The sequence below is a fragment of the Pseudomonas viridiflava genome (assembly GCF_900184295.1).
In the GTDB taxonomy this organism is placed as follows: Bacteria; Pseudomonadota; Gammaproteobacteria; order Pseudomonadales; family Pseudomonadaceae; genus Aquipseudomonas; species Aquipseudomonas viridiflava.
In genome coordinates this window covers 2,753,270-2,810,940 of the sequence record NZ_LT855380.1, presented here as the reverse complement: position 1 = coordinate 2,810,940, position 57,671 = coordinate 2,753,270, and the positions used below count along the sequence as shown (strand labels likewise).

Here is a 57,671-nt window from a genome sequence, read left to right as displayed (position 1 = left end):
CGGGTCGATGCGGTCGTCGCTGCGCAGGTAGGAATAGCTGATGCCCGGCATCAGCAAGGTGCTCAGACCGGAATCATCGCCGAGCCGGTATTCCTCGCGTTGCCATTTAAGCGAAATCACCCGCTCCCAGCCGCTGGGCAATTTGCTGTGCCATTCGGGGCCGACGGTCAGCAGCTTGCTGAGGCTGTCGGTACCTGCGATCTCTTCGTATTGATAGCCGCCCGCGAAACGCAGCTTGTCGGTCAACGGCGGATCGAGCGGCACGTCGTACCAAAGACCCACGTTCTGCCGAGGGGCCGAGAGTTCCGACTCGAACCCGTAGCTGTGACCCTGGGCGTTGGCCCAGTGCCGGGTCCAGTTGGCCTTGCCTCTGACCCCGACGTCGGTGGAGAAACCCAGACCCAGGCCCATGGTGCGTGGCTTGCGGGTTTCAAGCTGAACCGTGACCGGGATAACCTGACCGACTGCTGCGGTCGGTGCAGCGTCCACACGCACGCCCTCGAAATAGCCGCTTGCCTGCATCGCCTGATTCAGCTCCGCAATCAACTGCGAATCGTAAGGCGTGTTTTCCTTGAACGGCACCATTCGCTTGAGCAGATCTTCGTCGAAGGGCGAATCACCACTGAACATCACCTTGCCCAGCGAATAGCGGGGTCCGCTGTCATACACCAGTTCGATGTCCGCAACACCGGCGCGTGGGTCAATGGCAAGGCGCTGGCTCGTGAAGCGACCGCTGAAGAAACCATAGCGGGATGCCTGATTCTGAATCAGCCGTTTGGCGTCTTCATAATGACCATGGTTCAGAACGGCACCGGCCTTGAGCGCATCGCTCTGCGGCACCTTGAACGCTTTCAGGGACGCGGCCGGACCTTCGACCCGGACGACCACGTTGCGCAAGCGGATAGGCTCACCCGGCAAGACCTTGATGACCAGGCGAGGGTTTTCACCGTCCTGAATTTCACTGTCGATCTGCGCCTGGTAGTAACCAAGCGCCTGAGCCGCCTTTTCTGCCTGCTGTTCCGCACCCAGACTGAAGTTGCGCAGCGCCTGGGCATTACGCTCGCCAAGCTCACCGACATAACCTTCGATGTTGGCCTTGAGGTCTGGGTTGGCGGGCGTGATCTGCACATCAAGGCGTGCATCGGCCAGGGCCGCAGCACTCAAAGACATCACAAGCACACCGCCACTGCATATTCTGAAAAGCTTCATGGGCATGGATGCTAGCACGACCTGAGGGCTACGCTGAAAACCCCAAAACAACGGTGTTTCAAACCGTTACGTCATGGACCGCCAGTGGGACCTTAGGATTGGGGTGAAAGAAGACGTGCTCGCGGACAGGTCCTACCACGATTTCGCCGATTTCCTGATAGCCCTGCCGCTTATAGAACTCAAGATAGCGCGGGTTTCCAGTATCCAGCACGATGCCTTCGGAATTTTCATCTTCCGAGCACCAGTCGTGGAGTGCCTGCAGCAGTTGCTCGCTCAGCTCCTGACCGGTTTTTTGCCCCTGAAACTCAGGCTCCAGCCCGATCAACGGCAGCACATGTACGGTCTCCGATGGGACACAGGCGAGCACTGCATTGTAATAAGCCAGATAGCGTTGTGTGCAGCTCAGGCCAGTCCCTACCACCATGCGCAATCGCCATGCCCAGCTTTCAGTGATGCCCAAACGACGCTGCGGCGGCGCAATGAGCGCCACGCCGACCAGACGATCGTCAATGAACAGACCCATCCCGGGCTGGTTCTGCAGAAAGTGCTGCTTGACCAGTTGGCGGATGGTTTCGCGAATACGGTTCTCGAAGCCCGAGCGCTGCGAGTTGAAGACATAGGCGAAGGTCGGATCGTTACGGTACGCACGGAACAGCAAGGCACGGGTTTCACGGGCATAACCACTGTCGAGCTGGCGAATTTCGCCCCGGATGGCAGCAGGTTGGGACATGGACGGACCTCATAATGACGGGACTGCTATTGCGCAGCACTTGGGCAAGCATCGTTTCGAGTGATGGCACCTTGCGACAGTTCAAACAAATTGTCCGACAGGCTCGATATAGCTCGGCAGCCCGCTCTACTGGCCCTGAGCCGACAGGTCAGCTAGCATCGCGGTTTGTTTTTCTTCAGGACTGCCGTTTTATGAAAATCGTCTCGTTCAACATCAATGGGCTTCGCGCTCGACCGCATCAGCTGGCAGCGCTGATCGAGAAACACCAGCCTGACGTGATCGGCCTTCAGGAAACCAAGGTCTCGGACGAGCAGTTCCCGCAGGCGGAGATCGAAGCCCTGGGTTACCACGTTCATTTTCATGGTCAGAAAGGTCATTACGGCGTCGCTCTGTTATCGCGCCAGGCACCGCTGGCACTGCACAAGGGCTTTGACAGCGACGACGAAGAATCACAGAAGCGCTTCATCTGGGGTACTTATGCCGATGCCGACGGCCAGTCCGTTACCATCATGAACGGCTATTTCCCACAGGGCGAAAGCCGCGACCATCCGACCAAGTTCCCCGCCAAACAGCGCTTTTACAACGACCTGCAAACGCTGCTGGAAACCCGTTTCAGCAAAGAGCAGCCGCTGATCGTGATGGGCGACGTGAACATTTCGCCACAGGACTGCGACATCGGCATCGGTCCGGACAACGCCAAGCGTTGGTTGAAAACCGGTAAATGCAGTTTCCTGCCCGAAGAGCGCGAGTGGATGGAACGCTTGAAAAACTGGGGCCTGGTGGACAGTTTCCGGCACCTGCACCCGGAAGTCGTCGATCGGTTCAGCTGGTTCGACTACCGCAGCCGAGGTTTTGAAGACGAACCCAAGCGCGGCCTCAGGATCGACCTGATCATGACCTCCAGCGGCCTGCAGCCTCGCATCAAGGCTGCCGGGGTGGATTACGATCTGCGAGGCATGGAAAAGCCATCGGACCACGCGCCGATCTGGCTCGAACTCAACTGACGGCCGAGCACAAGCGCCTGCCCGACATTCCGGGCAGGTAGCGCCTCATCCGACATGAAAACTGTCATTTTGCAGTAACGTCCCTGTCTTATTCTCTCGGCACTTCCGTTCATTCAAGGTGCCGCCGATGTTGCGCGCTCTGCTTGCGGCGCTGCTCCTTGCAAGCGCCACTTTTCCCTGCGTCGCGGCTCCCCTGCTGCCGATGCCGACTGACGATTCGCCCGCGTTGCGCATTCAAGGTTCCAATACCATCAACGCCCGGCTCGGACCAGCGCTGGTCGAAGGCCTGATGCGGCAACAGGGCCTGCAAGCCGTACAGACCTTGCCGGGCGACGCCGTCAATGAACAGCGTGTTGTAGGCACGGTGCCCGGCAGGGATAAGCCCGTTCGGGTAGAAGTCGCCGCCCATGGTTCAGGCACCGGATTCGAGGCGCTGAATGCAGGGACGGCCGACATGGCCTCCTCCTCACGCCCGATCAAGCCCCAGGAGGCTGCGGACCTCGCAAGACTTGGTGACCTTCAAAGCACTGCCGGAGAACAAGTCATTGCCATCGACGGTGTGGCCGTGATTCTGCATCCGGCCAATCCATTGCGCGTGCTGGATACCCGGCAACTGGCGCGGATCTTTTCCGGCGAGGTCCGGGACTGGAGCGAGGTCGGTGGCACGACCGGCCCGATCAGGCTTTACGCACGCGACGAGAAGTCGGGGACCTGGGAAACCTTCAAGGAACTGGTGCTGGTCAAGCAGGGCAAAAGCCTGTCCAAAGCCGCGCTACGATTCGAGTCCAGCGAGCAGCTGTCCGATGAGGTCAGCAAGGACCGTAACGGTATCGGGTTCATCGGCCTGCCTTACGTTCGTCGCGCCCGTGCCATCGCGATCGCCGATGGTGATTCAAAGCCCATGCTGCCGACGGTCAACCTGATCGCCACCGAGGATTATCCGCTGTCGAGGCGCCTGTTCTTCTATGTGCCGCCACTGAAACAACAGCCTTGGGCTGAGGCGCTGGTGCAGTTCGCTCAAAGCGCAGAGGGTCAGGCCATCGTGGCGCAGAACGGGTTCGTCGCGCAGACCGTGCAGGCGGTCAAGGTCGCGACAACCAGCCAGATGCCGGTCGATTACCAATCCCTCACCCGCAAGGCCGAGCGCCTTTCAGTCAACTTCCGCTTCGCCCAGGGCAGCGCGCGGCTGGACAATAAGGCCCAGCTGGATCTGAAGCGCGTGGTGGAATACCTGAAGGCCAACGGGAAGCTTGACCAGCATGTCACGCTGGTCGGCTTCGGTGACGCCAAGAGCGACCCGGAGCGCGCGGTGCTGCTTTCAAGACTCAGAGCCATGGCCGTACGCCGTGAACTGCAGAAAAGCGGTGTGACCTTTCGTGAAATTCTGGGGCTTGGCGATGAGATGCCTGTAGCGGCCAATGATCTGGACGATGGAAGGATCAAGAACCGGCGGGTTGAGGTGTGGGTGGAGTAGCTGAGGTTCGCGGCATTTCAACGGACCGAGGGAGGCGGCTTGCCGGCGATGAACGATGACGCGATTTTCCTGACATACCGCGTCGACTGCATCGCCGGCAAGCCGCCTCCCACAGCCCCGTATCTGCTGCGCGACATCGCCAGGTCGAAGGCTTGGTGGCGCCTCCAACGAAGCGTACCTGCCGCGGGCAGCGGCCTGTCAGAGGGTTCAGGAACGACCGCGCAACACATCCGCAGGCACGTACTTGCCCAGCTCAAACTTGCCGATTGCCGCCCGGTGGACCTCGTCAGGGCCATCGGCCAGGCGCAGGGTACGTTGCATGGCATACATGTAGGCCAGCGGGAAATCATTGGAAACGCCCGCGCCGCCATGCATCTGGATGGCCCGGTCGATCACCTTCAACGCAACGTTGGGCGCCACGACCTTGATCTGCGCGATCTCGCTCTTCGCCACCTTGTTGCCCACGGTATCCATCATGTACGCCGCCTTGAGTGTCAGCAGGCGAGCCATGTCGATTTCCATGCGTGAATCGGCGATCTTGTCGATATTGCCGCCGAGCCTCGCCAAAGGCTTGCCGAATGCGACGCGATCGATGGAGCGCTTGCACATCAATTCAAGTGCCCGTTCGGCCATGCCGATCGAGCGCATGCAGTGGTGGATACGGCCCGGCCCGAGACGCCCCTGAGCGATTTCGAAGCCGCGTCCTTCTCCCAACAGAACGTTTTCATAAGGTACGCGAACGTTTTCGAACAGCACCTCTGCGTGACCATGAGGCGCATCGTCGTAACCGAATACCGGCAGCGGCCGCACTATTTTCACGCCGGGCGTGTCGACCGGCACCAGAATCATGGAGTGCTGCTGATGACGCGGACCATCCGGGTTGCTCAGGCCCATGAAAATCAGGATTTTGCAGCGTGGATCACAGGCACCGGATGTCCACCATTTACGGCCGTTGATCATCCATTCATCGCCCTGACGTTCGGCCCGCGCAGCCATGTTGGTGGCATCGGATGAGGCAACGTCCGGCTCGGTCATGGCAAAGGCCGAACGAATCTCGCCACGCAACAGAGGCTCGAGCCAGCGGGTTTTCTGCTCTTCGCTGGCGTAACGAACCAGCACTTCCATATTGCCGGTGTCCGGTGCCGAGCAGTTGAAGGGTTCCGGCCCCAGCAGCGAACGGCCCATGATTTCCGCAAGCGGCGCGTATTCCAGATTGGTCAGCCCGGCACCCAGTTCCGATTCGGGCAGGAACAGGTTCCACAACCCTTCCGCCCTCGCCTGCGCCTTGAGCTGCTCCATGATCGCCGTCGGCTGCCAGCGGTCACCCTCTGCAACCTGCCGCTCGAATACCGGCTCGGCCGGATACACATAGGCATCCATGAACGCGGTCACACGCTCACGCAGTGCCTGCACCTTGGGGGAATACGCAAAATCCATGAGCAGCTACCTTTTTTCAGGGCGTCTTTTGATGAGAAGGATCCTAGAGAACGCTCAGACATTTATCTAATCTATTCTCGGCGTGTATAAACATTCATAACCGATATATGATCGAGCCACGTTGCGGCACAAGCGACGATCCACAAAAACAGGACGAGGCGCTCCACCAATGAACCTGAGCAAGGTTGATCTCAATCTATTCATTGTCTTCGACGCCATTTATACCGAAGCCAATCTGACCCGGGCCGGACAGATCGTCGGCATCACCCAACCCGCCGTCTCAAACGCGCTGGCACGCTTGCGCGAAACCTTCAACGATGCGCTGTTCGTGCGCACCGCCCAGGGCATGGTCCCAACCCCCATGGCGCAGAACATCATCGGTCCGGTGCGCAATGCCCTGTCTCTGCTGAGAGTGTCCGTGCAGGAAAGCCGGATATTCAATCCGCAGCAGGCCAGCAAGAACTATCGCATCAGCATGACCGACCTTACCGAAGCGGTGATTCTGCCGCTGCTGTTTCAACGTCTGCGGCGTCTGGCGCCAGCAGTGACCATCGAGAGCTTTCTGTCCAAGCGCCGCGAGACGACCAAGGAACTGGCGGCCGGGCGCCTGGATTTCGCAGTCGATGCGCCGCTCAACACCGATCCGCAGGTACGTCACGTCAAGCTGATGGAAGACCGATATGTCTGCGCCATGCGAAAAGGCCACCCTCTGGCCGGCAAGCCGGCGTTCGGACTGGATGACTACCTGGCCCAGGCACACATTCATATTTCGAGTCGGCGCAGTGGATTGGGGCATGTGGATCTGGCGCTGGGCAAGATGGGCATCCAGCGCAAGATCGCCCTGCGCTCCCAGCACTACCTGATGGCGACACAGGTCTTGCAGCAGACGGACATGGTCATGACCGTGCCGGAACGCTTCGCCCGGCGCAATGACCTGCACTTCGTGTACCTGCCGGTGAATGACGTGCCCTCGGTCGAAACGCACCTCTATTGGCACGAAAGCACGGATCAGGACCCGGCCAATCGCTGGATGCGCGAGCAGATCATCGAGCTGTGTCAGCGGGTTACCGCGCAAGAACAGAACCTCGATAAAGCTTCAGCTTAAACGCTCAAATATCTGATTAATTTAAATAAAATCCTTAACGTTAAAGTTGATTCGAGCTTGAAACAGACTGTTTTGTGGTGGCGACTCATCAACGCGCCTGCTTGACGTAAACGTCAAGCAGGCCGTAGGTTAAGCCCTACGTCTATCGTTGAGCCCACCATGAGCAGCCAGACCTACAGCATTTCAGAACTCGCTCGCGAGCTGGACATCACCACCCGCGCCATTCGTTTCTATGAAGAACAAGGCATGCTCTGCCCCGAGCGACGCGGCATGGAACGCATCTATTCGGCGCGCGACAAGGTCACGCTGAAACTGATTCTGCGCGGCAAGCGCATCGGCTTTTCGCTGGCCGAGTGCAAGGAACTGATCTCGCTCTACGACCCCAGCGGCGATAACCAGAAGCAACTGCACACCATGCTCGGCAAGATCGCCGAACGTCGTGATCAGCTCGAACAGCAGTTACTGGACATACAGCAGATGCAGCTTGAACTCGATACGGCGGAAGAGCGCTGCCGTGCGGCACTGGATCGAACCGCCACTCCAACCTTATGACTTCAGGTAGCCTAGCCATGCCTTTGCCCACGTCCCTGCCCCAGCATGTAAGCCTTGTAGAAGTGGGTCCGCGCGATGGCCTGCAGAACGAATCACGCCCCATCAGCATCGCAGACAAGGTCCGTCTGGTGGACGACCTGACCGCCGCAGGGCTGGGCCACATCGAGGTCGGCAGCTTTGTCTCGCCCAAATGGGTACCGCAAATGGCCGGGTCCGCGCACGTCTTTGAACAGATTCAGCGCCGTGAAGGCGTTATCTATTCGGCGCTGGCACCCAACTTCAGAGGATTCGAAGACGCCCTGGCGGCTGGCGTGCGGGAAGTGGCGGTGTTCGCCGCTGCCTCCGAAGCGTTCTCGCAGCGCAACCTCAACTGCTCGATCAGCGAGAGCCTGGAGCGTTTCGCACCCATCATGGAGGCGGCGCGTCTGCATGGGCTGCGCGTCCGGGGTTACGTATCCTGCGTGCTGGGCTGCCCTTATGAAGGTCGTATCGCCCCCGAGCAAGTGGCTGCCGTCGCCAATGAACTGCACGCCATGGGCTGCTACGAGATCTCGCTGGGCGACACCATCGGCACCGGCACGCCCGGCGCAACCCATGCCCTGTTCAATACCGTGGCCGGTCAGATTCCACGCGGTAAGCTGGCGGGACACTTTCACGACACCTACGGTCAGGCGCTGGTGAATATCTACGCCAGCCTTGAGGAAGGGATTCACGTGTTCGACAGCTCTGTGGCGGGCCTTGGTGGCTGCCCTTATGCCAAGGGCGCCAGCGGCAACGTCGCGACCGAAGACGTGCTGTACATGCTCGAAGGCATGGGCATCGAAACCGGAGTCGATCTCGATCAGGTGATTCAGGCCGGCCAGCGTATCTGCGACGTGCTTGAGCGCAGCAACGGTTCGCGCGTAGCCAGGGCGCGCCTGTCTGCATGAGCGTGTCACCGGTCGGTAACCAAGTGCGACAACTTGTCACAGAGTGTTACCCTCCGTCGCGTCCTGTCGAGGCAAACGGGTAACACGGAAACAATCGACAACCCATTTAAAGGTCACGTGATGCAGCGAGACACCCGAAGCCCCGTATTTAAAGGGTTTCGTAAAACTGGCACGGGTCCTGCTATATCTCTGGTACAACAAAAATAAAAAAACACGCAGCAACCCAATAAAAACAATACGTACCGGCTCTGACACAACAAGAACAACACGGACAGAGGCGTAGCTAACAGATTTTTTTGGAGTGGATAGCTTTTCAGAACTGCTTGCCTGCAAGCCGTTCGCAACCAGACAGAGAACAATAAAACTGCCTCAAGGCGGGTACCAGACTGGTTGGATCACTACGATGAAAGTGTCATCAGCGCTCAAAAAAATACGTTTGCTTTTGGTCCCGCCTAGGGATCGCTCAAAAAAGATGTGAAGGGCAAGGCTGCCAAAAACAACAACAGGCCTCCCGAAAACAAAAAAAGAGCATAAAGAAGAAACCTTGAAGGGGAGCCCAGGCTCCCCTTCGTGCTTTCCGGCATTCGACATTCCCCTCACCCCCGCTGACTACCTGTTGCGATCAACGCCGACATTGACAGTGCCACGACGCAGGTTTACGTTAACGTAAAGGTCATAGCCTATCCGCCAAGAATAAAACAGGAACGCTACCCATGAGTTACCCCAGCCTGAACTTCGCCCTGGGCGAAACCATCGACATGCTGCGCGACCAGTTGCGGTCCTTCGTCAGCGCAGAACTTTCCCCACGCGCAGCGCAGATCGACAAAGACAACCTGTTCCCGGCTGATATGTGGCGAAAGTTTGGCGACATGGGTCTGCTGGGTATCACGGTCAGTGAAGAATACGGCGGCGCCGGTCTCGGCTATCTGGCTCATGTCGTGGCGATGGAAGAAATCAGTCGCGGCTCGGCCTCGGTAGCGCTTTCCTATGGTGCGCACTCGAACCTGTGTGTGAACCAGATCAATCGCAACGGCAACCCCGAGCAGAAAGCTCGTTATCTGCCGAAGCTGATCAGCGGCGAGCACGTTGGTGCACTGGCCATGAGCGAGCCCAATGCCGGTTCGGACGTGGTGTCGATGAAGCTGCGCGCCGACAAACGCGGCGATCGCTATGTGCTCAATGGCAGCAAGACCTGGATCACCAACGGCCCGGATGCCAACACTTACGTGATCTACGCCAAGACCGACCTGGAAAAGGCGGCCCACGGTATCAGCGCGTTCATCGTCGAGCGCGACTGGAAAGGCTTCTCCCGCAGCAACAAGTTCGACAAGCTCGGCATGCGTGGTTCCAACACCTGCGAGCTGTTCTTCGATGACGTCGAGGTGCCTGAAGAAAACCTGCTCGGCACGCTCGACGGCGGCGTCCGGGTGCTGATGAGCGGCCTGGATTACGAGCGCGTCGTGCTCTCTGGCGGCCCGACGGGAATCATGCAGGCCTGCATGGATGTGGTGGTGCCTTACATCCATGACCGCAAGCAGTTTGGCCAGAGCATCGGCGAGTTCCAGCTGATCCAGGGCAAGGTCGCCGACATGTACACCCAGCTCAACGCCAGCCGTGCCTACCTGTACGCCGTGGCGCAGGCCTGTGATCGTGGCGAAACCACCCGCAAGGACGCTGCAGGCGTGATCCTCTACAGCGCCGAACGCGCCACCCAGATGGCACTCGACACCATTCAGATCCTCGGCGGAAACGGCTATATCAACGAGTTTCCCGCAGGCCGTCTGCTACGCGACGCCAAACTCTATGAAATCGGCGCGGGCACCAGCGAAATTCGCCGCATGCTGATCGGCCGCGAACTGTTCAACGAAACCCGTTGATTCCGGAGTCCTTATGGCCATTCTGCATACCCGCATCAATCTCCGGGACCCGCAATTCGCGCTCAATCGCGCAGCGCTGCTGGAACAGGTTCATGAATTGCGTGCCTTGCTGAGCAAGGTTCAGCAAGGCGGCGGTCCCAAGGCGCAGGAGCGCCACACGTCGCGCGGCAAGCTATTGCCCCGTGACCGCATCAATCAGTTGCTGGACCTTGGTTCGCCGTTTCTGGAAATCGGCCAGTTGGCCGCCTACGAGGTTTACGGCGAAGACGTCCCGGCAGCGGGCGTGATCGCCGGAATCGGCAGGGTCGAGGGTGTCGAGTGCATGATCGTCGCCAACGACGCCACCGTCAAAGGCGGCTCGTACTATCCACTGACGGTCAAAAAGCACCTGCGTGCCCAGGCCATCGCCCAGCAGAACCGTCTGCCCTGCATCTATCTGGTGGATTCCGGCGGGGCCAATCTGCCGCGTCAGGACGAAGTGTTTCCGGACCGTGAACACTTTGGCCGCATCTTCTTCAATCAGGCCAATATGAGCGCTCAGGGCATTGCCCAGATCGCCGTGGTCATGGGTTCCTGCACCGCTGGCGGCGCTTACGTGCCTGCGATGGCCGACGAGGCGATCATGGTCCGTGAGCAGGCAACGATCTTTCTCGCCGGTCCGCCGCTGGTGAAGGCCGCCACTGGCGAAGTGGTCAGCGCCGAAGACCTGGGAGGTGCCGACGTGCATTGCCGGACCTCGGGCGTCGCAGACCATTACGCTGACAGCGATGAACACGCATTGGCATTGGCGCGGCGCTGCATCGCGAACCTGAACTGGCGCAAGCAGGGACAGCTGAATGTACAGACGCCCATTGACCCGCTGTACGCCAGCGACGAGCTGTACGGCATCATCCCGACCGATACCAAGCAACCGTTCGATGTGCGTGAAGTCATCGCCCGGCTGGTGGATGGGTCGGTGTTCGATGAGTTCAAGGCGCTGTTCGGCACCACACTGGTGTGCGGCTTCGCCCATTTGAAAGGCTATCCGGTCGCGATCCTGGCCAACAACGGCATTTTGTTCGCCGAGGCCGCGCAGAAAGGCGCGCATTTCATCGAACTGGCCTGCCAGCGCGGTATTCCCCTGCTCTTCCTGCAGAACATCACAGGCTTCATGGTCGGTCAGAAATACGAAGCAGGCGGCATCGCCAAGCATGGCGCCAAGCTGGTAACGGCTGTTGCTTGTGCGCGGGTGCCGAAATTCACCGTGATCATCGGCGGCAGTTTCGGCGCGGGCAATTACGGCATGTGTGGCCGCGCTTACGATCCGCGTTTTCTGTGGATGTGGCCCAACGCAAGAATCGGCGTGATGGGCGGCGAGCAGGCTGCTGGCGTGCTGGTGCAGGTCAAGTGCGAACAGGCCGAACGCAGCGGCCAGGCGTTCAGTGCACAACAGCAGGCCGAGCTGAAACAGCCGATCCTCGATCAATACGAGCATCAGGGCCACCCGTACTATTCCAGCGCCCGCCTGTGGGACGACGGCGTGATTGACCCGGCGCAGACCCGGGACATTCTTGCGCTTGCCCTCTCCGCTTCGCTCAACGCCCCTATCGAACCCACCACGTTCGGCCTGTTCCGAATGTAAGCCGGGAAATGACCATGACTGCCTTCGCGACAATAGAACTGATTGACGACCCACGCGGCTTCGCCACGCTGTGGCTGAACCGGCCGGACAAGAACAACGCCTTCAACGCGCAGATGATCCGCGAACTGATCCTGGCGCTGGACGAGGTCCAGAGCCAACCGGCCTTGCGTTTTCTGCTGGTGCGCGGTCGCGGCAAGCATTTCAGCGCTGGTGCCGATCTGGCCTGGATGCAACAGGCCGCAGAACTGGACTACAACACCAACCTGGACGACGCTCGGGAACTGGCCGAGCTGATGTACAACCTCGCCAAGCTGAAGATTCCTACGCTGGCCGTGGTGCAAGGTGCAGCCTTCGGCGGCGCACTGGGCCTGATCAGTTGCTGCGACATGGCAATCGCCGCTGACGATGCGCAGTTCTGCCTGTCCGAAGTGCGCATCGGCCTGGCGCCTGCGGTCATCAGCCCGTTCGTGGTTCAAGCCATCGGTGAACGCGCCGCACGGCGTTATGCGCTGACAGCGGAGCGCTTCAGTGCCGAGCGCGCGCAACAGATCGGCTTGATCGCCGAACACTACCCGCTGGCGACGCTGGACGAGCAGACCGCCCTTTGGGTCGATAACCTGCTGCTGAACAGCCCGCAAGCCATGCGCGCCAGCAAGGATCTGCTTCGCGAGGTCGGCAGCGGCGAGTTGACCCCAGCCCTGCGTCGTTACTGCGAAAGCGCCATCGCGCGCATCCGCACCAGTGCCGAAGGACAGGAAGGTCTGCGCGCCTTCCTGAACAAGCGCTCGCCCGGCTGGCAGGCGCAAGCCGATGACAGCGCCTCGTATGAAAAGGACTCGCAGTCATGAGCCATATTGAACTGAACACGCTGCTGGTTGCCAACAGAGGCGAAATTGCCTGCCGCATCATGCGCACGGCAAAGAAAATGGGCCTGACCACCGTTGCCGTACACAGCGCAACTGATCGGGACGCACGTCACAGTCGCGAAGCCGACATCTGCGTCGATCTGGGCGGCAGCAAGGCCTCGGAAAGCTACCTGATGATCGACAAGCTCATCGCCGCCGCCAAGGCCAGCGGAGCCCAGGCCATTCACCCCGGCTACGGTTTCCTCTCGGAGAACGCCGACTTTGCCCGTTCCATCGAAAACGCCGGGCTGATCTTTCTCGGCCCGCCCGCCTCGGCCATCAACGCCATGGGCAGCAAGTCGGCGGCCAAGTCCCTGATGGAAGACGCAGGCGTGCCACTGGTGCCGGGCTATCACGGTGCTGCACAGGACATCGAGACCTTTCGCGCCGCGGCAGAGCGTATCGGTTACCCGGTCCTGCTCAAAGCCACAGCCGGTGGTGGCGGCAAGGGCATGAAGGTGGTCGAGCAGGACAGCGAACTGGCCGAAGCCCTGGCCTCTGCCCAGCGTGAAGCTTTGTCCTCTTTTGGCGACTCGCGCATGCTGGTCGAAAAATATGTGCTTCAGCCACGGCATGTGGAGATTCAGGTATTTGCCGATCAACACGGCCATTGCCTGTACCTGAACGAGCGCGACTGTTCGATTCAGCGTCGTCACCAGAAAGTCGTCGAGGAAGCGCCCGCCCCCGGCCTTTCGCCCGAGCTGCGGCGGGCCATGGGTGAAGCGGCGGTCAAGGCGGCACAAGCCATCGGTTATGTGGGTGCGGGCACAGTGGAGTTTCTGCTGGATGCACGCGGCGAGTTCTTCTTCATGGAGATGAATACCCGCCTGCAGGTCGAACACCCGGTCACCGAATACATCACCGGCCTCGATCTGGTGGAATGGCAGATCCGCGTGGCACGCGGTGAACCGCTGCCCATCAGCCAGGCGCAGGTTCCGCTGATCGGCCACGCCATCGAGGTACGGCTGTACGCCGAAGACCCGGCCAATGATTTTCTGCCCGCGACCGGAAAGCTCGAGCTGTATCGAGAATCGACACCCGGCTTCGGACGCCGCGTAGACAGCGGTGTCTGCGAAGGCGACGGCATCTCGCCGTTCTACGACCCAATGCTCGGCAAGCTGATTGCCTGGGGTGAAAACCGTGAGGAAGCGCGCCTGCGCCTGCTCGGCATGCTCGATGAGTTTGCAGTCGGTGGCGTGCGGACCAACCTGACGTTCCTGCGCCGGATCATCGCGCACCCGGCCTTCGCCGCTGCCGAGCTGGATACCGGGTTCATCCCCCGCTATCAGGCTCAGTTGCTGCCCGAACAACGGCCATTGTCCGAGGATTTTTGGCAGGCCGCTGCTGAAGCCTTCAGGCAGAGCGAACCCGGACGCCTCCGCGAAGACGACCCCGCCTCGCCATGGAGCGCCAGGTCTGGTTTTCGCGCAGGTATGCCGGCTGAAATCGACCTGCATCTGGAGTGCAATGGCGACCGCAAAAGGCTTCGGCTGCGTAACGACAGCGAATCACGGTATCGGTTGAACTCAGAGACGCTGAGTGTCGAAACGGGCGGTGTCAGGCTTCAGCATCTGGCCATTCGTCGAGGTACCAGCCTGTACCTGAAATGGCACGGCGAGCCCTTCACGGTCACCCAGCCAGACCCGATCGCCCAGGCCGGACTGATCGGTAACCTGCACGGCGGTCTGACAGCTCCCATGAACGGCAGCATTGTTCGAGTGCTCATGGAGCCCGGGCAGTCTGTCGAAGCCGGAACGCTGCTGGTGGTGCTGGAGGCCATGAAAATGGAACACAGCATCCGCGCAGCTACAGCGGGCGTGGTCACGGCGCTGCACTGCCGCGAGGGCGACATGGTCAATGAAGGGGCTGTGCTGGTCACCCTCGATGAATCGCCATCCGTTCAGCAACCTGCCTGAAAGCCAGGAAAGCCACCAAAGCACAGCAGCGTGCGGCCAGAGCTCATGGCGCACGCTGCTGATAACAGACCGGAATGAAGGCTTATCGGCCCATCATGCTGACGGCTTGCCGGGTCGCATCCGTGGTTCGGGTCGCGAGCTTGCGCACTTCGTCAGCGACTACTGCAAACCCGCGCCCTGCTTCACCGGCCCGCGCCGCTTCGATGGCAGCGTTCAACGCCAGCAGATTGGTCTGGCTCGCAATGCTCTCGATGGTGCTGACGATCTGGGAAAGCTGCGCCAGGTTTTCCTCCAGATTGCGCTGATGCTGGGATTCCGCCTCACGAAGCGCCTCCTGCTCATGCAGAACATGCACATCAACCAAAGCACCTACCACGCGAAGTGGCGCGCCAGTCGCATCGCGCTTGGTCTGCCCACGAGCCCTGAACCAGCGATACTCTCCGCTCTTCATCTTCAATCGGTACTCGATGTCGAACGGCGTCTTGCCGCTGCGATCGTTCAGGTGAGCACCAAAAGAATTGAGGCTGCGCTCCTTGTCCTCGGGATGCAGCCTGGACGCCCAGCTGTCCAGCACATCGGGAAACTCTTCGACAGTCTCGAAGCCTAGAAGCCTTCTGAACTGAGGTGACCACCAGAAGGGGTTTCGAGGATTGACCGGATCACCAGCGATAACCTCCATGTCCCACAGGCCATCAGAGAGCATTTCACGCGCCAGTTCGAAGCGGGTGATGATGACGTCATGAGCGCGGTCGCGTTCGAGCTCGTCCTGAATGTCTCGCAGTGAACCTGCCACACGCAGCGGGACCCCATGGGCGTCGCGCAGTGTTTCGCCTTGCGCATAAAACCAGCGGTAGGTGCCATTCTTCATGGCGAGGCGATTTTTGACCTTGTAGGGCGTACGGCCGGTCTTGTCGTTAAGGTGCCGTGCGAACGCATCCAGCGTGGCTTGCTTGTCTTCCGGATGAAGTCGGTCCGCCCAGCTCGCCAGCACATTGGGGAAGTCGCGTTCGTCGTTGAATCCCAATAAGGTGCGCAACTGCTGAGACCACCAGAACCGATTCTTCGGATTCACAGGATCGCCCGCCACGACCTCCATGTCCCAAAGCCCCTCACTGGAAGCGAGATTCACCAGATCGAATCGGGTTTCATACGCAGTAGCGCTCGACGCAGCCTCCCCCAGCATAAGCCGAGCCTGCTCGAGTTCAATCTCCAGCGAACGAATGCGATCCTGCGCCTGCAGGTTGGTTGTTTCGATGTGGTTCCAGGCTTCAGTCACGCCTGCGGCTTCGGCGCAACCTGCGACATTTGGCTTGCCGCCACTCACGATGGCCGAAACCAGCTGCTTGAGCGCAGCACGATCGCGGCGCCAGAAAGGAAAAAAGGACATTGATTGCTCACTCTTCAGACGTTGACAGCCACCTCCTTTGGCCCAGTGCCACTAGATCGTCATGGAAAACGAAAACTGAAGGGATGAGCGTACAACTTCATACAAAATCTTGAGGGAGATGCACTCGCCAGAAACGAAAACGCCCTGAACAGGTCAGGGCGTTTTCCGGGAAAGGAACAGCTTAGTAGTAAGCGTTTTCTTTCTGGGTATGGTCGGTCACATCCCGTACACCCGACAGCTCTGGAATACGCTCCAGCAGGGTACGTTCGATGCCTTCCTTCAGGGTGACATCGGCCTGACCGCAGCCCTGGCAACCGCCGCCGAACTGCAGAACAGCGATGTTCTGGGTGTCTTCCTCGACCACGTCGATCAACGTAACCTGACCGCCGTGGCTGGCGAGCCCCGGATTGATTTCGGTTTGCAGGTAGTAGTTGATCCGCTCGTTGATCGGACTGTCGGCGTTGACCATCGGCACCTTGGCGTTAGGTGCCTTGATGGTCAGTTGGCCGCCCATACGGTCGGTGGCGTAATCGACGACAGCGTCGTCCAGAAAGGCTTCGCTGAAACCGTCGATCCAGGCCGTGAAGCTCTTGAGGCCAATCGCCTTGTCTTCCGGCTTTTCTTCGCCCGGCTTGCAATAGGCGATGCAGGTTTCGGCGTACTGAGTGCCAGGTTGGGTAATAAACACGCGGATGCCGATGCCCGGGGTGTTCTGCTTTTCCAGCAGATCGGCCAGATAATCGTGGGCGGCATCGGTAATAGTGATAGCGGTCATGAAAATTCCTCGCAGACGTGCCAGCAGTTTACGCCAATCGAGTGCGCCGCACAAAGTCCTAGTATTCTTGTCGGAAAAGAGCCCGTCGGAAATGGACCCATCAGGAAAGCGCCCTGGCGGGCTGCACGGCGCGGCGCGCGTCCAGCCAGTCCTTGAGACGACGATACATCCCCTTCTCGATCCACTCATAACTCAGCCATGCGCCAATGGCGATGACCGGCACACAGAATGCGAACACCAGATAAGGGCTCAGACCGTAGCGCTGCGCCATCAGCAACCCTGCGTACAGCACCAGCACATGCAACAGGTACACCGAATACGAGCAATCGCCGAGCACCTTGAGCAGTCGACTGCCACGGAAGTAGGGTTCCAGCGAAATACAGGACAATACAATCAGTGCGCTGGGCAGTCCCCAGTTCAGCAGGCGCTGGTCATTGGTCAGGTGATTGATGGCGTACAGACCGACCGCGATACCCGCCAACGGCAGCCAGAGCGCCTCCTTGATCCAGCCACGGCGATACAGAATGCCGATGCCGATACCCAGCAGAAACTCGTAAATAATGTCGTTGCCGTAGAAGCGGCTGATCACCCCCGCACGCGCCAGCACCTCACTGACACCGAACAGCGCCGCTGCGATGATCAGCGGCCGATGGCGCTGTCTGAACAGAAATACCATGCTGAACAGCAGGTAAAAGAACATTTCGTAATTGAGCGTCCAGCCCACGTTCAGCGTGGGGTACAAGCCGTAACCGCCGGGATTTTCGGAGGGAATAAAGATCAGCGACAGCATGAAGTTCTGCCAGCCGATGACCTGGTGCGGCAACATGGGCGCCGCAGCCAGCAGCAACAGCGCCATGGCGGCGGTATACAGCCAGTACGCAGGGACGATACGAATCAGACGATGCAGGATGAAACGACTAGCGGGCATGTCGCTTTTCTGGGTAGAAAGGAAGATCACCAGTCCGCTGATCACGAAAAAGATATCGACGCCGACGGCGCCTTTGGAGACAAAGAATTCGCCAATGGGACCACTGGCCTTGAAGTCGTAAAAAATCTGCATGAAGTGATGACATACCACCACCCATGCTGCGAACGCCCGCAGGGCCTGTACCGAAATCAACATTGAAAAACCTCTACTGCCTGACTTTCAACTCAACCAGCAACCCGGGCTCGCGTCAGCGACAGGTTCCATGGCGCGCCCCCCCTCGGACCGCATTTTTGAAAAAAAGATCGTAGAAAACGGGATTCGTTCAGGTTTGCAGAGATGGCCGCAGGCCATATATCTCATGGCCTGCAGGCGGAAACGTACGGATTCAGAGGTTTTCGTAGCGGTTCATGTCGAGCACCGCCGCTTCACGCGGCGCAGTTTCCTGAATATAGCGGTTCAGGTCGTGGAAGTACGTCCAGAACAGCGGATGCGTCCGCCGGATGCCCCACCGCTGGACGATCTGTTCAAAGCTCGCCTGATCCTTGCTCTGCTGCATCGCATCGACGAACGCGGGCACTTCGGCAGCCGGCACGTTGAACATGAAGTTCGGGTAACTGCTGAGCACACCGGGATAAATGCTCAGCGTGTCCAGCCCCGGAATATAGCGGTAGGACTCACCCAGCAAGAACGCCACGTTGGTGTGGGCGCGGTTGCGCAACATGCTGTACATCTCCCGCTTGCCGGTGCCGTCCTCGATACGCAGCATCGTCGCTTCGGGCAACTGGTCGATGACCTTGAGCCCCGCAGCGGGACGCGACGTCAACCGGCTGAGCGCCTGCTCCGCCTGGGCAAAGCTGCTGCTCAGGCCCGGACGCGAACAAAACGCGCCATCACAGCGATTGATCGGATCGGGCGACGCATTGAGCGGGCCGACCCGCTGAATCAGCTTGTTGGCGAAGTCACGTACCGGGCTTTTCTTGTCCAGGCCGATGCCTGTGGGGGTGTCGTCGTCGATGTCCTGATAATCCAGCCACATCTTGACCTTGCCACTGTCCTGATACAGATCACCGAGCAGACCTTCGCGCAGGTCGGCAGGCATCAGGCGCAGGAAGTTGATTTCCGCGCCATTGCGGATCAGGTCGAAATACAGCCGCGTCTGGGCCTGATGCGAGACATTGCCATAGACGTCGAAATTGACCGCCAACTGGTAATAGGTGCGTTCCAGCAACGGGTAATCGAACAGCCACATTGAATGCGGCACGTCGCCGATCAGCCCCTTGGTCACCGAAGCACTGTCGAAATGGCGGAAGACGGTCAACAGTGCGTTGTCATTTCCGGTCCACAAATCGCCCCAGCCCGGTGGCGGTTTCTTCGCGTAGGTGTCGCGCCGCAGGTTCTCGTAGGCATTGCGACGATCACGATAGGACAGCCAGAGGCTCAGCACACTGCCGACGTTATCGTTCTGCCCGGGCATGGCCAGTAACGGCGTCGCCTCGCCCCGGTAAACCGCATCAGTCACGTAACGGTCGTGTCCGGGTTCCTGGAACATGACCCAGAACTGATCGCGGATCACGTCGGTAGCGATCTGCCCACGACAGACTGGGCCACGGATGAAGGTGCGCACGAAGTACTCGGCGTTATCGAGCATGAACTCATAACGCGCCTCGGCCGGAATGGCCTCGAAGGTCTGAAACGGATTGGCCCGATGTCCCGGACCGTAGCCGGGCAAGGCGTTGACCTTCCAGTCGTTGGCGTAGAACAGTTGCTTGACCCGGGCCATCTTCTGCGGGCTCAGCACGTAGGTGATATGGGTCTTGTGGACGATCACGCCCTGCACCGGCACCAGACGGTAGTAGACGTTACTGCCCGGATCATCGTTGGGGCGCCGCGTGGCAATCAGGTCAATCGGCTTGCCGGTTGGTGTTCGTGAGCGCACCCACTGATAGAAATGCCCCGCCGCGCCGTCTTCAAAGTAGATGTGGGCCAGAAACAGATGCTCGAACAGCCAGCGACCGACCAGCGCCTGATTGGCACCGGGCTGATTGAGCAGGTTTTCCCAGGCAAGAATCTGACTTGCCTCGGTGACCGTCGGCGTGATCGTCTGCGACTCAACCGGGGCGCCGGCGGCCAGCCAGCGCTGCAGCGTCTGGTATTCGGCGTCGGTCAGTCCTGCAACCGCCAGCGGCATGCCCTGCTGGGCATGCGCGGCCGCGTAGGCATTGAACTCGCCGGGCAGCGGGCAGACGTTTTCACGATTAATGCCCAGTGCAATGGTGTCCGGAATCTTGCTATTGGCAGGTAATGGCGCACTGCGCCCCAATTCCAGCATGCGCGCCATCAGCGCCGCCTGACTGCCCTGTGCATCCAGCACCGAGTAGAAGCCCTTGCCGCGCCACGCGTCGGTGTCGCGAGCGTCATAGAACAGACGGGTCGGCGCGGCGGCCTCGGTGCGCTCACCCTGATAGACCGGTATCTTGCTGGCGCCGCGACTGACGCCCTCGCCACTGCCCAGATTCAACTGACAAGGCGCGTCGTTGCAGGCATGACAGGCCACGCACTTTTCGGTGAGGATCGGTTGAATATCCCGCACGTAGGAAATGGCAGGCGACGAGACCGGAGGCGGTGTCTGGGCCTGAAGCACGCAGCAGGAAAAGAGCAGGACAATGCCTGCCAGCAAGCGGTGCGGCATGGAAACCGGGCTCTGAGAGTAAAAGCCGATGATTCTACAAGGCTATACACCGCCTCAACATGAACGATTTTCATGCAAAAGCCCCGACAACACCAAATCCGTTCCGGTTTGCTATTATCGCCTTCTTTAAGTATCGACCTTCTCAAGGTAGCCCTCATGTCCGACCGTAGCGCCCGCCATCAAGCCTTCATCAATGCTCTGAAACAAAGGATCCTGATCCTCGATGGCGGCATGGGCACGATGATCCAGAGCTACAGGCTTGAGGAGCAGGACTACCGTGGCAAGCGTTTCGCCGACTGGCCGAGCGACGTCAAGGGTAACAACGACCTGTTGATCCTGACGCGCCCGGACGTGATCGGCGCCATCGAGAAGGAATACCTGGACGCCGGGGCCGACATTCTCGAGACCAACACCTTCAACGCCACTCAGGTGTCCCAGGCCGATTACGGCATGGAATCCATCGTTTATGAGCTGAACGTCGAAGGCGCTCGCCTGGCGCGCAAGGTCGCGGATGCCAAGACCCTTGAAACCCCGGACAAACCGCGCTTTGTCGCAGGCGTGCTCGGCCCGACCAGCCGGACCTGCTCGCTGTCGCCTGACGTCAACAATCCCGGCTACCGCAACGTCACCTTCGATGAGCTGGTGGAAAACTATACCGAAGCCACGCGCGGCCTGATCGAGGGCGGCGCGGACCTGATCCTGATCGAAACCATTTTCGACACCCTCAACGCCAAGGCCGCGATTTTCGCCGTGCAAGGCGTGTTCGAAGAACTGGGCTTCGAGCTGCCGATCATGATTTCCGGGACCATCACCGACGCGTCCGGCCGCACCTTGTCCGGCCAGACCACCGAAGCGTTCTGGAACTCCATCAGTCACGCCAAGCCGATCTCGGTCGGTCTGAACTGCGCACTGGGCGCCAGCGAACTGCGTCCTTATCTGCAGGAACTGGCCAACAAGGCCAACACCCATGTGTCCGCGCACCCGAACGCCGGTCTTCCCAATGCCTTCGGTGAATACGACGAGCTGCCGAGCCAGACTGCAAAAATCATCGAGGAATTCGCCGAAAGCGGGTTCCTGAACATCGTCGGCGGCTGCTGCGGCACCACGCCCGCACACATCAAGGCCATCGCCCAGGCCGTTTCCGGCTATGCGCCGCGTCAGATCCCGGACATCCCCAAGGCCTGTCGCCTGTCGGGGCTCGAGCCGTTCACCATCGATCGCCAGTCGCTGTTCGTCAACGTCGGCGAGCGCACCAACATCACCGGTTCCGCCCGCTTCGCCCGCCTGATCCGTGAAGACAACTACACCGAAGCACTGGAAGTCGCCCTGCAGCAGGTCGAGGCCGGTGCGCAGGTGATCGACATCAACATGGACGAAGGGATGCTGGACTCGAAGAAGGCGATGGTGACCTTCCTCAACCTGATCGCAGGCGAACCGGACATTTCCCGTGTGCCGATCATGATCGATTCCTCGAAATGGGAAGTGATCGAAGCGGGCCTGAAATGCATCCAGGGCAAGGGCATCGTCAACTCCATCAGCATGAAGGAAGGCGTCGAGCAGTTCATTCACCACGCCAGACTCTGCAAGCGTTACGGCGCGGCGGTAGTGGTCATGGCCTTCGACGAACAGGGCCAGGCCGACACCGAGGCGCGCAAGAAGGAAATCTGCAAACGCTCTTACGACATTCTGGTCAATGAAGTCGGCTTCCCGCCGGAAGACATCATCTTCGACCCGAACATCTTCGCCATTGCCACCGGCATCGAAGAGCACAACAACTACGCCGTAGACTTCATCAACGCCTGCGCCTACATCCGCGACGAGCTGCCGTATGCGCTGACCTCCGGCGGTGTGTCCAACGTATCGTTCTCGTTCCGGGGCAACAACCCGGTGCGCGAGGCCATTCACTCGGTTTTCCTGCTGCACGCCATCCGCAACGGCCTGAGCATGGGTATCGTCAACGCCGGCCAGCTGGAAATCTACGACCAGATCCCGGCGGAACTGCGCGACTGCGTGGAGGATGTGGTGCTAAACCGCAACCCCGAAGGCACCGATGCGTTGCTGGCGATTGCCGACAAGTTCAAGGGCGATGGCAGCGTCAAGGAAGCCGAAACCGAGGAATGGCGCAGCTGGCCCGTGAATCAGCGCCTGGAACACGCGCTGGTCAAGGGCATCACCACCCACATCGTCGAAGACACCGAAGAGTCGCGCCAGTCGTTCAACCGCCCTATCGAAGTGATCGAAGGCCCGCTGATGTCTGGCATGAACGTGGTCGGCGACCTGTTCGGTTCCGGCAAGATGTTCCTGCCCCAAGTGGTCAAATCCGCCCGCGTGATGAAACAGGCCGTGGCGCACCTGATTCCCTTCATCGAATTGGAAAAAGGCGACAAGCCGGAGGCCAAGGGCAAGATTCTGATGGCCACGGTCAAAGGCGACGTGCATGACATCGGCAAGAACATCGTCGGCGTGGTGCTGGGCTGTAACGGCTATGACATCGTCGACCTGGGCGTGATGGTGCCTGCGGAGAAAATCCTCCAGGTGGCCCGCGAAGAGAAATGCGACATCATCGGCCTGTCCGGCCTGATCACGCCTTCGCTGGACGAAATGGTGCATGTCGCCCGGGAAATGCAGCGTCAGGACTTCCACCTGCCACTGATGATCGGTGGCGCAACCACGTCCAAGGCCCACACTGCGGTCAAGATCGAACCCAAGTACAGCAATGACGCAGTCATCTACGTGACCGACGCATCGCGTGCCGTGGGCGTTGCCACTCAACTGTTGTCCAAAGAGTTGAAGCCCGCCTTCATCGAGAAGACGCGCCTGGACTACATCGAAGTGCGCGAGCGCACCTCGGCACGCAGTTCGCGCACCGAACGCCTGAGCTACGGCGCTGCCGTTGCGAAAAAGCCGCAGTTCGACTGGGAACACTACACCCCTGCCCGGCCGACCTTCACCGGCACCCGGGTACTGAACGACATCGACCTGAACGTCCTGGCCGACTACATCGACTGGACGCCGTTCTTCATCTCCTGGGATCTGGCCGGCAAATACCCGCGCATCCTGACCGACGAAGTGGTTGGCGAGGCTGCCACCGCGCTGTTCGCCGACGCTCAGCAGATGCTGCGCAAGCTGATCGACGAAAAACTGATCAGCGCCCGCGCCGTGTTCGGCTTCTGGCCGGCCAATCAGGTTGATCACGATGATCTGGAAGTCTATGGCGAAGACGGCAAGCCGCTGGCAAAACTGCATCACCTGCGCCAGCAGACCATCAAGCCAGACGGCAAGCCCAACTACTCGCTCGCCGACTTCGTGGCGCCGAAGAGCAGCGGCCTGACCGACTACATCGGTGGCTTCATCACCACCGCAGGCATCGGTGCCGAGGAAGTGGCCAAGGCTTATCAGGACAACGGCGACGACTACAACTCGATCATGGTCAAGGCCCTGGCCGACCGTCTGGCCGAAGCGTGTGCCGAGTGGCTGCACCAGCAGGTGCGCAAGGATTACTGGGGTTACGCAAAGGACGAGGCGCTGGACAACGAAGCCCTTATCAAAGAGCAGTACATGGGCATTCGCCCGGCGCCAGGCTATCCGGCGTGCCCGGATCACACCGAAAAAGGCACCCTGTTCGCCTTGCTGGACCCGCTGCCGGAAGGCACGCCCGAGCACACCCCTGGCCGCAGCGGCGTGTTCCTGACCGAACACTACGCCATGTTCCCGGCGGCGGCGGTCAGCGGCTGGTACTTTGCCCATCCTCAAGCGCAGTACTTCGCAGTCGGCAAGATCGACAAGGATCAGATCGAGAGCTACACCGCCCGTAAAGGTCAGGACCTCAGCGTGACCGAGCGCTGGCTGGCACCGAACCTGGGTTACGACGAGTAAGCCGCAGCAATGTCAGACCGTCGCCGGGCACGAGTCGTTATACACAAGTCCGCCTCGACACTGATCGTGCCCATCGCTCTGCGTGGGTATGCCTCCCGTGACGCTCCGCGTCACAAATGGCACAGACTGTGGATTCAGTGAGCCGAGCGCATGACGTGGATAACGCTGGAGCTTGGGCACATATCTGCGCCACATTCGAGAGCGGACGCGGAGCGTCCTGGGAGGCATTCCCACGCGGAGCGTAGGAACGATCAGCGTGATCTCAAGCACGCCGATCATGCCCATGCTTGTGCTCAGCGTTATACCCGAGTCTTGCTGCGACCACGGACTGTGGGAGGCGGCTTGCCGGCGATGCTTTTTCTGAAGCGACCTGTCAGTGACTGAACTGACGCCATCGCCGGCAAGCCGCCTCCCACGGGTATGCATTCAGTCAGACACTTTCGTTTTGCCCCCCGTTTTGCGCGCGTTGCGACTTGTGTATAACGATGAGCGCCGGGCAATCCGGCGACGAGCTGCTCACCGCCGCAATGCTGCCTTGGCTAAGCTGAAGAGGCATTGGCAGGTGAGTGTTATGGACGAACCATCCGACGACGCTTCCAAAAACAAGGCACCCACGTTCAGGCAGATGCTGCACAGCGTTCTGGCAGCCGCGTTTGGCGTGCAGAGCGGCAAGAATCGCGAGCGTGATTTCACCTACGGCAAGCCTGCGCACTTTTTGCTGCTGGGGTTGTTGTTCACCGTGATTTTCGTTGCGATCCTGTTTGGCATCGTGCAACTGGTGCTTTACCTGGCGCTGGAATGAGCGTCCGGCAACATGTTTTTCAGTGAGAACGGTGAGTCTTCACCCGTCGCGCTCACGTTGAACGCCTGAACGTCGAGCCGGTAGCCTTCGTTTCGGGTCGCCTCCAGAAAACGCTGGGCATCCTGCCGTTCAACCAGATGCAGCACCTCGACGGTCCTCGCCCCGGCCTGCAGGTGAGTCTGTCGATGAGCCGTGTCATAGCGGTGCAACAGGATGATCGCCCAGCCGCCAAGGGTAAAGTGCCCGGTTGCGACGACACTGAGACGCCCATCCAACTGCGCCTGCAGTGACATGGAGGTGCCATTGATCGCACTGAACAGAACGTCCTTGCCCGGCTGGCCGCCCCGCTCGCGCAACGCGTCCATGGCGCCGAAGGCCATTTGTTCATTGGCGGACCAGACCAGACGAATGTCCGGATAGCGGTTGAACAAAACCCGCGCCTGCTCGAGCGCCCGATATCGCAACCAGCCACTGAGCACGATCTGACGCAGATGGACTTCAGGGTGCTCGGCGAGCGCACGACGCAGACCTTGTTCGCGATACAACGAGACGGGCGTGGTGTTGGTGCCGGAAAACGCCAGCATCTCCACCGTCCCGCCTCCTGGCTGATGCGGATAAAGACTGATAAGGCGTTTGGCAGTCAGGTAACCGCCCTCTTCGTCATTGCCGACCAGACTGCCGATAAAGTCGGGATAACGCATGGGAAGGTCACCGATGATACGAATCTGGTCTGCCGTGAGGGTGTTGTTCACAGCAAACAGTTTGACCCCACTGCCCAGCGACAAACGCAGAATCTCCGGGGCGACGTTGAGCTCGTTGGAGAACAGCAGATAATCGGGACGTGCCTTGCCCTGCAGCGTTTCGCGCGCCATGGCGAGCAGCTTGCGGGTGTCGCGGTCGGAATACAGCACCGTCAGCGTCATGTCGGTGGTGCGGGCTGCCGATTGCATGACCCGGACATAGCTGCGCCAATACCCGTCGCTCTCCGTGCCGGGACTGATAAACACCACCGTGGCTGCCCACGCCGAACTCGCCCACAGCCAGCCCATCAGGACCGCCAGACGAACCACGAACACCTTCATATATCCAGACCCTGAACCGCAGAATTGATCGCGCTATGGCAGATCTATCGGCGGCAACGGTCGGCTTCTGGAGCGTGTGCAGCAAATTCTCCGGGCGCTGCTATCGCCCGCTGACCCAGAACACGGCGGCACCTACGGCCAGCAGGATAATAAAGAGAATGGCCCAGGCATCCACAGAGCTGTCGGGCTTGGTCGTTTTGGGGTGCTTGCTCATCGCATCGCCTCTTGTCGGTCTTATGGGTGATTGCATATGAAAGGACTGAAGCAGGCTCTTCAGACAGTGATAACCGTCAGTTAAGTCGACAGTTGCCCACACGGCAAGCAAGGGTATGTTCAAACCCTTCAACGCTTATCGCTTTTAGTGATTTGCATATATATAAACATCACTTTTATCGATATCTGCAAACTGCTATCGTCGCCTCCGCTCCGTAGGGAGTGCGCGACCGTGCGCGCAGAATTGATCAGATGACGCAGTGGCTGCCTGCAATCGACCGCAGCGGCCCTGCTTCATTACGAAGCCTGAGAACAGGACCTATATGTACGTATACGACGATTACGATCAGAGGATCATCGAGGACCGCGTCAAGCAGTTCCGGGATCAGACCCGACGCTACCTGGCCGGGGAACTGAGCGAGGAAGAGTTTCGACCGTTGCGCCTGCAAAACGGTCTCTATGTCCAGCGTTTCGCCCCGATGCTGCGCGTGGCCGTTCCTTACGGCCAGTTGACCTCGCGCCAGGCGCGCATGATGGCGAAGATCGCCCGCGATTTCGACAAGGGTTACGCCCACATCAGTACTCGCCAGAACGTGCAGTTCAACTGGCCGGCGCTGGAAGATGTGCCGGACATTCTCGCTGAACTGGCCACCGTGCAGATGCACGCCATTCAGACCAGCGGCAACTGCCTGCGCAACGTGACCACCGATCAGTTTGCCGGTGTCGCAGCAGACGAACTGGTCGACCCGCGTCCATGGTGCGAAATTGTTCGCCAGTGGACCACTTTCCACCCGGAATTCGCTTACCTGCCGCGCAAGTTCAAGATCGCGATCAACGGTTCGAGCGGCGACCGCGCGGCCATCGAAGTGCATGACATCGGCCTTGAGCCGCTGCGCAACGAAGCCGGCGAGCTGGGCTTCCGCGTGCTGGTCGGCGGCGGCCTGGGCCGTACGCCCGTGGTCGGTGCCTTTATCAATGAATTCCTGCCGTGGCAGGACCTGTTGAGCTACCTCGACGCCATCCTGCGTGTGTACAACCGCTATGGCCGTCGCGACAACAAGTACAAGGCGCGGATCAAGATTCTGGTCAAGGCGCTGACCCCTGAAGTGTTCGCCGAGAAAGTCGAAGCGGAAATGACTCACCTGCGCGGCGGCCAGACCACACTGACCGAAGCCGAGGTTGAGCGCGTTTCGAAGCACTTCATCGACCCGCAATACAAGGCTCTGGCCGATCAGCACGCCGAACTGGCCGCGCTGGATGCCCAGCACCCTGGCTTCGCTCGCTGGCGCCAGCGCAACGTGTTCGCACACAAGAAGCCTGGCTATGTTGCCGTGACCCTGTCGCTCAAGCCGACCGGTGTTGCACCGGGTGACGTGACCGACAAGCAGCTGGACGCCATTGCAGACCTGGCTGATCGCTACAGCTTCGGCGAGCTGCGTACGTCCCACGAGCAGAACATCATTCTGGCGGACGTCGAGCAGACCGAACTGTTCACGCTGTGGAGCGAACTGCGCGAAAACGGCTTCGCCACGCCGAACATCGGCCTGCTGACCGACATCATCTGCTGCCCTGGCGGCGATTTCTGCTCGCTGGCCAACGCCAAGTCGATCCCGATTGCGGAATCGATCCAGCGCCGCTTCGATGATCTGGATTACCTGTTCGACATCGGCGAACTGGACCTGAACATTTCCGGCTGCATGAACGCCTGCGGTCACCACCACGTCGGCCATATCGGCATCCTGGGCGTGGACAAGAAAGGTGAAGAGTTCTATCAGGTTTCGCTGGGTGGCAGCGCCAGCCGCGATGCCAGCCTGGGCAAGATCCTCGGCCCGTCCTTCGCTCAGGACGCCATGCCGGATGTCATCGAGAAGCTGATCGACGTGTATGTCGAGAAACGCAACGAAGACGAGCGTTTCATCGACACCTATCAGCGTATCGGCATTGACCCTTTCAAGGAGCGCGTCTATGCAGCGAATCATTAAGAACAACGAAGTCATCGACGAGACCTGGCACCTGTTGCCCAAGGACACGACCTTCGACAGCCTGTCCAACTGTGACGACCTGATCGTGCCGTTGTCGCTGTGGCGCGAACATGGTCATGCGCTCAAGGCGCGTGATGGCGGTCTGGGTGTGTGGCTGGACAGTGACGAAGAAGCCGAGGAAATCGGCGCTGACGTCGATCAGTTCCAGGTCATCGCCCTGAACTTCCCGGCCTTCACAGACGGGCGCAACTTCTCCAACGCGCGCCTGCTGCGTGACCGCTACGGTTACAAGGGTGAGCTGCGCGCCATCGGCGACGTACTGCGCGACCAGTTGTTCTACATGCGCCGCTGCGGCTTCGACGCCTTTGCCATACGTCCCGACAAGGACCCGTACGAAGCGCTGGAAGGCCTCAAGGACTTCTCGGTGACCTACCAGGCCGCGACCGACGAGCCACTGCCTCTGTTCCGTCGCCGCTGATTGCGCTGACCCGCTGAAACAAAAAAGCACGGGCCTTCATTGAAGGTCCGGGCTTTTTAGTTGTGGCTTGCAAAGGGTTCGTGCCTCGGCTCTGCACTGCATCCTGAAGCGGACGCGGAGCGTCTTGGGCGGCATTCCCAAGCGGAGCGCTCGTCGTTATACACAAAAGTCTGCCTCAACCCTGATCGTGCCCACGCTCTGCGTGGGTATGCCGCCCGTGACGCTCCGCGTCACACATGTCACAGACTGCGGATTCAGTGAGCCGAGCGCATGGCTCAAGTCACCTTTTCGCCCCTCGGCGACCTACTTTGAGGGGCCAAAGTAGGCAAAGCCCGCTGCTCCGGTTCCGGCCCCGGCTTCGCCGGGGTTCCTTCGTCCTGACACTGATTCGGGGGTCGCTGCAAATGGGCCATCCATGGCCCAGTGCAGCTCAATCGGCATCCATGCCGATTGCCCCCCGAATCAGCGCCAGGACTCAGCCTTCACCCACGTCGCGTTCTGCAGTGTTCTCACCATCGCACTACAAAAGCACATCAGTGGGGCTGCCTCTCCGGATAGCCAGATGATTTGTGTATAACGATGAGCACGGAGCGGAGGAAAGATCCATGTGAGGACCTCTACTGATCGTGCCCATCGCTCTGACCGGAGAAGCAACGATCACCAGAACCGCTGCTGCGTCAGCCGCCCCCACCACTTGGCAACCAAACCATCTGCCGATGCAGCCGCTGCCATGCCCATGCGCTCCTGCAGGCTCTTGCGCTGTACGTAGTGCAGATGGAACACGTCGGCATCCTTGGCACGCTCGGCCAGGTACTCGTCACTGGTCTTGAGCTCATCCACCAGTTGCTTGTCCAGCGCAGCCATGCCCAGCCAGACTTCGCCGGTAGCGACTTCATCGATCGACAGCTGAGGACGGTAGCTGGCGACGAAGTTCTTGAACAGGTCGTGGGTGATGTCCAGGTCCTGCTGAAACTTCTCGCGGCCCTTCTCGGTGTTTTCGCCGAACACCGTCAGCGTGCGTTTGTATTCACCCGCGGTCAGCACTTCAAAGTCGATGTCGTGTTTCTTCAGCAGACGGTTGACGTTGGGCAATTGAGCGACAACGCCAATCGACCCGAGAATCGCAAACGGTGCGCTGATAATCTTGTTGCCGATGCAGGCCATCATGTAGCCGCCGCTTGCCGCGACCTTGTCGATGCAGATGGTCAGCGGAATGCCTGCCTGACGGATACGGGCCAGCTGCGAAGACGCCAGCCCATAGCTGTGAACCATACCGCCGCCGCTTTCCAGACGCAGCACCACTTCGTCCTTGTCGGTGGCCAGGGTCAGCAGTGCCGTGATCTCGTGGCGCATGCTTTCGGTGGCAGAGGCCTTGATATCCCCATCGAAGTCCAGCACGTAGACGCGGGCCTTCTCTTCGACCTTGTCCTTCTTCTCTTTCTTCAGCGCCCTGGCCTGCTCCTTGCGAAGCGCCTTGAGGCGATCCTTGCCCAGCAGCGACTGCTCCAGACGCTCGCGCAGACCTTTGTAGAAGTCATTGAGGCGTGTGACCTGCAATTGTCCGGCGGTTTTGCGACGTCCCTTGCCACGCATGGACGCAATGGCGACCAGCACCACGATGATGGCAACCACCAGCGTGACTGTCTTGGCCAGAAAACTGGCGTAATCGACAACGAACTCCACGGATAATCCTCACTTGCATTGCGCCCTTACCAATCAAGGGCCGCGATGTCGCCAGCATACCGACGCCCCCTCACGATCACCAGCGGCAAGGGTTACAAGCCATTAAAACGGTGATTTCAAACGAGCGTATGTTTTTTGATTGACAGCTCCCCGGCATCCCTCATAACCTCGCCAGACCTTCAACGTACCGAGACGAACCGGACGTGGGCAGCATCTACCTGATACGACATGGCCAGGCCTCATTTGGTGCAGACGATTACGACGTCCTGTCGCCTCTGGGCATTCGTCAGGCACAGATTGTCGGCGCACACCTCGCAGATCTCGGTATTGGCTTCGATCGCTGCATCTCCGGCGACCTGCGTCGTCAGAAAGACACCGCGCTCAATGCACTGGCCCAGTTCGGCGAAGCCGGTCTGAATGTGCCGGAGCTTGAAATCGACAGCGCGTTCGACGAGTTCGATGCCGAAGGCGTCATGCGTGCCCTGATCCCCGCCATGCTGTCGCAAGAACCGAAGGCGCTGGATATCCTGCGGGATGCCGCCAACAATCGCGCCGAATTTCAGCGCCTGTTTTCACTGATTATCGGTCGCTGGATCGGTGGTCAGCACGACACCCTCGGCCTGCAGAGCTGGCTGGGTTTCGTCGCAAGGGTAAAGGCCGGGCTGGACCGGATCGTCCAGAACGCAGCGCCCAATGAGCGCATCGCCGTGTTCACCTCCGGCGGCACCATTACCGCACTGCTGCATCTGATTACAGGCATGCCTGCGCAGCAGGCATTCGAACTCAACTGGCACATCGTCAACACTTCGGTGCACCGGCTAGGATTCAGAGACAACGAAGTGACCCTGGCTTCCTTCAACAGTTACACGCACCTGCAATTGCTGAAGACGCCGGAGCTCATCACCTATCGCTGAGCTGGCCAAAAGCGCGCTCGTCGGGCGCCAGAAATCACCAACATCAGAACCCATAAAAGGATCAAGACATGACCTCAACAGCTGACGCCGTGAAAACCATGCAAGCCAAGTTCAACCCAAGCGCCGCTGCCGGCCTGGACCTGGTCTTCGGTTTCCATATCACCGACGAAGACAAGTACTACGCACTGATCGTCAAGGACAGCACCTGCGACCTGCAGGAAGGCGAGAACCCTGATGCCAACGTCACGCTGGTGATGGACAGCGCAACGCTCAAAGGTATCGTCAGCGGCGAAACCGACGGCATGCAGGCGTTCATGGGCGGCAAGCTGCGCGCTGAAGGCGACATGATGCTGGCGATGAAGCTGAGCGAGCTGTTTCCGGTATAAATCCAGGACAACGCTTGATGCATACGAAGAAACCGAAGCCGACAGGCTTCGGTTTTTTTTTCGCCTGACCGTTCATGTCCAGTGATCAAGGCCGCTGATTGACCGGCAACACGCTAGCCTATAAAGCGGTCCGGCAGTTGTTTGCGGGCTCGCCTATCATTAGATTAGTCAATGTTTCTGGCTGACCATAATAAGCAGAAGGGATAAGCATGGCGCTGACCGACCAGTCCACGGACATCCGTAGCGGCGAAGAACTTGACGTCGCCCTCATCGATCCGTATCTCAAAAACCATCTTCCGGAGCTGCATGGCACGCCGCTGATCAGTCAGTTTCCGGGCGGCGCCTCGAATCTCACCTACCTGATCCAGTACCCCGAACGGGAACTGGTGCTGCGTCGGCCGCCCTTCGGGCACAAGGCGCGCTCGGCCCACGACATGGGTCGCGAGTACCGCATCCTCAATCAACTCAAGGATGCGTTTCCCTACTGCCCTCAGGCTTACCTGCACTGCACCGACGAATCGGTCATCGGGTCCGAGTTCTATGTGATGGAACGCGTCCAGGGCATCATCCTGCGTTCGGACCTGCCACCCGCACTGGGTCTGGGCGCAAGGCAGACCGAGGACCTGTGCAAGAGCTTCATCGACAAGCTGGTGGACCTGCACCGGGTCGATTATCAGGCCTGTGGCCTGGGCGATCTGGGCAAACCCCACGGCTACGTACAGCGGCAGATTCTGGGCTGGACCGAACGCTACGAGAAAGCCATGACCCCCGACGCGCCCGCGTGGGATCAGGTCAAGGCCTGGCTGGCTGCGAAGATGCCAGCCGACTCACCGGTTGCCAGCATCGTGCACAACGACTACCGCTTCGACAACGTGATTCTCGACCCCGAAAACCCGATGCACATCATCGGTGTGCTGGACTGGGAGCTGACCACCCTGGGCGATCCGCTGATGGACCTGGGCAACACCCTCGCCTACTGGATTCAGGCCGATGACCCGGCGCCCGTGCAACTGATGCGTCGTCAACCCAGTCATGCGCCCGGCATGTTGACCCGCCAGCAATTCGTGGATTACTACGCGGAACGCGCCGGCGTGCGGATCGACAACTTCGATTTCTATTACACCTACGGCCTGTTTCGTCTGGCCGGTATCGTGCAGCAGATCTACTACCGGTTCTATCACGGCCAGACGCAGGACAAACGCTTCGCACAGTTCATTCACATGAACCGGCTGCTGGAGCAGATGAGCCTCAATGTAATTGCCAAATCCAGCCTTTGATGACATCAGAACAAGGAAAAGACATGTCCAGAACCCAACTCTTCGACCTCGACGGCAAGATCGCTTTCGTTTCCGGCGCCAGTCGCGGGATCGGTGAGGCCATTGCCCGCCTGCTGGCCCAGCAAGGCGCCCATGTCATTGTGTCCAGTCGCAAAATCGACGGATGTCAGGCCATCGCCGACGCAATCATCGCAGATGGCGGCAAGGCCACTGCAATCGCATGTCATATCGGCGAAATGGAACAGATCGGCAGCGTCTTCGCGCAGATTCGGGAACAGTTCGGGCGCCTGGACATTCTGGTCAACAATGCCGCCACCAACCCGCAGTTCTGCAACGTGCTGGACACCGACCTCAGCGCGTTCCAGAAAACCGTGGACGTGAACATTCGCGGCTATTTCTTCATGTCGGTGGAAGCCGGCAAGCTGATGCGCGAGACCGGCGGCGGCAGCATCATCAACGTGGCGTCGATCAACGCGGTTTCACCGGGAGCGTTCCAGGGCGTCTATTCGATGACCAAGGCTGCAGTGATCAACATGACCAAAGTATTCGCCAAGGAATGCGCGGGCTTCGGCATCCGCTGCAATGCCCTGCTGCCCGGCCTGACCGACACCAAATTCGCTTCGGCGCTGGTCAAGAACGATGCAATCCTGAACATGGCGCTGGCGCAGATACCGCTCAAGCGCGTGGCAGCGCCCAGCGAAATGGCCGGAGCCGTCTTGTACCTTGCCAGCGAGGCTTCCAGCTACACCACTGGCGTCGCGCTGAACGTGGATGGCGGTTTCCTGTCCTGATCAGCCAGCGCTGAGGCCACCTCAAAGCTGCGATATGAATTATATTTTCCATTAATTAATTATTTGGAATATATTTTCCGCATAACAACAATCCTTTCTGGAGAATGTCATGCGGGAAACCACTTCTTCCACCCTTCCGGAATACGGTATCGGTCTTATTGGTACCGGTTTCATGGGCCGTGCTCACGCGCTGGCATTCGGCAACGCCAACGCGGCCCTTGACCTTCCCGCACGCATTCGCCTCGCCGCGCTGGCCGATGCCGACAGCGTACGCGCCGAGCAGTGTGCGCAGGCCTGGGGTTTTGATCGCAGCCATGCCGACTGGCAGCAATTGATCGATGATCCGAGCGTACAAATCGTGGCGATCACCACGCCCAACCATCTGCATTTCCCGATGGCCATGGCCGCCATTGCCGCAGGCAAGGCGGTGTACTGCGAAAAACCTTTGGCAGTGAGCCTGGCCCAGGCCGATCAGATGCGACGCAGCGCCAGAGCCGCAGGCGTCGTGACCCAGGTGGGTTACAACTACCAGCACAACCCCATGATTGGCCTGGCCCGGGAAATGATCGAGGCTGGCGAACTGGGCGAGATTGTCAGCTTCCAGGGCGAATTCAGTGAAGACTTTATGGGCAACGCGCAATCGCCCTGGTCGTGGCGCTGCGAAGCCGCGCACGCAGGCGGAGCCCTGGCCGACCTGGGCAGCCACCTGCTGGCCATGGCGCGCTATCTGCTGGGCGACGTCGAAGCGGTATGTGCCGATGTCAGCACCGTTCACCGTCAACGCCCTGCCAGCGCGGGCAGCACCGAACTGCGCGACATTGCCGTCGACGACCAGACCCATGCCCTGCTGCGCTTCGCCAATGGCGCACGCGGGACCTTCAGCAGCAGCTGGCTCAAGCACGGCTACAAGAATCATCTCAGCTTCGAGATCAGCGGCACCAAAGGCACACTGGCTTTCGATCAGGAAAGGCTCAACGAACTGCGTCTATGCCGCGCCGGAGCGCCCGGCCGGGACGGCTTCCAACGATTGCTGGCAGGCCCTTCACTGCCCGGTTACGCCGCGTTTTGCCCTGCGCCGGGTCACCAGTTGGGGTACAACGAACTCAAGGCGCTGGAGGTCCAGGCGCTGATCCTGTCGATGTGCGGCCAAGGCAACCGTGGCCCGGACTTCGAGGAAGCCTGGCAAATCGAACGCCTGGCGGCGGCCATTCGCCTGGCCGCCGAGCAGCAACGCTGGATCGCGCTCGCGGATATCTGACAGGCTTCCTGCAACATTCGGCAAAGGGTTAGAATGCGCCGCCATTCTGCCCTTCTGCCAATAAGCCGCCCTCCATGCCTTTCGAACTCAGCGTCGACCTGACCACCCTCGCCATTCTGGCGGTCGTTGCCTTCATTGCCGGATTCATCGACGCCATCGCAGGCGGCGGCGGACTGCTGACCACCCCAGCTCTGATGACAGCGGGCCTGCCGCCTCATCTGGTACTGGGCACCAACAAGCTCAGCTCGACGTTCGGCTCGGCGACTGCCAGCTTCACGTTCTACCGGCGCAAGCTGTTCGATCCGAAACAGTGGGTTCACGCCATTGTCGGCACGGCTGTCGGCGCGGCAATCGGCGCAGTGATTGCTCATTATCTGCCTGCCGAATGGCTGAATCAGATGCTGCCAGTGATTGTGTTCGGCTGCGGCCTGTACCTGCTGTTTGGCGGCACACCCAAGGCGCCGCTGGACAGCGATGCTCCGATCAAGAAGAAATGGCAACTGCCTCAGGGGCTGGGTCTGGGCTTCTACGACGGCGTCGCAGGCCCTGGAACCGGCGCTTTCTGGACGGTCAGCACACTGCTGATTTACCCGGTCGATCTGGTCAAGGCCAGCGGCGTAGCGCGCAGCATGAACTTCGTCAGCAATGCGGTGGCGCTGTCGGTGTTCATGTTCTCGGGTCAGGTGGATTACGTGATCGGCCTTTGCATGGGTCTGGCGGTGATGCTCGGCGCCTACTTCGGTGCAGGAACGGCGATCAAGGGCGGCGCGAAATTCATCCGCCCTGTGTTCATCACTGTGGTACTGGGCCTGACCGTGCGTCTAGCCTGGCAACACTGGTTCGGGGGAGCCTGATCGCTCGGCCAGATAGGCCTCGATCAGATAACGCGCAATGGAACGATTGGCAGGCAGGGGTGGCAGGTCATCGATCCGGAACCAGCGTGCGTCTTCGATTTCATCGGCCTGAGGCACAATCTCTCCGCTGTCGTATTCAGCATGAAAGCCCAGCATCATCGAATGTGGAAACGGCCAGCACTGGCTGCCCATGTATTTGAGGTTTTTGATGCGCACCTGCACCTCTTCCATCACCTCACGACGCACACAATCCTCGGCTGACTCACCGGGCTCGACGAACCCCGCCAGCGTACTGTAAACGCCCGTCACAAAGCGTGGGGACCGCGCCAGCAGGATCTCGTCGCCGCGAGTGATCAGCACGATCATGGAAGGTGAAATGCGCGGATAGAGCCGCAGGTTGTCATGTTCGCAGTACATGGCACGCTCGCCATGCACCTGCACCGTCGGACGGCCGCAGGCTCCGCAGAAACGGTGTTCCCGGGCCCAGGTGCTGATCTGCGCCGCGTAACCCAGCATTTCGAAGATGGCAAAGTCACCCTCCAGCATGAACTGCCGCAGGCCCTGCCACGAACAGCCCTCGACCGCTACCGACCGTTCAAGCACCAGCAGATAGACAGCCTCGCCGTCGAAATGACCGATGCCGTGTTCGCTCTGTACCGGCAAATCCAGCCCCTTGAGCCAGGCTCTGGGGAACATCACCCCGTTGCTGTCCAGCAGAAATCCCTGGTCACCATGGACCACGGCCCAACCGCCACTGGCCTCGATATCCAGTACCGCGGTCGTCCAACGCTCCGGGCGCGTCATGGAAAAACTCCTCTGTTCGAACGCAAGCGTGCTACCGCTTCAATTGTCGAAAACTGGCTTCTGCTTGCTCATCTGGGCAACCATTGCCAGCTTCAGGTCCGCTGATTGCAACATGGCAGCGTTCCAGATAGCAACGTGCTCAAGCCCATCGTCCACGCTGTGGTCACGCATGTAGCCGATCATCTGTTTGGTGCCTTCAATGGCAATCGGCGATTTCTCGGCAATCTGTCGGGCGATGGCCATCACGCCGTCAAGCAACGCAGCTTTATCGGTAAAGCACTGGTTGATGAGGCCGATACGCAGCGCCTCATCGGCTTCTACCGTACGGCCCGTGTAGGCCAGCTCGCGCATGATGCCGTCCGGGATGATTCGCGGCAGGCGTTGCAGGGTGCCGACATCGGCCGCCATGCCCATGTCGATTTCGCGGATCGCAAATTGCACATCGGCGGCGGCGTAGCGCATGTCGCACGCCGACACCAGATCGATTGCGCCGCCCAGACAGTAGCCCTGAATCGCCGCAAGAACTGGCTTGCGACAGGTGTCCACGGCAGTGAACGAGGCCTGCATGTCGAGGATGGTGCGCCTGAGTACCCGCGCATTACGCCCGGCATCCTTGCCAAGCTGTCCGGCGACCGACGCGAGCATCTTCAGGTCGATACCGGACGAGAAATGTTTGCCCGCGCCGCTGAGCACCACCACCCGTACCTCATCCTCACGCTCGATCCACTGGAAGATCTCGATGATCTCGGTCCAGAACGCCTCGCTCATGGCGTTGATCTTGTCAGCACGATTGATCTGCACATGGGCAATGTTGTCGTTCAGTTCAACGAGAAAGGTTTGGTAGTCGCGCACGGCTTGATCCTCAGGCAGGTGAATTTCCATCGTTGGACTATAACAATCCAGTCACGACTGCTGTCAGGCGACTGTTGTGACATTTGCCGGACCCATATGCCCTTGTGGCAAGGGTGCAGGCCAGGCTGGCCACCAAATAGTCTGAACCGTCGTAGTGCCATGATGTCCAGTAATGGGTGACACTACTACTGCTCCGTCAGTCATCAGAGGGCGATACTTGAATACGTCAAAAGCGGCAACCGGCATTGAAGGTCTGGACGACATCCTTTCGGGAGGTCTTTCACGCTGTCACGTTTTCCTTCTCGAAGGAGAACCCGGAACCGGCAAGACAACCGTAGCGCTGCAGTTCCTGCTGGCAGGCGCCCAAGCGGGCGAAACTTCGCTGTATATCACGCTTTCCGAGACCGAACGGGAGCTGCGCGACGGCGCGCGTTCCCACGGCTGGGAGCTGGATGAGCACATCAAGATTTTTGAGCTGACGCCGCCAGAAAGCCTGCTGGACGCTGACCACCATCAGAGCCTGCTGTACTCCTCCGACCTGGAGCTGGGCGAAGCGACACGGCAGATTTTCGAAGTGGTCGAACGCGTAAAGCCGACCCGCGTGGTCATCGACAGCCTTTCGGAAATTCGCCTGCTGGCGCAAAGCTCGTTGCGCTATCGCCGTCAGATCCTGGCGATCAAGCACTACTTTGCTCGCTATGACGCCACTGTCGTGCTGTTGGACGACCTGACCACCGAAGCGCTGGACAAGACCGTGCACAGCGTGGCCCACGGCGTCATTCGGCTCGAATCATTGACACCTGCCTACGGCGCAGAACGCAGGCGCCTGAAGATCGTCAAGTACCGTGGCCAGAAGTACCGTGGCGGCTTTCATGACTTCACTATTGCTGAAGATGGTATCCACGTCTTTCCAAGGCTGGTGGCTGCCGAACATCGATCCGACTATTCGCGCGCTCAATTCAGCAGCGGCATTCAGGAGCTGGACGATTTGCTGGGCGGCGGCATCGAAGGCGGCTCCAGCACATTGATTCTTGGTCCTGCGGGCACCGGCAAGTCACTTATCTCGATGGTTTTTGCTGCACAGGCAGTTGCGCGGGGTGAGCGAGTCGGGCTGTTCATCTTTGACGAGGAGATGGGCCTGCTGTTCGAGCGCATGCTGAAGATCGGCATCGACCTGCGTGCGCTGCAGGAGACCGGCAACATGCTGATCGAGCAGATCGACGCCGCCGAACTGTCGCCCGGCGAGTTCTCCCATCGCGTCAGACGCGCAGTCGATCAGAAGCAGATCAAGACTGTGGTGATTGACAGTATCAACGGTTATCAGGCGTCCATGCCGGAAGAAAACGCGCTGGTTCTGCACATGCACGAATTGCTTCTGTACCTCAACCGCCGGGGTGCCTCGACGTTCATGACCGTCGCACAGCACGGACTGGTCGGCGACATGCGTTCGCCGGTCGACATCACCTATCTGGCCGACAGCGTGATTCTGCTGCGCTATTTCGAAGCGCTGGGCCAGGTGCGCCGGGCCATTTCCATCATCAAGAAACGCACCGGTACGCACGAATCGACCATTCGCGAATACCGGATCAGTAGCAAGGGTTTGAAGATCGGTGCGCCGCTGGAAGCCTTCCAGGGCGTATTGCGCGGCGTTCCTACCTATCTGGGCGAAAGCAAACCGCTGTTGACGGACGAAGACTTGTGAGTATTAAGGGGCAACTTTCAGAGCGGGCGGTCATCCTGGCGCCTCGTGGACGGGACAGCCAGATTGCCCTGATGATTCTCAAGGAAGCCGGCTACCCGGCAACCGTTGCACGCGACCTTAACGAACTGGTTGCAGAACTGGAAACCGGCGCAGGTCTTGTGATCGTCGCCGACGAGGCTCTGCGTACCGTTGACATCACGCCGCTGCTCGACCTGCTGGGCCAGCAGCCTGCCTGGTCGGACCTGCCTATTGTCCTGCTGACTCATCATGGCGGCCCCGAGCAGAATCCGTCGGCGCGAATGGGCAGTCTGCTGGGCAATGTCACGTTCCTGGAACGCCCCTTCCATCCTGTCACGCTGGTCAGCCTGGTGGCGACTGCGGTACGCGGGCGACGACGTCAGTACGAAGCGCGTGCACGCCTGGAGGACCTGCTGGAAAGCGAAAAACGCCTGCAAAATGCACTCAAGGCCGGACGGCTCGGCTCATGGGAGCTTGAATCCGAGCGCCTGCTACTCACCTGCTCTGCTATCACCCGAGGTCATTACGGCCGTGAAGAGCATCAGGCCTTCACATACGAAGACTGGCTCGCTGTCGTTTATCCCGAGGACCAGCCGCGCATGCAGTCCGCACTGCAGCGCAGTCTGGATACGGGCGTCGACTTCATCATTGAATATCGCAATGTCTGGCCAGACGGGTCGCTCAACTGGGTCGATGTGCGCGCCCGCTCCATCCGCGACAATAACGGCCACGTCAGCTCGCTGGTCGGCGTGACATCCGACATCACCGAGCGCAAACAGGCTGAATCCCAGCTCAGACGCCTCAACGAAACACTGGAACAGCAGGTCGAAGAACGCACCTCGCAGCTGCGCCACAAGGAAGAAGTGCTGCGACAGTCGCAGAAGATGGAAGCCGTCGGACAGTTGACCGGCGGTATCGCCCACGACTTCAACAACATGCTGACCGGCATCATTGGCAGCCTGGAGCTAATCAGGCGACGTCTGGCACGCGGGCGTACCGAGGGCCTGGATAACCTGATCGACCTGGGCGTCACTTCAGCCAATCGTGCAGCCGCCCTCACCCATCGCCTGCTGGCGTTCTCCCGCCGTCAGTCGCTGGACTCCAAGCCGGTAGAGATGAACCATCTGATCAACGCCATGGGCGAACTGATTCAGCGCAGCGTCAACGAGAGCATCAAGCTGGAAATGCAGCTGGCCGGCGATCTGTGGACCGCCGAGGCAGACCCCAACCAGTTGGAAAACGCCCTCCTCAATCTGGTACTCAACGCCCGCGACGCGATGCCGGATGGCGGACTGCTGACGGTAGAGACTTACAACCGTCAACTGGACAAGTCCTTTACCAACGCTCATGAGAACCTGCTGCCGGGCGACTACGTCGTCCTGAGCATCACCGACAACGGCTGCGGCATGCCGGAAGCGGTCATCAGCCGCGCATTTGACCCGTTTTTCACGACCAAACCCATCGGTCAGGGCACAGGCCTCGGGCTGTCCATGATCTACGGCTTCAGCAAGCAGTCTCACGGCCATGTGGCGATCAAGAGCGAAGTCGGTCGCGGCACCACCGTGGAACTGTTCCTGCCGCGCTTCAAAGGCAATCAGGACGAGGACGAGCAAAGCTTCCAGAGCAATGCGGTGTACGCCAAAGATGGCGAAACCGTGCTGATCGTCGAAGACGACCCGGCCGTCAGGGCGCTGGTCAGCGAGGTACTCAGTGAACTGGGGTACGCCTTCATCGAGGCAGGTGACTCTCTGTCCGCAGTGCCGATACTGGAGTCAGGGCAGCGGATCGACCTCTTGATCAGCGATGTCGGGCTTCCCGGCATGAATGGACGTCAGCTCGCGGAAATCGCAAGGCAACTGCGGCCGGAGCTTAAGGTGTTGTTCATCACTGGCTATGCCGAACATGCCGCTGCACGCTCAGGATTCCTGGACACCGGCATGCAACTGATCACCAAACCCTTCGCGTTTGATCACCTGACGTCCAAAGTGCGGGAAATGATCGAGGCTTGAGAAAGCTCAAGCCCGATAGCCCTCCGTTGCGCACCATCCAGACTCCCGGACCTCTTCCGCCATCGCGCAGCAGAAACCAGACTGTGGAAATGCTCACCGCATCTTTGACGGAGCGCTGTAGCGCAGCAAACACCGAACTGTAGGAGCGCGCTTGCCCGCGATCTGCCGGGAGCCGGCAGCAAAACCGACGCAAGCGATGTGTCAGATGCGACTTGGGGCCGCTGCGCAGCCCATCGTTGCCGTCGTACCTCCGAGAAGGCCTAAGCCCTCCAGGCAGAAACGAATTTCAGCAAACAATCAGGCCAGTAAATCCTGAATCTGCGACTGCAGCGTTTCCATGGTGAACGGCTTGGCCAGAATGGGAGCCTTGGCCGCTATCGGGCTGCCCGAATCAATGATCTCTGCGGGATAGCCGCTGATGAAGATGACCTTCAGTTCCGGTCGTAACTTGACCGCCGGCTCTGCAATCTGCACGCCCGAAATACCGCCAGGCAGGCGATAGTCGGTGATCATCAGGTCCAGGTGCGGTTTGGTGGCGAGAATCTCGAATGCCTGCTCACCGTTCTCGGCCTGCAGGACGCGATAGCCCACGCCCGACAGGTAATCAGCCAGCAGCATCAGGATCAGGGGTTCATCTTCGACGATAAGTACGACGTTTTCTGCATCAGCGCTCATTGAACTGCCTTTGATCTTATAGATAGCTGCCAATACGACCACGGCGCGCTGAGGAGGTTGCGACGGAAGTACGATAATTCCGTAGTGCCATCTGTTTTTGAAGGTCCGCCCGCTTTACTGAGGCAGACAGACGCGAAAAACCGAACCCTTACCCTCTTCGCTTTCCACTTCGATCCGGCCGCCATGGGCCATGACGATCTGTTCGGAGATGAACAGTCCCAGTCCGAGTCCTGCAACCGCATGGTTGGCCGAGACACGTTCGAACTGCTGGAAGATACGCTTCTGGTTCTCAGGAGTGATGCCGATGCCCTGATCGCGAACCTCCACACTCGCCTGTCCGCCCTCGCAATATACGCGCACCTCGATGGGCTTGCGGGCGCCGTAGCGCAGGGCGTTGGTCAGCAGGTTGGCAATGACCTGCTCGATCCTGAACTCATCCCACACGCCGATGACCGGTTCCTCGGCAACCAGCGTGACACTCGAGCTCGCCGCAGCGATCTGGGCCGAGAAACTTTCCAGCAGTTGAGTCACCAGTTCACACAAGTCAAACGGGCTTGGCCTGATCGACAGCTTGCCCGTACGGATACGCGACACGTCCAGCATGTCCTCGATCAGTCGTATAAGGCTTTGAATCTGACGCTCGTCGCGGTCGACCATGGCGCGCAGCTTGTCGAGCGTAAATGCCGACATGTTGCCCTTGGCCAAGTGCAACTGACGCAACTGGGTTTCCAGAATGAGGCCGTTGAGCGGCGTGCGCACCTCGTGGGATACGATCGACATGAAGTCATCGCGCATGCGTATCGCGTGCTCAAGTTCACCCTGAGTGGATTGCAGGCGCTTGAGCAGGGCTTCCTGCTCCTGCCGGCTACGCTCGAGTTCCTCGACCTGCATCTTCATGGCCTTGCGCTGCCGGAACAGGTCGACGAACACGTTGACCTTGCTCTTCACCGCATGGATGTCCAGCGGCTTGTGCAGGAAGTCCACCGCGCCGCTTTCATAGCCCTTGAATGCGTAATTGAGCTCGCGACCCGCAGCGCTGACAAACACGATCGGGATGCTCTTGGTCTTTTCAGTGCTGCGCATCAGCTCGGCCAGCTCGAAGCCATTCATGCCCGGCATCTGCACATCAAGGATGGCCAGCGCGAATTCATGCTGCAGCAGGAGCGACAACGCCTCGTCGGCCGACAGCGCCTTGAACACCAGTCGGTCCTCACGCTTGATCAGCGCTTCGAGGGCCAGCAGGTTCTCCGGCAGATCGTCGACGATCAGCAGTTTTGCCTGGACTTCATTTAGCATGCGATTCGTTCCAGCTCGGCCAGCAACGGGCCGATTTCGTTCAAAGACAGAAGGTAATCCGGCGAATGCAGCGCCAGGGCGGCCTCGGGCATGGTACTCGCCTGGGCCTGCTGCGGGTCCTGAATAACCGTGAAACCTTTATAATGCTTGATCTGCAGCAATCCCTGCGCTCCGTCGTTGTTGGCACCGGTCAGTAGCACGCCCGCCAGGCGCTCACCGTAGGCGTCAGAGGCCGAGTCGAACAGAATGTCGATGCTCGGTCTTGAATAGAAAACCCGGTCTTCCTGACTCAATGACAACGTACGGTCAGTCTCGACAGAGAGGTGATAACCCGACGGCGCAAAGTACAACGTGCCGGGCCTGATGCTTTCCTTGTCGTCGGCTTCCTTTACGGGAAACGGCAGGCGACTCTGGAACACATGCGCCAACTGACTGCGACGATCATCCGGCAAATGCAGCACCACCAGGATCGGCAAGCCGAACCCCGGCCGCAGACAAGTGAAAATTCTCAGCAGCGCCTCGACGCCGCCTGCCGAAGCACCGACCACGATCGCATCCACCACCGGCAGAACGTCGTCGGCTGAAGCCCCGGCAAAAGTCGTCTTCATGATTTACGGTAGATCCGCTCAGGCTTGACCAGCGTCTCGAACGCAGTGCCATAGGCTGAAAACTCGAGCGTTTCCTTGCTGCCCAACGCCAGGAAACCCCGATGGCAGAGCGAGTCATGAAACAGCCCGAAGGCCCTGTCCTGCAGTTTTTTATTGAAGTAAATCAATACGTTACGGCATGAAATGAACTGGGTCTCGGAGAATACACTATCTGTCGCCAGACTGTGATCGGCAAAGGTCACGTTTTCACGCAACGTCTTGTCGAAGATCGCGTAATCGTAGGCCGATGTGTAGTACTCGGTGAAATCCCGCAACCCACCGGACTTGCGATAGTTCTCGGTGTAGGCGCGCAGGTTTTCCATGGAGAAGATCCCCTGCTTGGCTTTCTCCAGCGAGCTGGGGTTGATGTCCGTAGCGTAGATGATTGTGCGCTCCAGCAGCCCTTCCTCGCGCAGCAGGATGGCCATCGAGTACACCTCTTCGCCTGTGCTGCAGCCGGCGATCCATACCTTGATGGAAGGATAGGTGCGCAGAAGCGGCACGACTTCCTGACGAATCGCCAGGAAGTGCGACGGATCACGAAACATCTCGCTCACGGGAATGGTGAGGATCTGCAGCAATTGCATGAACGCAGCCGGGTCATGCAGCACCCGCTCCTGCAATGCGGAGATCGTGCTGCAATCGAACTGACGCAACGCATGCGCCACACGGCGCTTGACCGAAGCGCCGGAATAATCCCGAAAGTCGTAGCTGTACTTGAGGTAGATCGCCTCGATGAGCAGCCTCAACTCGATCTCGGCATTGCGATCAAGGTGCATGGACGAACCCGAAAGTGTGAGCGAAGACCGGTTTGGCCGTGCGCATTCAAATACGTTCCATTTTTGGCAGCCACACGCGAATCAACGAGAACAATCGATCCAGATCGATAGGCTTGGCCAGGTAATCGTTGGAACCTGCTTGCAGGCACCGTTCCTGGTCATCCTTCATGGCCTTGGCCGTCACCGCGATGATCGGCAGCTTGCGCCAGCGCGGGTCCTTGCGGATCTCGATGGTGGCTTCGTAGCCATCCATCTCCGGCATCATCACGTCCATCAGCACCAGATCGATGTCTTCGACTTCATTGAGTTTTGCAATTGCCTCAAGCCCGTTACGCGCGATCTCGACCACCGCGCCCTTGTGCTCGAGTGCACTGGTCAACGCGAAGATGTTACGCACATCGTCATCCACCACCAGAATCTTGCGCGCCTCGAACACCTTGTCACGGCTGCGGGCGGTCTTGAGCATCTTCTGACGCTCATTGGAAAGCTGGGATTCGACCTTGTGCAGGAACAGCGTCACTTCGTCGAGCAGGCGTTCCGGCGAGCGCGCGCCCTTGATGATGATCGAGCGCGAATATTTCATCAGCTCGGCTTCTTCGTCACGGGTCATGTTGCGCCCGGTATAGACAATCACCGGCGGGAACGAACAGATCTCTTCGGTGGACATGCGCTTCAGCAACTCGTCACCGAGCATGTCAGGCAGTTTGAGGTCGATGATCATGCAGTCGTAGATATTGTCGCGCAGCAGATCCAGCGCTTCCTGAGCGAAACCTACCGCCGTGATCTCGATGTCGTCATCGCCGATCAGACGCGCAATGCTGTCACGCTGCAAAGCATCGTCTTCGACCAACAGGATGCGCTTGACCTTCTGGGTCAGTTTGGCTTCCAGCTTGGCAAACACATCCTTGAGTTCTTCGCGGGTCGTGGGCTTGACCGCATAACCGATGGCGCCCATGTGCAAGGCCGCTTCCTGACGGTCTTCGACCGAGATCACGTGCACCGGAATGTGCCGGGTAGGCGCCAGCTCCTTGAGGCGCTGCAGAACCGTCAGGCCCGAGTGGTCCGGCAGGCGCATGTCCAGCAGGATCGCGTCCGGCGTGAAGCGCGCGGCCAGATTGAAGCCGTCATCGGCCGCGTGAGCGACCAGGCAGTAGTAGCCCAGCTCGTGAGCGAGATCGAACAGGATCTGAGCGAACCGCACTTCATCTTCGATGACCAGAATGCAGCGCTTGTCGAACGGTGCCTTGTCACGGTCATCGTCGAAGACCGGAATCGCCTCGTCCCGCACGACAACCGGCTCGACAACAGGTCTGGCAACGGCCGGCGCCGGCATGATCGGCGTCGACACCACGGCAGCGATGTTCGCGCCTTGCGCCTCGGTGGATTGCTCGACGTACTGCTCCGGCAACACCAGTGTGAAGATGCTGCCCTGCCCGGGTGCACTGGTCACGCTGATCGAACCGCCCAGCAGCGCGGCCAGGTCACGGGAGATCGACAGGCCCAGCCCGGTGCCGCCGTAGCGACGGTTGGTCGTGCCGTCCGCCTGACGGAACGCTTCGAAGATGCTCTGCTGATGTTCTTCAGCGATGCCGATGCCAGAGTCACGAACCGTGAACGCGATGCCTGAACCCGGCTGACGCGACACGATCATGCTCACGGTGCCGGTTTCGGTGAACTTGATGGCGTTGGACAGCAGGTTCTTGAGAATCTGCTCCAGTCGCTGTCGGTCGGTGTACAGCATGGTCGGGGCACCGGCCTGCATTTCGACCGTGAACTGCAGACGCTTCTCGGTCGCCAATGGCTGGAACAGGCCACGCAAACCCTCCACCAGACGCGACACGCTGCTGTTTTCCGGCCGCACCTCCAGCTTGCCGGCCTCGACCTTGGAAATGTCCAGAATGTCGTTGATCAGGTTCAACAGGTCATTGCCCGCCGAATAGATCGACTCGGCGAATTTGACCTGCTCGGCAGTCAGATTCTCGGTCGGGTTCTCGGCCAGCAGCTTGGCCAGAATCAGCGAACTGTTGAGCGGCGTGCGCAGCTCGTGGGACATGTTGGCCAGGAACTCGGACTTGTATTTGCTGGAGCGCTGCAACTCATCAGCTCGGGCCTGCAATTCCACCTGGGCCTGATTCAGCTCTTCGTTGTTGCGATCCAGTGCGTCGCGCTGATCGGCCAGCGCCTGGCCCTGCTCGGCCAGTTGTTCGTTGGTCTGTTCAAGCTCGGCCTGCTGGGTTTCCAGATGCGCCTGGGATTCCTTCAGAATCCGCGACTGCTCCTCGAGCTCTTCGTTGGCCGTGCGCAGCTCTTCCTGCTGCACCTGCAATTCTTCGTTGAGCTGCTGCGTCTCGGCCAGCACTTCCTGCAGACGCTGGCGATAACGCGCCGCCTCGATGGAAGTGCCGATATTGTCGGAGATCAGTTCGAGGAATTCGACGTCCTGTTCGGTCAGCCCGTGCAGAAAACCCAGCTCGATCACGCCGTTGACCTGATCGTCGTTGCTGGTCGGCACTACGATCACGCTGCGTGGCGAGCCGTCACCCAGACCGGAACTGACCTTGAAGTAGTCGACGGGCACGTCTTTCAGAGTGATGACCCGATCCTGTCGCGCCGCCTGGCCAACGATACCTTCGTCACTGTGAATGGTCTGGTCACGCTCTTCCTGTTCGCGGGAAAACCCGTAAGAGGCGATGCGGGTCAGACCGCCGTGTTCCTGACGTACGTAGACCGCCGCCACCGAAGCCCCCAGATAGCGGGCCAGAAACTGAAGGATATTGCGGCCCAGCATGCCCAAGGTCAGTTGCCCCAACACATGCTCTGCCAGCTCGCTCTGCCCGTTGCGCAGCCACGCGACCTTCTGCAAGCGTTCAGCATTGATTTCCTGCTGCCTGAGGTTCTCGCTGTAAGTGTCGGACAGCGCCATCAGGTCACGACGACCGACCCACGCCAGGATGCCACTGACGATAACGACGAAGACCAGGTACAGCGCGACAGACATGACTGTACTGCGGGTAACCTCGGCATTACGGTTCAGGCGCAGTTGCTGCTCCATCTCCACGGCCTGATCGTATTCGGTACGGATCTGGTCGGTGATGCGTTTGCCCCGTCCGGCGAGGACTGGCGTCTGGTAATCGCCGTTTTCGCGGCGCAGCTTGATCATTTCAAGAGCAAAGACATTCCACTCTTCCTGCAGGGTGAGCAGGCGGCGAAAACGATCCAGCTGAGTCGGATTGTCTTCCACCAATGCCTGAAGCCCTTGCAGTTCCGCCGTCAGCAAAGGCTTGGCCACTTCATAAGGGTCGAGAAAATGCTGATCGCCGGTCAACAGAAAACCGCGCATGCCGGTTTCCATGTCGATGGACAGCTTCATCGAGCGATTGGTGTTGTTGATGACCCGATCCGTATGCTCGACCCATTGAATGGCCGACAACAGATAGCTGATCAACAGAATAAAGAAAACTGCGCTTAAAACGCCGACGCCTAAAGGCAGGCCGACGTTACGTCCCAGCAGTTTGCGGAACCGTTGTTCATCGATAACAGACGTCCGATTCATGAAAAATCCCTGACGGTTGGATCAAAACCGTAGAGTTTGCCGTAAACCCGTGAAAAAGACTCTCATTTCTCACATAGAGGATTGAAATTTCACACATAAATCGGCGATAAGCTCCTGCGCATCAGCAAGCATGGCTCTTACGCCATAGATTGCTATGCTGGTGTGCGTGGAACCGCGACAGATTGAACTTCTGCATGCATTTTATTTACTGATACAGGGACTGTATGAATAGCGGGCACGTCAGGGTCACCGACCTTGAAATGTCCGGCAAGGCGCATAACGTTCTGCGCTCTTTGCACCACCTTTATCTTCAGGCTTTAAGGAGTCAATCATGCCGGACGCAACCAGCACCATTCTTGTGGTCGAGGATGACACTATCGTGCGCATGCTGATCGTCGACGTTCTCGAAGAGCTGGAATACACCGTGCTCGAAGCCGAAGATGCAATGACGGCGCTTGAAATCATCAAGGATGAAACAAGAACCATCGACCTGATGATGACCGATCAGGGCCTGCCCGATCTGAAAGGCACGGAGCTGGCCAAAAAAGCCAGAGCATTGCGCCCGGAACTGCCGGTGCTGTTCGCCAGCGGTTACTCGGAAAACATCGAAGTGCCTGCGGGCATGCATTCGATCGGCAAGCCGTTCTCCATCGATGATTTGCGCGACAAGGTAAAAAGCGTTCTTGACCAGCATTGATATCGACGCACCCGACAGCCCTTCCCCTTCTGCCGAGAACACCAGCCAGCGCCTGCTGATTATCGGTTACGTCTGGCCAGAGCCGCGCTCATCTGCGGCCAGCGGCCATGTGATGCAATTGATTCGCTGTTTCCTTGAGCATGGCTGGCAGATCACGTTTGCCAGCCCTGCCACAGAAGGCGAACACCGCGCCGACCTGGTCAGCCTGGGCATCACCGAAGTGCGCATCGAACTCAACAACAGTAGTTTCGATACTTTCGTCGGCGAATTGCAGCCCGACGTCGTGCTGTTCGATCAGTTCATGATCGAGGAACAGTTCGGCTGGCGTGTCGAACAGCAGTGCCCCGACGCCTTGCGGGTGCTGGAGACCTCTGACCTGCAGAGCCTGCGCCACGCGCGCCATCAACGGCTGAAGGATCTGCTGAACGACGAGTCCGGCAACACCCCTTCAGATTTATTCGAGCCGTGCGATGCCGAGCTGTTCAGTCTGATGGCTGGCAGTGATCTGGCCCAGCGTGAAATCGCGTCGTTGTACCGATGCGACCTGAACCTGATGACCTCGGACGTGGAAATCGAGCTGCTGACCGGCTCATTCGGCATGCCTGCATCCTTGCTGCACTGGTGCCCGCTGATGCTCGATGAGCCGTCACAGACTGCCCGGCCGTTCGATCAGCGGGCGCACTTTCTGAGTATCGGCAATTTTCGCCATGCGCCGAACTGGGATGCGGTGCTCTGGATGAAAAACGCCATCTGGCCGCTGATTCGCCAGCAGCTTCCTCAGGCGCAACTGCATATCTACGGCGCCTATACACCACCCAAGGCGACGGCGTTGCACAACGGGGCGCAAGGTTTCCACATCATGAACTGGGCCGAGGATGCGCTTCAGGTCATGTCCAACGCACGCGTGTGCCTGGCACCCTTGCGCTTCGGTGCGGGTATCAAAGGCAAGCTCATCGACGCCATGCTGTGCGGGACACCATCGGTCACGACACCGATCGGTGCCGAGGCCATGAGCGGCGGACTGCCGTGGCCCGGAATCGTCGAGACCGATCCCGCGCAGATCGCTGACGCTGCGGTCCGCCTGTATCAGAGTCGAGCGCTGTGGTCAGAAGCACAGACAGCTGGCCGGGCACTCTTGAAAGCGCGTTACCGCCACGAACAGCACTGCGCCAGCCTGATGGAACGCATCGACACCCTGCGCCGCGACCTGCCAGGCCATCGGCTGGCCAACTTCACCGGTTCGATGTTGCGGCACCATCACCACAAGAGCACCAAGTACATGGCGCAGTGGATCGAGGCGAAGAATCGCAAGGTTTGAGTGCTACTGCCACGTCTGACGACATGGACCTCATTGCTTATGCCCGAGCTTAGGGCGCCAGAACGCTGCAGTCTTGGTGCCCTAGTTCATGCCCCGCCTTTCGTACCCAATTGGCGCGCCATCCACGAGTGACTGCCCAAGACACCTTCCAGCAGCGCTGGCACATACAGATCAGCGTCCAGTTCAGGAAAATGTAACCCAAGCCCGCTCGGGCTGACTTCAATGTTGTCCAGTTGATCTGGACGCACATCACTGAGCCCTTCGACCGATCCTGGGGGGATAGCCAATTCCACGCCTGAATTCAACACGATGATGATTCGGGAAACTCTGCGGTCGTAATGTGCCTCTACAGCGTACGGGCCTGTTTTCAGGCGCTCGTTCATACGCCCTTCAGCCTTCGCAATATCTTGTTCAGTTATAGAATCCATGTATTTTTCCCCACGGTCTGCACATTTCGTCCAGAGAGGCCGGGTGCCTGCCAATGCCAATGCCAATGCGCTTGATATCGGCGCTCATCCCTTCAGTGCTTCAGGCCTGTATAGCGGCCCGAATGCGATTTGGTAATAGCGACAATTCCCTTTCCTTCGTATGAAGTTTCCGAGAAAATCCTGACCGCTTGCGCGTGTCGATTTGCGGCTTTAAGGTGCGCCGTCGCTGCAGAACAGTGACCGGATTTGACGATCCGAACCTTCATTCGCAATCGCGCTGCATGTTGCCTTTGCACTTCCTGTGTTCAAGGTGACTTCATGGCGGCTGTGCGTCGGAGACTTTCGGGTCTGCCGGTGTGCTTGAGTGAAGGCCGGTTCGTCAACCTTCGCACAGCTGCCACCCACTGCGTTTGACGACGCCGGGCAGCTCTTTTACTCAAAGGAGCTTTCACTCATGGACCTGCCACACCCCGCCTCCCCTTGCACCGACTATCTCGAACCCACGGTCTTCATCCGCCATCACCGCATGCTGCGCGCCGTCATGATTGGTGCTCAAGCCTGGTTTCCGCTGTCAGACCTTGCCCGCCTCATGGGCAAGCGCCTGGACGAGCGCTCTACGCTGAAGCTCGATGCCGATCAGTCCCGCACGGCGTGGCTGCAGACCCACCAGCAGTGGGAACGCTGCCTGTTGCTCAGCGAATCAGCTGTGTTCGCCATGCTCGTCCACCATTACGTCCCCGAGAACCGTGCCCTGCGTCAGTGGCTGGTTCAGGACGTGCTGCCTGCCTTGCACGCCCGGCATCGCGAAGATTTTGACCATCCGGAATCCTGCCAGATGCGCTGGCAAGGACGCCCGCTGAGCACACTGCAATGGCATGATGATCTGTGGATCAGGCTGCGCGACGTGCCTGAACTGGTTCAGGTGCAGACTCATTCGGGCTCAGCGCCTGTGAAAGGTCCCTGGTGGAAACGGTTGATGACGCAATCCGCGCGATTCAGGGCCTGAAGGCTGTTGTTCCTTGAACGGTCAGTCTGTGGTCTCCGTCGAGGAACACGGTCTGCGCAACAGATACGTATCCATCACCCATCCCTTGCGCTGCCGCGCCTCGGCGCGCAGTTGTTTGATCTGCTCGCACACATCATCGAGCCTGCCTGACACCCGTATCTCGTCCGGGGTGCCCAGGTAGGCGCCCCAGTAGATATCCAGCCCTTTGCCGATGAAACGATCGAACGTGCAATGGGCATCCAGCATCACCACCGCATTGTCCGGTGCATCATCCAGACTCGCTGCGAGGCGACGGCCTGTGGTGATCAGCACCGGTTCACCGATGCGGTTCAGCGGTATCCGATGACTGGCGACCAGCGCCTGCACGCTGGTGATGCCGGGGATGACTTGGTATTCAAAGACTTCCCTGCCCCGCGCCAGCACCCGGTCGAGAATACGCAGGGTGCTGTCGTACAGCGCAGGATCACCCCAGACCAGAAACGCGCCTGTCTCGTCCTTGCCAAGCTCATCGGCGATCAGGCGCTCGAACAGGATGGCGCGCTGCTCGTGCCAATGCTCGACGCCGCGTTCATAGCCGCTGGGATCGTCTTCGCGGCGCGGGTCCTGGACCTGCACCAGCCGATAGTCGGTGTGAGTGATGTAGCGCTCACACATCGCCTTGCGCGATAGCAGCAGATCGTCGTCGGCGTAGCCCTTGTCGAGCAGGAACACTGCGTTCGTCCGGTTCAGGGCATTGATAGCCTGAACCGTGATCTGCTCGGGATCGCCGGCCCCCATGCCGATCAGAAGAATCTGTTTCATCGCGTCCCGCTCCTGCAATGACTGCTGTGAAGAGTGACTGATCCTAAGCGTTTTTTCGGCGTCGGTCGGGCAATGATCTGAAAAATGAGGCACATTAACGCCCTGGCAACCACTGCAAACGGCCACGCCATGAGTAAAACAACAAGAATTGCGGATCCTTCCTATGAATTGATGGACGACCATAACGGCCTGTCGATCATTTATCGCGAGCACGGTTTTCCATGCCCGCTGGTGCGCTGGCACTTTCACAAGGAATACGAGTTGCACCTGATCGTCGCCAGTTCCGGCAAGGTCTTCGTGGGTGATTACATCGGCAACTTCAACCCGGCCAGCCTGTTCCTGACCGGCCCCAACCTGCCGCACAACTGGATCAGCCAGATCGATGAAGACGAGGTCGTGCCCAAGCGCGACATGCTGGTCAACTTCACCGACGAGCTGCTGGAAAGCGGCAATCAGGTCTTCGCCGAACTCAGAACCCTGGCGCCGCTGCTGGAGCGTGCCCGTTACGGTATCGAGTTTCGCTGCAAGCGCACGATTCGCCAGGCCATGAGACTGATGCAGCGAATCGCCGACTCCAATGGCATCACCCGTCTGGGTCATTTCTTCATCCTGCTGGAACTGCTGGCGGCCAGCGATGATTATCAGTTGCTCTCCGGTACGGCGGTCACTCATTCGGCGGACGAGCACAGCGTCGACCGCACCAACCGGGCGGTGGATTACATCTTCGCCAACTACAGCCGGGAATTGCCGCTCGAAGAAGTCGCCGAGTACCTGGGCATGAAGCCTACGTATTTCTCCAGAGTCTTCAAGCAGGCCACTGGCCGTTGCTTCGTGGAGTTCGTCAATCGCCTGCGTATCAGCAAATCCTGCGAGCTGCTGGCCGATGGCGACAAGCCTGTGACCGACGTGTGCTTCGAGTCCGGCTTCAACAACATTTCCAACTTCAACCGGCGTTTCCAGCAACTCAAGGGCATGACGCCGTCACATTACCGGCGCCTGGCCGTCCAGCGTCTGACCGAACAAAACCTGTACTGATTCGCCCCGCCTCCTCGCCCATCGTCTACGCTCAAACATCGCCAACGCCTGTGACTGGGCGTTCGCGGCGCAGGCACGCTTGCAGACTCACTGCAAAAAAGTATCAGTAGCAGTGCGGTGCAGGATTTGTCTTTCATCGCGAACGCCGTTGTAATCAGTGCACATCTTCCTTCCTCCGGAAGAGACAAAAACAATAACCTGCCTTCTGCAGCTCTCTGGGCGTGGAAGAGGAGTGATCAATGAAGACCTCAGCAAAAGTTCTGCTTGCCAGTACCGTCCTCAGCACCTGTTTCATGGTCAGTGGCACCGCCACTGCCGGAACCGTGACCATCGCCACGGTCAACAACAGCGACATGATCCGCATGCAGCGCCTCTCCAAGACCTTCGAAGAAAAGCACCCGGACATCAAACTCAACTGGGTGGTGCTTGAAGAAAACGTCCTGCGTCAGCGCCTGACCACTGACATCGCCACCAAGGGCGGTCAGTTCGACGTACTGACCATCGGCATGTACGAAGCCTCACTGTGGGGTGCCAAGGGTTGGCTGCAGGAAATGAAAGACCTGCCCGCCAGCTACGAACTCGATGACGTGTTCCCTTCGGTGCGTGACGGTCTGTCGGTCGACGGTAAGCTGTTCGCCCTGCCGTTCTATGCAGAAAGCTCGATCACCTACTACCGCAAGGACCTGTTCGAAAAGGCAGGCCTGACCATGCCCGAGCGTCCGACCTGGACCCAGATCGCCGAGTTCGCCGGCAAGCTGACTGACAAATCCAAGGAACAGTACGGTATCTGCCTGCGCGGCAAGGCCGGCTGGGGCGAGAACATGGCGCTGATCACCACCGTGGCCAACTCGTTTGGTGCGCGCTGGTTCGATGAGCAGTGGAAACCGCAGTTCGATCAGCCTGAATGGAAGAACGCGCTGAATTTCTACGTCAACACCATGAAGCAATCCGGCCCACCGGGCGCGTCGAGCAACGGCTTCAACGAAAACCTCGCGCTGTTCAACAGCGGCAAGTGCGCCATCTGGGTGGACGCCAGCGTGGCCGGTTCTTTCGTGACCGACAAGACTCAAAGCAAGGTTGCCGATACCGTCGGCTTCACCTACGCGCCGCATGAAGTGACCGACAAGGGTTCATCCTGGATCTATTCGTGGTCCCTGGCCATTCCAGCCAGCGCCAAGAATGCCAAGGACGCCGCCGAGTTCACCCAGTGGGCGACCTCTAAAGAGTACGCCGCGCTCGTGGCCGAGAAAGATGGCGTCTCCAACGTGCCGCCAGGCACCCGCGCTTCGACCTACAGCGATGAGTACAAAAAAGCGGCGCCGTTCGCCAACATCACGCTGGAATCGCTCAAGGCCGTGACGCCCAAGACACCGACCCTCAAGCCAGTGCCTTATGTCGGCATCCAGCTGGTCACGATCCCCGAGTTTCAGGCCATCGGCACCAGTGTCGGCCAGCAGTTCTCGGCCGCACTCATTGGCCAGACCTCGGTCGACGCCGCCTTGAAAAACGCGCAGACCTCCACAGAGCGCGACATGAAGCGCGCGGGCTACCCGAAGAAGTAACCGCACGCTGCAGGGCGGGAGATCCATTTCTCCCGCCCTTGCATCAAGACTCTGTGATATCCGATGGGAGCCCCCATGAAAACCTCAGCCATTTCTGATCGTACGGACGCGTCCGGCGAACTGCCCCCGATCAAAAGCCGTCGTTTCAAACCGGGCTGGTTTCTGGTCAGCCCTTCCGTCGCGCTGCTGCTGGTGTGGATGATCGTGCCGTTGGGCATGACCATTTATTTCTCGCTGATTCGCTACAACCTGCTGTCTCCCGGCGACAACGAATTCGTCGGTCTGGAAAACTTCGAATACTTCGTCACCGACAGCGGTTTTCTGCCCGGCGCAGGCAACACCCTGCTGCTGGTAGGCAGCGTGCTGGCGATCAGTGTGATCCTCGGCGTGCTCATCTCGGCGCTGCTGGAAGCCAGTGAGTTCTTCGGTCGCGGCATCGTGCGGGTGCTGTTGATCTCACCCTTCTTCATCATGCCGACGGTCAGCGCGCTGATCTGGAAAAACCTGATTTTCCACCCGGTTTCCGGCGTGCTGGCGGCGGTGTGGAAGTTCTTCGGGGCCGAGCCCATCGACTGGTTCGCCCATTACCCGATGCTATCGATCATTATCATTGTGTCCTGGCAGTGGCTGCCGTTCGCCATCCTGATTCTGATGACCGCCATGCAGTCGCTGGATCAGGAACAGAAGGAAGCGGCACGTCTCGACGGCGCAGGCCCGATTGCAATCTTCTGGCACCTGACCCTGCCGCACCTGGCGCGCCCGATTGCGGTCGTGGTGATGATCGAAACCATCTTCCTGCTGTCGGTGTTCGCTGAAATCTTCACCACCACCAACGGCGGTCCGGGTTTTGCCTCGACCAACCTGGCCTACCTGATCTACATCCAGGCACTGCTGCAATTCGACGTCGGTATGGCGTCAGCAGGCGGACTGATCGCCGTGGTCATCGCCAACATCGCAGCGATCATCCTGATCCGGATGATCGGCAAAAACCTCACCGACAAGTCATGAGGGCCTTGCCATGATGACGCTCAAACAATCACGCCGCCTGCAAAGCCTGTTGCTCGGGACGTTGTCCTGGCTCATCGCCGCGCTGATCTTCTTCCCGATCTTCTGGATGGTCCTGACCAGCTTCAAGACCGAGATCGACGCCTTCGCCACGCCGCCGCAGTTGTTCTTCACGCCGACGCTGGAAAACTACCTGCACATTCAGGAGCGCAGTGACTACTTCCACTTCGCCTGGAACTCGGTGCTGATCTCGTTCAGCGCGACGATCCTGAGCATGTTGGTGGCCATTCCGGCGGCCTACTCGATGGCGTTCTTCGAAACCAAGCGCACCCGCGGCACGCTGCTGTGGATGCTCTCCACCAAAATGCTGCCGCCCGTGGGCGTGCTGATGCCGATCTACCTGCTGGCCAAGACCTTCGGCCTGCTGGACTCGCGGCTGGCGCTAATCATCATCTATACGCTGATCAACCTGCCGATCGTGGTCTGGATGATCTACACCTACTTCAAGGACATTCCGGGCGAAATTCTCGAAGCTTCGCGCCTGGACGGTGCCAGTACCCGTCAGGAAATCTTTCGCGTGCTGATGCCGATCTGCAAGGGTGGCCTGGCCTCCACTGCACTGCTTTCGCTGATCCTGTGCTGGAACGAAGCGTTCTGGTCCCTGAACCTCACCTCGTCTGCCGCTGCGCCACTCACGGCGCTGATCGCATCCTACTCAAGTCCCGAAGGGCTGTTCTGGGCCAAGCTGTCGGCTGTCTCGACGCTGGCATGCGCGCCGATCCTGATCTTCGGCTGGATCAGCCAGAAACAACTGGTTCGCGGTCTTTCGTTCGGTGCCGTCAAATAGCCCCGGTCTACAGAATAAAAAGGAGTCCATCATGGCTAACCTCAGCATCAGAAATCTGCAAAAAGGCTTCGACGGTCACCAGATCATCAAGGGCATCGACCTTGATGTGAAAGACCGTGAATTCGTGGTCTTCGTCGGTCCGTCGGGCTGCGGTAAATCCACCCTCCTGCGCCTGATCGCAGGCCTGGAGGAAGTGACCTCCGGCACCATCGAACTCGATGGCCGCGACATCACCCAGGTGACCCCGGCCAAGCGCGATCTGGCGATGGTGTTCCAGACCTACGCGCTGTACCCGCACATGACCGTTGGCAAGAACCTGTCCTTCGCTCTGGATCTGGCTGGCGGCAACAAGGACGAGATCAAGAAGAAAGTCGATGAGGCCGCCCGGATCCTGGAGCTGGGACCGCTGCTTGAGCGCAAACCCAAGCAACTGTCCGGCGGTCAGCGTCAGCGGGTCGCGATTGGCCGCGCCATCGTGCGTAACCCCAAGATATTCCTGTTCG

Annotated in this window: 46 protein-coding genes and 3 pseudogenes (2 of these 49 running past the window's edge); 29 read left to right on the top strand and 20 right to left on the bottom strand. The window is 59.4% G+C overall.

Features of this window, described 5'->3' with window-relative positions; translation table 11 throughout:
• Together CFBP1590_RS12885 and CFBP1590_RS12880 are read right to left on the bottom strand one after the other, a co-directional pair.
• Positions 1-1,209: the 5' portion of an autotransporter assembly complex protein TamA gene (locus tag CFBP1590_RS12885; RefSeq protein ID WP_088235174.1), read on the bottom strand. Its footprint begins 519 nt before the window's first position; the window shows 1,209 of its 1,728 coding nt (coding positions 1-1,209); its start codon is at positions 1,207-1,209; its stop codon lies beyond the left edge, outside the window.
• 58 nt (positions 1,210-1,267) lie between these two features.
• Positions 1,268-1,939 carry a GNAT family N-acetyltransferase gene (locus CFBP1590_RS12880; RefSeq protein ID WP_029241826.1) on the bottom strand — a complete coding sequence of 224 codons (672 nt, stop codon included), beginning with the start codon at positions 1,937-1,939 and terminating at the stop codon, positions 1,268-1,270.
• Between the two features lie 191 nt (positions 1,940-2,130).
• On the opposite strand from CFBP1590_RS12880, the gene xthA reads away from it, so the two are divergent.
• Together xthA and CFBP1590_RS12870 are read left to right on the top strand one after the other, a co-directional pair.
• Positions 2,131-2,943 (top strand): exodeoxyribonuclease III, encoded by an 813-nt coding sequence (gene xthA / locus CFBP1590_RS12875; protein ID WP_058431453.1) that lies wholly within the window; start codon positions 2,131-2,133, stop codon positions 2,941-2,943.
• 127 nt (positions 2,944-3,070) lie between these two features.
• Complete coding sequence (locus CFBP1590_RS12870; protein WP_088235173.1) at positions 3,071-4,417, top strand: substrate-binding domain-containing protein; 1,347 nt, start codon at positions 3,071-3,073, stop codon at positions 4,415-4,417.
• Positions 4,418-4,624: 207 nt separating this feature from the next.
• Here the strand turns inward: CFBP1590_RS12870 and CFBP1590_RS12865 are convergent, their stop codons facing one another.
• Entirely contained in the window at positions 4,625-5,854 is a 1,230-nt protein-coding gene (locus CFBP1590_RS12865; protein ID WP_088235172.1) for an acyl-CoA dehydrogenase, read from the bottom strand.
• Between the two features lie 169 nt (positions 5,855-6,023).
• Between CFBP1590_RS12865 and CFBP1590_RS12860 the strand changes: the two genes are divergently transcribed.
• The 3 genes from CFBP1590_RS12860 (at position 6,024) to CFBP1590_RS12850 (ending at position 8,440) form a co-directional block, all read left to right on the top strand.
• Entirely contained in the window at positions 6,024-6,959 is a 936-nt protein-coding gene (locus tag CFBP1590_RS12860; RefSeq protein ID WP_043306085.1) for a LysR family transcriptional regulator, read from the top strand.
• A 159-nt stretch (positions 6,960-7,118) separates the two neighbouring features.
• The gene (locus tag CFBP1590_RS12855; protein WP_025995485.1) at positions 7,119-7,511 is read left to right on the top strand and encodes a MerR family transcriptional regulator; all 393 of its coding nucleotides are present in this window, start codon (positions 7,119-7,121) and stop codon (positions 7,509-7,511) included.
• A gap of 17 nt (positions 7,512-7,528) precedes the next feature.
• Positions 7,529-8,440 (top strand): hydroxymethylglutaryl-CoA lyase, encoded by a 912-nt coding sequence (locus CFBP1590_RS12850; protein ID WP_032663713.1) that lies wholly within the window; start codon positions 7,529-7,531, stop codon positions 8,438-8,440.
• A 283-nt stretch (positions 8,441-8,723) separates the two neighbouring features.
• Here CFBP1590_RS12850 and CFBP1590_RS28085 read toward each other — a convergent pair.
• Positions 8,724-9,031: pseudogene (locus CFBP1590_RS28085) on the bottom strand (hypothetical protein).
• A gap of 122 nt (positions 9,032-9,153) precedes the next feature.
• On the opposite strand from CFBP1590_RS28085, the gene CFBP1590_RS12840 reads away from it, so the two are divergent.
• Genes CFBP1590_RS12840 through CFBP1590_RS12825 form a run of 4 tightly spaced genes read left to right on the top strand, consistent with a single transcriptional unit; the run spans position 9,154 to position 14,759 of the window.
• On the top strand, positions 9,154-10,317 hold the full coding sequence (locus CFBP1590_RS12840; RefSeq protein WP_004884441.1) for an isovaleryl-CoA dehydrogenase: 1,164 nt from the start codon (positions 9,154-9,156) through the stop codon (positions 10,315-10,317).
• 13 nt (positions 10,318-10,330) lie between these two features.
• On the top strand, positions 10,331-11,938 hold the full coding sequence (locus CFBP1590_RS12835; RefSeq protein ID WP_043306084.1) for a carboxyl transferase domain-containing protein: 1,608 nt from the start codon (positions 10,331-10,333) through the stop codon (positions 11,936-11,938).
• Positions 11,939-11,946: 8 nt separating this feature from the next.
• Positions 11,947-12,786 carry a gamma-carboxygeranoyl-CoA hydratase gene (locus CFBP1590_RS12830; RefSeq protein ID WP_029241819.1) on the top strand — a complete coding sequence of 280 codons (840 nt, stop codon included), beginning with the start codon at positions 11,947-11,949 and terminating at the stop codon, positions 12,784-12,786.
• On the top strand, positions 12,783-14,759 hold the full coding sequence (locus tag CFBP1590_RS12825) for an acetyl-CoA carboxylase biotin carboxylase subunit (RefSeq protein ID WP_088235171.1): 1,977 nt from the start codon (positions 12,783-12,785) through the stop codon (positions 14,757-14,759). The genes CFBP1590_RS12830 and CFBP1590_RS12825 overlap by 4 nt, the downstream gene beginning before the upstream one ends.
• Before the next feature lie 112 nt (positions 14,760-14,871).
• Here the strand turns inward: CFBP1590_RS12825 and CFBP1590_RS28490 are convergent.
• From CFBP1590_RS28490 to CFBP1590_RS12805, 5 genes and pseudogenes are all read right to left on the bottom strand, one after another.
• A pseudogene (locus CFBP1590_RS28490) lies at positions 14,872-15,060 on the bottom strand (methyl-accepting chemotaxis protein); the annotation flags it as partial.
• A 75-nt stretch (positions 15,061-15,135) separates the two neighbouring features.
• Positions 15,136-15,855, bottom strand: a pseudogene (locus CFBP1590_RS28485) (PAS domain-containing protein); the annotation flags it as partial.
• A 472-nt stretch (positions 15,856-16,327) separates the two neighbouring features.
• Positions 16,328-16,921: a Fe-S biogenesis protein NfuA gene (gene nfuA, locus CFBP1590_RS12815; protein WP_004884435.1), complete on the bottom strand. Its 594-nt coding sequence runs from the start codon at positions 16,919-16,921 to the stop codon at positions 16,328-16,330.
• Positions 16,922-17,021: 100 nt separating this feature from the next.
• Positions 17,022-18,044, bottom strand: a complete 1,023-nt coding sequence (locus CFBP1590_RS12810; RefSeq protein WP_088235169.1) for an acyltransferase family protein — start codon at positions 18,042-18,044, stop codon at positions 17,022-17,024.
• Between the two features lie 190 nt (positions 18,045-18,234).
• Complete coding sequence (locus CFBP1590_RS12805; protein WP_088235168.1) at positions 18,235-20,538, bottom strand: fatty acid cis/trans isomerase; 2,304 nt, start codon at positions 20,536-20,538, stop codon at positions 18,235-18,237.
• Between the two features lie 156 nt (positions 20,539-20,694).
• Here CFBP1590_RS12805 and metH point away from each other — a divergent pair, with 156 nt between their 5' ends.
• Complete coding sequence (metH, locus tag CFBP1590_RS12800; RefSeq protein ID WP_088235167.1) at positions 20,695-24,414, top strand: methionine synthase; 3,720 nt, start codon at positions 20,695-20,697, stop codon at positions 24,412-24,414.
• 571 nt (positions 24,415-24,985) lie between these two features.
• Positions 24,986-25,216, top strand: a complete 231-nt coding sequence (locus CFBP1590_RS12795; protein WP_004884972.1) for a DUF2970 domain-containing protein — start codon at positions 24,986-24,988, stop codon at positions 25,214-25,216.
• Here CFBP1590_RS12795 and CFBP1590_RS12790 read toward each other — a convergent pair.
• Positions 25,198-26,298 (bottom strand): ABC transporter substrate-binding protein, encoded by a 1,101-nt coding sequence (locus CFBP1590_RS12790; RefSeq protein WP_088235166.1) that lies wholly within the window; start codon positions 26,296-26,298, stop codon positions 25,198-25,200. The genes CFBP1590_RS12795 and CFBP1590_RS12790 overlap by 19 nt on opposite strands.
• Before the next feature lie 536 nt (positions 26,299-26,834).
• On the opposite strand from CFBP1590_RS12790, the gene CFBP1590_RS12785 reads away from it, so the two are divergent.
• Both CFBP1590_RS12785 and CFBP1590_RS12780 read left to right on the top strand, forming a co-directional pair.
• Positions 26,835-28,493: a nitrite/sulfite reductase gene (locus CFBP1590_RS12785; protein ID WP_088235165.1), complete on the top strand. Its 1,659-nt coding sequence runs from the start codon at positions 26,835-26,837 to the stop codon at positions 28,491-28,493.
• Complete coding sequence (locus CFBP1590_RS12780; RefSeq protein ID WP_004884959.1) at positions 28,477-28,971, top strand: DUF934 domain-containing protein; 495 nt, start codon at positions 28,477-28,479, stop codon at positions 28,969-28,971. The genes CFBP1590_RS12785 and CFBP1590_RS12780 overlap by 17 nt, the downstream gene beginning before the upstream one ends.
• 657 nt (positions 28,972-29,628) lie before the next feature.
• On the opposite strand, the gene sohB is transcribed toward CFBP1590_RS12780, so the two are convergent.
• Positions 29,629-30,654 carry a protease SohB gene (gene sohB / locus CFBP1590_RS12775; RefSeq protein ID WP_029242341.1) on the bottom strand — a complete coding sequence of 342 codons (1,026 nt, stop codon included), beginning with the start codon at positions 30,652-30,654 and terminating at the stop codon, positions 29,629-29,631.
• A gap of 203 nt (positions 30,655-30,857) precedes the next feature.
• Here sohB and CFBP1590_RS12770 point away from each other — a divergent pair, with 203 nt between their 5' ends.
• The 6 genes from CFBP1590_RS12770 (at position 30,858) to CFBP1590_RS12745 (ending at position 36,134) form a co-directional block, all read left to right on the top strand.
• Positions 30,858-31,568, top strand: a complete 711-nt coding sequence (locus tag CFBP1590_RS12770; RefSeq protein WP_029242342.1) for a histidine phosphatase family protein — start codon at positions 30,858-30,860, stop codon at positions 31,566-31,568.
• 68 nt (positions 31,569-31,636) lie between these two features.
• The gene (locus tag CFBP1590_RS12765) at positions 31,637-31,954 is read left to right on the top strand and encodes an SCP2 sterol-binding domain-containing protein (protein ID WP_029242343.1); all 318 of its coding nucleotides are present in this window, start codon (positions 31,637-31,639) and stop codon (positions 31,952-31,954) included.
• Positions 31,955-32,163: 209 nt separating this feature from the next.
• Positions 32,164-33,231: a phosphotransferase family protein gene (locus tag CFBP1590_RS12760; RefSeq protein WP_088235164.1), complete on the top strand. Its 1,068-nt coding sequence runs from the start codon at positions 32,164-32,166 to the stop codon at positions 33,229-33,231.
• Between the two features lie 23 nt (positions 33,232-33,254).
• Positions 33,255-34,022, top strand: a complete 768-nt coding sequence (locus tag CFBP1590_RS12755) for an SDR family oxidoreductase (RefSeq protein WP_043306073.1) — start codon at positions 33,255-33,257, stop codon at positions 34,020-34,022.
• A gap of 109 nt (positions 34,023-34,131) precedes the next feature.
• Positions 34,132-35,280 carry a Gfo/Idh/MocA family protein gene (locus tag CFBP1590_RS12750; protein ID WP_088235163.1) on the top strand — a complete coding sequence of 383 codons (1,149 nt, stop codon included), beginning with the start codon at positions 34,132-34,134 and terminating at the stop codon, positions 35,278-35,280.
• Positions 35,281-35,354: 74 nt separating this feature from the next.
• Complete coding sequence (locus CFBP1590_RS12745) at positions 35,355-36,134, top strand: TSUP family transporter (protein WP_057408613.1); 780 nt, start codon at positions 35,355-35,357, stop codon at positions 36,132-36,134.
• Here the strand turns inward: CFBP1590_RS12745 and nudC are convergent.
• Together nudC and CFBP1590_RS12735 are read right to left on the bottom strand one after the other, a co-directional pair.
• Positions 36,102-36,938, bottom strand: a complete 837-nt coding sequence (gene nudC, locus CFBP1590_RS12740) for an NAD(+) diphosphatase (RefSeq protein ID WP_088235162.1) — start codon at positions 36,936-36,938, stop codon at positions 36,102-36,104. The two genes, CFBP1590_RS12745 and nudC, sit on opposite strands and share 33 nt — an antisense overlap.
• A gap of 39 nt (positions 36,939-36,977) precedes the next feature.
• Entirely contained in the window at positions 36,978-37,820 is an 843-nt protein-coding gene (locus tag CFBP1590_RS12735; protein WP_197986485.1) for a crotonase/enoyl-CoA hydratase family protein, read from the bottom strand.
• A 187-nt stretch (positions 37,821-38,007) separates the two neighbouring features.
• Between CFBP1590_RS12735 and CFBP1590_RS12730 the strand changes: the two genes are divergently transcribed.
• Positions 38,008-39,492, top strand: a complete 1,485-nt coding sequence (locus tag CFBP1590_RS12730) for an ATPase domain-containing protein (RefSeq protein WP_025995696.1) — start codon at positions 38,008-38,010, stop codon at positions 39,490-39,492.
• Entirely contained in the window at positions 39,489-41,519 is a 2,031-nt protein-coding gene (locus CFBP1590_RS12725) for a response regulator (RefSeq protein WP_088235161.1), read from the top strand. Before CFBP1590_RS12730 ends, CFBP1590_RS12725 begins: the two co-directional genes overlap by 4 nt.
• A 297-nt stretch (positions 41,520-41,816) precedes the next feature.
• On the opposite strand, the gene CFBP1590_RS12720 is transcribed toward CFBP1590_RS12725, so the two are convergent.
• The 5 genes from CFBP1590_RS12720 to CFBP1590_RS28705 form a co-directional block, all read right to left on the bottom strand.
• Positions 41,817-42,194 carry a response regulator gene (locus CFBP1590_RS12720; RefSeq protein WP_004884919.1) on the bottom strand — a complete coding sequence of 126 codons (378 nt, stop codon included), beginning with the start codon at positions 42,192-42,194 and terminating at the stop codon, positions 41,817-41,819.
• A 114-nt stretch (positions 42,195-42,308) separates the two neighbouring features.
• Positions 42,309-43,490: a hybrid sensor histidine kinase/response regulator gene (locus CFBP1590_RS12715; protein WP_088235160.1), complete on the bottom strand. Its 1,182-nt coding sequence runs from the start codon at positions 43,488-43,490 to the stop codon at positions 42,309-42,311.
• Positions 43,484-44,098 (bottom strand): chemotaxis protein CheB, encoded by a 615-nt coding sequence (locus tag CFBP1590_RS12710; protein WP_004884915.1) that lies wholly within the window; start codon positions 44,096-44,098, stop codon positions 43,484-43,486. Before CFBP1590_RS12710 ends, CFBP1590_RS12715 begins: the two co-directional genes overlap by 7 nt.
• A complete protein-coding gene (locus tag CFBP1590_RS12705) occupies positions 44,095-44,916 on the bottom strand; it encodes a CheR family methyltransferase (RefSeq protein WP_029242352.1) in 822 nt (273 codons plus the stop codon). Before CFBP1590_RS12705 ends, CFBP1590_RS12710 begins: the two co-directional genes overlap by 4 nt.
• Before the next feature lie 46 nt (positions 44,917-44,962).
• The gene (locus tag CFBP1590_RS28705; protein ID WP_088235159.1) at positions 44,963-48,469 is read right to left on the bottom strand and encodes a response regulator; all 3,507 of its coding nucleotides are present in this window, start codon (positions 48,467-48,469) and stop codon (positions 44,963-44,965) included.
• Between the two features lie 331 nt (positions 48,470-48,800).
• Between CFBP1590_RS28705 and CFBP1590_RS12695 the strand changes: the two genes are divergently transcribed.
• Positions 48,801-49,166, top strand: coding sequence for a response regulator (locus tag CFBP1590_RS12695; RefSeq protein ID WP_025995690.1), 366 nt, complete (start codon positions 48,801-48,803; stop codon positions 49,164-49,166).
• Positions 49,153-50,484, top strand: coding sequence for a glycosyltransferase (locus CFBP1590_RS12690; protein ID WP_374729044.1), 1,332 nt, complete (start codon positions 49,153-49,155; stop codon positions 50,482-50,484). Before CFBP1590_RS12695 ends, CFBP1590_RS12690 begins: the two co-directional genes overlap by 14 nt.
• Before the next feature lie 86 nt (positions 50,485-50,570).
• Here the strand turns inward: CFBP1590_RS12690 and CFBP1590_RS12685 are convergent, their stop codons facing one another.
• Positions 50,571-50,912, bottom strand: coding sequence for a DUF2442 domain-containing protein (locus tag CFBP1590_RS12685; protein ID WP_080665206.1), 342 nt, complete (start codon positions 50,910-50,912; stop codon positions 50,571-50,573).
• A 454-nt stretch (positions 50,913-51,366) separates the two neighbouring features.
• On the opposite strand from CFBP1590_RS12685, the gene CFBP1590_RS12680 reads away from it, so the two are divergent.
• On the top strand, positions 51,367-51,918 hold the full coding sequence (locus CFBP1590_RS12680) for a BRO-N domain-containing protein (protein WP_088235158.1): 552 nt from the start codon (positions 51,367-51,369) through the stop codon (positions 51,916-51,918).
• A 21-nt stretch (positions 51,919-51,939) separates the two neighbouring features.
• On the opposite strand, the gene cobF is transcribed toward CFBP1590_RS12680, so the two are convergent.
• Positions 51,940-52,719 carry a precorrin-6A synthase (deacetylating) gene (gene cobF, locus CFBP1590_RS12675; protein WP_029242356.1) on the bottom strand — a complete coding sequence of 260 codons (780 nt, stop codon included), beginning with the start codon at positions 52,717-52,719 and terminating at the stop codon, positions 51,940-51,942.
• Positions 52,720-52,848: 129 nt separating this feature from the next.
• Between cobF and CFBP1590_RS12670 the strand changes: the two genes are divergently transcribed.
• From CFBP1590_RS12670 to CFBP1590_RS12650, 5 genes are all read left to right on the top strand, one after another.
• Entirely contained in the window at positions 52,849-53,754 is a 906-nt protein-coding gene (locus tag CFBP1590_RS12670) for an AraC family transcriptional regulator (protein ID WP_004884903.1), read from the top strand.
• A 239-nt stretch (positions 53,755-53,993) separates the two neighbouring features.
• Positions 53,994-55,316: an ABC transporter substrate-binding protein gene (locus CFBP1590_RS12665; protein ID WP_029242357.1), complete on the top strand. Its 1,323-nt coding sequence runs from the start codon at positions 53,994-53,996 to the stop codon at positions 55,314-55,316.
• 75 nt (positions 55,317-55,391) lie between these two features.
• Entirely contained in the window at positions 55,392-56,324 is a 933-nt protein-coding gene (locus tag CFBP1590_RS12660; protein WP_004884899.1) for a carbohydrate ABC transporter permease, read from the top strand.
• Between the two features lie 10 nt (positions 56,325-56,334).
• Complete coding sequence (locus CFBP1590_RS12655) at positions 56,335-57,168, top strand: carbohydrate ABC transporter permease (RefSeq protein ID WP_004884895.1); 834 nt, start codon at positions 56,335-56,337, stop codon at positions 57,166-57,168.
• Positions 57,169-57,199: 31 nt separating this feature from the next.
• Positions 57,200-57,671, top strand: the 5' end (the start) of a protein-coding gene (locus CFBP1590_RS12650) for an ABC transporter ATP-binding protein (RefSeq protein WP_043306063.1). The gene runs 635 nt beyond the window's last position; 472 of the gene's 1,107 nt are visible here — the first part of the coding sequence; it begins with the start codon at positions 57,200-57,202; its stop codon lies off the right edge, out of view.

Excerpts from the sequence above, each read along its gene's own strand:
- CFBP1590_RS12880 (WP_029241826.1), bottom strand. The coding sequence starts at position 1,939 with ATGTCCCAACCTGCTGCCATCCGGGGCGAAATTCGCCAGCTCGACAGT.
- xthA (WP_058431453.1), top strand. The coding sequence starts at position 2,131 with ATGAAAATCGTCTCGTTCAACATCAATGGGCTTCGCGCTCGACCGCAT.
- CFBP1590_RS12870 (WP_088235173.1), top strand. The coding sequence starts at position 3,071 with ATGTTGCGCGCTCTGCTTGCGGCGCTGCTCCTTGCAAGCGCCACTTTT.
- CFBP1590_RS12865 (WP_088235172.1), bottom strand. The coding sequence starts at position 5,854 with ATGGATTTTGCGTATTCCCCCAAGGTGCAGGCACTGCGTGAGCGTGTG.
- CFBP1590_RS12860 (WP_043306085.1), top strand. The coding sequence starts at position 6,024 with ATGAACCTGAGCAAGGTTGATCTCAATCTATTCATTGTCTTCGACGCC.
- CFBP1590_RS12855 (WP_025995485.1), top strand. The coding sequence starts at position 7,119 with ATGAGCAGCCAGACCTACAGCATTTCAGAACTCGCTCGCGAGCTGGAC.
- CFBP1590_RS12850 (WP_032663713.1), top strand. The coding sequence starts at position 7,529 with ATGCCTTTGCCCACGTCCCTGCCCCAGCATGTAAGCCTTGTAGAAGTG.
- CFBP1590_RS12840 (WP_004884441.1), top strand. The coding sequence starts at position 9,154 with ATGAGTTACCCCAGCCTGAACTTCGCCCTGGGCGAAACCATCGACATG.
- CFBP1590_RS12835 (WP_043306084.1), top strand. The coding sequence starts at position 10,331 with ATGGCCATTCTGCATACCCGCATCAATCTCCGGGACCCGCAATTCGCG.
- CFBP1590_RS12830 (WP_029241819.1), top strand. The coding sequence starts at position 11,947 with ATGACCATGACTGCCTTCGCGACAATAGAACTGATTGACGACCCACGC.
- CFBP1590_RS12825 (WP_088235171.1), top strand. The coding sequence starts at position 12,783 with ATGAGCCATATTGAACTGAACACGCTGCTGGTTGCCAACAGAGGCGAA.
- nfuA (WP_004884435.1), bottom strand. The coding sequence starts at position 16,921 with ATGACCGCTATCACTATTACCGATGCCGCCCACGATTATCTGGCCGAT.
- CFBP1590_RS12810 (WP_088235169.1), bottom strand. The coding sequence starts at position 18,044 with ATGTTGATTTCGGTACAGGCCCTGCGGGCGTTCGCAGCATGGGTGGTG.
- CFBP1590_RS12805 (WP_088235168.1), bottom strand. The coding sequence starts at position 20,538 with ATGCCGCACCGCTTGCTGGCAGGCATTGTCCTGCTCTTTTCCTGCTGC.
- metH (WP_088235167.1), top strand. The coding sequence starts at position 20,695 with ATGTCCGACCGTAGCGCCCGCCATCAAGCCTTCATCAATGCTCTGAAA.
- CFBP1590_RS12795 (WP_004884972.1), top strand. The coding sequence starts at position 24,986 with ATGGACGAACCATCCGACGACGCTTCCAAAAACAAGGCACCCACGTTC.
- CFBP1590_RS12790 (WP_088235166.1), bottom strand. The coding sequence starts at position 26,298 with ATGAAGGTGTTCGTGGTTCGTCTGGCGGTCCTGATGGGCTGGCTGTGG.
- CFBP1590_RS12785 (WP_088235165.1), top strand. The coding sequence starts at position 26,835 with ATGTACGTATACGACGATTACGATCAGAGGATCATCGAGGACCGCGTC.
- CFBP1590_RS12780 (WP_004884959.1), top strand. The coding sequence starts at position 28,477 with ATGCAGCGAATCATTAAGAACAACGAAGTCATCGACGAGACCTGGCAC.
- CFBP1590_RS12765 (WP_029242343.1), top strand. The coding sequence starts at position 31,637 with ATGACCTCAACAGCTGACGCCGTGAAAACCATGCAAGCCAAGTTCAAC.
- CFBP1590_RS12760 (WP_088235164.1), top strand. The coding sequence starts at position 32,164 with ATGGCGCTGACCGACCAGTCCACGGACATCCGTAGCGGCGAAGAACTT.
- CFBP1590_RS12755 (WP_043306073.1), top strand. The coding sequence starts at position 33,255 with ATGTCCAGAACCCAACTCTTCGACCTCGACGGCAAGATCGCTTTCGTT.
- CFBP1590_RS12750 (WP_088235163.1), top strand. The coding sequence starts at position 34,132 with ATGCGGGAAACCACTTCTTCCACCCTTCCGGAATACGGTATCGGTCTT.
- CFBP1590_RS12745 (WP_057408613.1), top strand. The coding sequence starts at position 35,355 with ATGCCTTTCGAACTCAGCGTCGACCTGACCACCCTCGCCATTCTGGCG.
- nudC (WP_088235162.1), bottom strand. The coding sequence starts at position 36,938 with ATGACGCGCCCGGAGCGTTGGACGACCGCGGTACTGGATATCGAGGCC.
- CFBP1590_RS12735 (WP_197986485.1), bottom strand. The coding sequence starts at position 37,820 with ATGGAAATTCACCTGCCTGAGGATCAAGCCGTGCGCGACTACCAAACC.
- CFBP1590_RS12720 (WP_004884919.1), bottom strand. The coding sequence starts at position 42,194 with ATGAGCGCTGATGCAGAAAACGTCGTACTTATCGTCGAAGATGAACCC.
- CFBP1590_RS12715 (WP_088235160.1), bottom strand. The coding sequence starts at position 43,490 with ATGCTAAATGAAGTCCAGGCAAAACTGCTGATCGTCGACGATCTGCCG.
- CFBP1590_RS12710 (WP_004884915.1), bottom strand. The coding sequence starts at position 44,098 with ATGAAGACGACTTTTGCCGGGGCTTCAGCCGACGACGTTCTGCCGGTG.
- CFBP1590_RS12705 (WP_029242352.1), bottom strand. The coding sequence starts at position 44,916 with ATGCACCTTGATCGCAATGCCGAGATCGAGTTGAGGCTGCTCATCGAG.
- CFBP1590_RS28705 (WP_088235159.1), bottom strand. The coding sequence starts at position 48,469 with ATGAATCGGACGTCTGTTATCGATGAACAACGGTTCCGCAAACTGCTG.
- CFBP1590_RS12695 (WP_025995690.1), top strand. The coding sequence starts at position 48,801 with ATGCCGGACGCAACCAGCACCATTCTTGTGGTCGAGGATGACACTATC.
- CFBP1590_RS12685 (WP_080665206.1), bottom strand. The coding sequence starts at position 50,912 with ATGGATTCTATAACTGAACAAGATATTGCGAAGGCTGAAGGGCGTATG.
- CFBP1590_RS12680 (WP_088235158.1), top strand. The coding sequence starts at position 51,367 with ATGGACCTGCCACACCCCGCCTCCCCTTGCACCGACTATCTCGAACCC.
- cobF (WP_029242356.1), bottom strand. The coding sequence starts at position 52,719 with ATGAAACAGATTCTTCTGATCGGCATGGGGGCCGGCGATCCCGAGCAG.
- CFBP1590_RS12670 (WP_004884903.1), top strand. The coding sequence starts at position 52,849 with ATGAGTAAAACAACAAGAATTGCGGATCCTTCCTATGAATTGATGGAC.
- CFBP1590_RS12665 (WP_029242357.1), top strand. The coding sequence starts at position 53,994 with ATGAAGACCTCAGCAAAAGTTCTGCTTGCCAGTACCGTCCTCAGCACC.
- CFBP1590_RS12660 (WP_004884899.1), top strand. The coding sequence starts at position 55,392 with ATGAAAACCTCAGCCATTTCTGATCGTACGGACGCGTCCGGCGAACTG.
- CFBP1590_RS12655 (WP_004884895.1), top strand. The coding sequence starts at position 56,335 with ATGATGACGCTCAAACAATCACGCCGCCTGCAAAGCCTGTTGCTCGGG.